Here is a 56849-nt window from a genome sequence, read left to right as displayed (position 1 = left end):
CCTGCACCGTCGTCACGCACGGGATGTTCATGGACACCGCGGCCGAGCGGATCTCGTATCCGTCGATGCGCGGCCCGGAATTGCCGTACGGGGTGTTGATCACCATGTCCACCTCGCCGGCGCGGATGGCGTCCACCGCCGACAGCCGCTTGTCGTCGGCTCCACTGGGACTCTCGTAGTGCTTGCGCACCTCGTCACACGGAATACCGTTGCGGCGCAGCATCTCCGCGGTCCCCTCGGTGGCCAGCACCCGAAAACCGAGGTCGGCGAGCCGCTTGACCGGGAACACCAGCGAGCGCTTGTCGCGGTTGGCCACCGAGACGAAGATGGTGCCCTCCTTGGGCAGCGACCCGTACGCCGCGGTCTGGCTCTTGGCGAAGGCGCTGCCGAAGTCGTGGTCGATCCCCATCACCTCGCCGGTCGACTTCATCTCCGGGCCCAGCAGCGAATCCACCTGTGCGCCGTCGGCGCGACGGAACCGGTGGAAGGGCAGCACCGCCTCCTTGACGGCCACCGGGGCATTGCGCGGAGTGGTCGCGCCGTCGCCGGTCGCGGCCAGCAGCCCCTCCTCACGCAGCTGGGCGATGCTGGCGCCGAGCATGATCCGCGCGCAGGCCTTGGCCAGCGGCACGGAGGTCGCCTTGGACACGAACGGCACGGTGCGGCTGGCGCGCGGGTTGGCCTCGAGCACGTAGAGCACGTCGTCCTTGAGCGCGTACTGCACGTTGAGCAGCCCGACCACGCCGATGCCGTGCGCGATCGCCTCGGTGGCGCGGCGCACCGCCTCGATGTCACTGCGGCCCAGCGTCACCGGCGGCAGCGCGCACGCCGAGTCACCGGAGTGGATGCCGGCCTCCTCGATGTGCTCCATGATCCCGCCGAGGTACACCTCGGTGCCGTCGCAGAGCGCGTCGACGTCGATCTCGATGGCGTCCTCGAGGAACCGGTCCACCAGCACCGGGTGTTCGGGTGAGAGTTCGGTGGCCCGGGTGATGTAGCCGTGCAGGGTCTCGTCGTCGTAGACGATCTCCATGCCGCGCCCGCCGAGCACGTAGGACGGCCGCACCAGCACCGGGTAGCCGATGTCGGCGGCGATGCGGCGGGCCTGGTCGAAGCTGGTCGCCATGCCGAACCGCGGCGCGGGCAGCCCCGCGGAGTTCAGCAGTTCGCCGAAGGCGCCGCGGTCCTCGGCGAGGTCGATGGCCTTGGGGCTGGTGCCGACGATCGGCACCCCGGCCTTCTCCAGCCGTTCGGCCAGCCCGAGCGGGGTCTGGCCGCCGAGCTGGACGATCACCCCGGTGACCCCGGGACCGTCTGCCCCCGATGCCGATTCGGCGTAGTAGACCTCGAGCACGTCCTCGAAGGTGAGGGGCTCGAAGTAGAGCCGGTCGGCGGTGTCGTAGTCGGTGGACACCGTCTCGGGATTGCAGTTGACCATCACGGTCTCGAACCCGGCGGCGCTCAGCGTGGTGGCGGCGTGCACGCAGGAGTAGTCGAACTCGATGCCCTGACCGATGCGGTTGGGCCCGGAACCGAGGATGAGCACCTTGGGCTTCTCGGCCTGGGGTGCGACCTCGGTCTCGGCCGACGGATCGAGTTCGTAACTGCTGTAGTGGTACGGCGTCTTGGCCTCGAACTCCGCCGCGCAGGTGTCGACCGTCTTGAACACGGGGTGGATACCGAGCCGCTGGCGCAGCGCGCGCACGCCCATCTCGCCGGCCAGTTCCGGTCGCAGCGCCGCGATCTGGCCGTCGGACAGCCCGCTGTGCTTGGCCCTGCGCAGCAGCGACCCGTCGAGCACCGGCGCCTCGAGGATCTCCGCGCGCAGCGCCACCAGTCCATTGATCTGGTCGACGAACCACGGGTCGACACCGGAGGCCTCCGCCACCTGTTCGACCGACGCGCCGAGGCGCAGCGCCAGCTCGATGTCGTAGACCCGGCCATCAGTAGGGGTGCGCAGGCCGGTGAGCACCTCGTCGACCGTCAGGTCGGGGTCCGGCGTGGTCCAGAAGCCGGCCCGTTTGGTCTCCAGCGACCGCATCACCTTGCCGAGCGCCTCGATGAAGTTGCGGCCCAGCGACATCGCCTCGCCGACCGACTTCATGGTGGTGGTCAGGGTGGCGTCGGCGCCGGGGAACTTCTCGAACGCGAACCGCGGCGCCTTGACCACCACGTAGTCGAGCGTCGGCTCGAAGCAGGCCGGCGTCTCCTTGGTGATGTCGTTGATGATCTCGTCGAGGGTGTAACCGATGGCCAGCTTCGCGGCGATCTTGGCGATCGGGAACCCGGTCGCCTTGGACGCCAGCGCACTCGAGCGCGACACCCGCGGGTTCATCTCGATGACGATCAGCCTGCCGTCGGCGGGGTTCACGGCGAACTGGATGTTGCAGCCGCCGGTGTCGACGCCGACCTCACGCAGGATCGCGATGCCCAGATCCCGCATGGTCTGGTACTCGCGGTCCGTCAGCGTCATGGCGGGCGCGACGGTGACCGAATCGCCGGTGTGCACGCCCATCGGGTCGAAGTTCTCGATCGAGCAGACGACCACCACGTTGTCGCGATGATCGCGCATCAGCTCGAGCTCGTATTCCTTCCACCCGTAGATGGATTCCTCGATCAGCACGTTGGCCGACGGTGATGAGGCCAGGCCGTGGCCCGCCATCCGTTCCACGTCCTCGGCGGAGTACGCCATGCCCGACCCCAGCCCACCCATGGTGAACGACGGGCGGACGACCACCGGCAGCCCGAGGTCCTCGACGGTCTCACGGACCTCGTCCATGGTGAAACACACCCGGCTGCGCGCGGATTCGCCGCCCACCTTGGCGACGATGTCCTTGAACTTCTGCCGGTCCTCACCGCGCTGGATCGCCTCGAAGTCGGCGCCGATCATCTCGATCCCGTAGCGCTCGAGTGCGCCGTTCTCGTAGAGCGACACCGCGGTGTTGAGCGCGGTCTGCCCGCCGAGGGTGGCCAGCAGCGCGTCGATCTTGTTGCCGCGCTCGGCCTGCGCGGCGATCACCCGTTCCACGAACGCCGGTGTGATCGGCTCGATGTAGGTGTGGTCGGCGTACTCGGGGTCGGTCATGATCGTCGCCGGGTTGGAGTTGATCAGGCTGACCTGCAGGCCTTCGTCGCGCAGCACACGGCAGGCCTGGGTGCCGGAGTAGTCGAACTCCGCGGCCTGGCCGATCAGGATCGGCCCGGAGCCGATCACCAGGATGTGGTTGAGGTCCTCGCGGCGCGGCATCTACTTCTCCTCCGCCATCAGGTCGACGAATTGGTCGAACAGGTAGTTGGCGTCGTGCGGACCGGCCGCCGCCTCGGGGTGGTACTGCACCGAGAACGCGCGGCCGTCAACGAGTTTCACACCCTCGACGACGCCGTCGTTGGCGCAGGTGTGGCTGACGACGGCGCGGCCGAACGGGGTGTCGAACTCCTCCCCCGCCTCGCCTTCGAGCGCGAAACCGTGATTCTGCGCGGTGATCGCGACACTGCCGGTCTGGTGGTCGATCACCGGCACGTTGATGCCGCGGTGGCCGAACACCATCTTGTACGTCGACCGGCCCAGCGCGCGGCCGAGAATCTGGTTGCCGAAGCAGATGCCGAACAACGGGATCCCGGCGCCGAGCACCTCGCGGGTGACGCCGACGATGTGATCGGCGGTGGCAGGGTCGCCGGGACCATTGGACAGGAACACCCCGTCCGGACGCAGGTCGGCGATCTGGTCGAACGTGGCGTCCGACGGCAGCACGTGGCTGCGGATGCCGCGACGGGCGAAGTTGCGCGGCGTGTTGGTCTTGATGCCCAGGTCGATGGCGGCGACGGTGAGCCGGTGGCCGCCCTCGGCCTCCACCACATAGGTCGCATCGGTGCTGACCTGACCGGCGAGATCGGCGCCGAGCATCGCAGGCTGGTTGCGCACCCGTTCCACCAGCTCGTCGGTGCCGGACAGCGCGTCACCGGAGAAGATTCCCGCCTTCATCGACCCGCGACTGCGCAGATGCCGCACCAGCGCCCTGGTGTCGATGCCGGCGATCCCGACGATGCCCTGCGCCACCAGTTCTGCGTCCAGTGTGCCGGTGGCCCGCCAGTTCGACGGGCGCGGCGACGGATCGCGCACCGCGTAGCCGGCCACCCAGATCTTGTCGCCGCGACTCTCGGCGTCCTCGTGGTTCCAGCCGGTGTTGCCGATCTGCGGCGCGGTGGCCACCACGATCTGACCGTGGTAGCTCGGGTCGGTGAGCGTCTCCTGGTAGCCCGACATGCCGGTGGAGAACACCGCTTCCCCCAGCGTCTGGCCGACGGCGCCGAACTCCGTCCCGGTGAACGTCCGCCCGTCCTCGAGCACCAGTAGAGCTACAGATGTCACGCTGTCTTGCCTTCCACGTTGTCGCCGACGCTGTCGGTCGGGGGCGTCTGAACCCATTCGGCGTAGCGGCGCCGGTCGTCGGCCCGGAAGCCGGTGTCGATCTCTACTCCGGACGGCAGCCGCCACCGGATCGCCAGCACGCCGTCACCACGGTCCGCCCCGCGGTGTGGGATCACCTTGCCGGCGATACCCATCTCCGTGCGGACCGCCACGATCGTGTCCTCGGGGATCCAGATCGGCCCGGCGCCGGTGCGCTGCACCATGATTCCCTCCGGGTAGCGGGTGAGCACGGCCTTGGCCCGGAATCCGAGGTCGGCGGCGGCGACGCGGTCCTGCCAGCTCGGCGCCAGTGTGGTGCCGACGTAGAGGCCGGGGGTGGCGGTGATCGTCGCGGAGCCCACCGTGTCGGGCAGTGCCGGCAGTCTGCCGATCAACTCGGCCTGCCGCTGCGCGCGATGCATCCAGCCGCGCAGCATCTGCCGGATGAAGAACGCGATCAGCAGCACCAGCAGTGCCGCCATGATCAGCGAGGCGATCAGCGTCGGGGTGTTCATGAGATAGGGCTCTTCCCGTCCCGCGCCGTGACTTTGCCGCGCAGCATCGTCAGCGTGACGACCGCGGGCAGCGTCATCTGCTCGTAAGGCGTGTTGTCCGAGCGGCTGGCGAGATCCGAGCCCGCCACGGTCCAGGTGGTGTCGGGGTCGACCACGGTCAGGTTGGCCGGCTCACCGACCTCCAGCGGGCGGCCCTGATCCGGCAGCCCGACGATGCGCGCGGGATTCTCACTCATCACCCGGGCCACGTCGCGCCACGTCAGCAGGCCCGACCGCACCATCGTCTCGACCACCACCGACAGCGCGGTCTGCAGGCCCAGCATGCCCGGGCGGGCGTGGGCGAACTCGCACATCTTCTCGTGCTCGGCGTGCGGGGCGTGATCGGTGGCGACACAGTCGATGACGCCGTCCGCCAGGGCCTGCCGCAGCGCCTCGGCGTCGCCGGCCTCCCGCAGCGGCGGGTTCACCCGGTTGCGTCCGTCGTAGTCGGCCAGCCGGCTGTCGTCGAGCAGCAGGTGGTGTGGGGTCACCTCGGCGGTGATCGCGATGCCCTGCTCCTTGGCCCACCGGACCAGTTCGACGGTGCCCGCGGTCGACGCATGACAGATGTGCACGCGGGCGCCGGCGTCGCGGGCCAGCAGCGCGTCGCGCGCGACGATCGACTCCTCGGCGGCGCGCGGCCAGCCGGCGAGTCCGAGCCGCGCGGCAGTGGGACCCTCGTGCGCGACGGCGCCGACGGTGAGCCGGGGCTCCTCGGCGTGCTGGGCGATCAGCGCACCAAGGCCGGTGGCGTACTCCAGCGCACGCCGCATCATCAACGGGTCGTGCACGCAGATGCCGTCGTCGGAGAACATCCGGACCTGCCCGGCCCCGGCCGCCATCATGCCCATCTCGGTGAGCTGGGTACCGGCCAGGCCGACGGTGACCGCGCCGACCGGGTGCACGTCGACCAGCCCGACCTGCTGCCCGCGGTGCCAGACGTGGTCGGTGACCACCACGCTGTCGGCGACGGGATCGGTGTTGGCCATCGCGAAGACCGCGGTGAACCCACCCAGTGCCGCTGCGGCCGAACCGGTTTCGATGTCCTCGGCGTACTCGCGGCCGGGTTCGCGAAGATGGGTGTGCAGGTCCACGAATCCCGGCAGCAGGATCTGCCCGTTGGCGTCGATCACGTCGGCGTCGTCCGGAACGGCGAGGCCGGCGCCGATCTCGCCGATCTGGCCGTCGTCGACCAGCACGTCGACTGGATCGCCCTCTCCGTACAGGCGCACACCCCGGATCAGGACACTGGCACTCATGCGCTGATCGCCTCCTGTTCGGCGCCGACGAGCAGATGGAACAGCACAGCCATCCGGACGTGCACACCATTGGAGACCTGTTGCAGGACGGCGGATTGCGACGAGTCGGCCACCGAGGAGGCGATCTCCATCCCGCGCAGCATCGGACCGGGATGCAGGACGACGGCGTTGCCCGGCAGCAGCGCCTGACGCTGCTGCGACAGGCCGTAGCGCACCGAGTACTCCCGACTGGACGGGAAGAAGCCGCCGTTCATCCGTTCGGCCTGGACCCGCAGCATCAGCACCGCGTCGGCGCCGGGCAGTTCGGCGTCGAGGTGGTGCGACACCGTGACCGGCCACTCGCTCGCGCCGACGGGCAGCAGCGTGGGCGGCGCCACCAGCACCACCTCGGCGCCGAGGGTGTGCAGCAGCGACACGTTGGAGCGGGCGACCCGGCTGTGCAGGACGTCGCCGACGATCACCACCCGCCTGCCCTCGATGCCGCCGAGCCGCTGCCGGATGGTCAGCGCGTCGAGCAGCGCCTGGGTCGGGTGCTCGTGGGTGCCGTCACCGGCGTTGATCACGCTCGGGCCGCCGTTGGGCTCCGCCGTCCACTCCGAGAGCTGTTGCGCTGCACCGGATGCGGGATGACGGATGATCAGCGCGTCGGCGCCCGCGGCCCGCAGTGTCAGCGCGGTGTCGCGCAGCGACTCTCCCTTGGCGACAGAGGACCCCGATGCGCTGACGTTGATCACGTCGGCGCTCATCCACTTGCCCGCCACCTCGAACGACACCCGGGTGCGGGTCGAGTTCTCGTAGAACATCGTGATCACCGTGCGGCCCCGCAGCGTCGGCAGCTTCTTGACCTCACGGCCGAGCAGCGCCTGGCTGAACCGGTCGGCGTCGTCGAGGATCGCCGTGGCCTCGTCCCGGCTCAGGTCGGCGGCAGAGAGCAGATGCTTCATCTTTTCGGCCCTCCCTGGGGTGCGATGGACACGCCGTCGCGTCCGCCGTCGTTCTCCACCAACCGCACCTTGACGTTCTCGCTGCGCGAGGTGGGCACGTTCTTGCCGACGTAGTCGGCGCGCAGCGGCAGTTCGCGGTGCCCGCGGTCCACCAGCACCGCGAGTTGCACGATCCGGGGCCGGCCGATGTCACGCAGCGCGTCCAGCGCCGAGCGCACCGAACGCCCGGTGTAGAGGACGTCGTCGACCACGATCACCAGCGCACCGTCGATGCCGCCCGCGGGGATCGAGGTCTCCTCGAGCGGGCGCGGCGGCTTGCCCGCCAGGTCGTCGCGGTACAGCGTGATGTCCAGCGCGCCGTGCCCGACGGCCACGCCGGAGAACTCGCTGATGTTGGCTGCCAGCCGGGTCGCGAGCGTGACGCCGCGGGTGGGGATTCCGAGGAGCACCACGCGGGGCGCGTCGGCGCCGCCGTCGAGGGCGGTCTTCTCGATGATCTGATGCGCGATACGGGAAATGGTGCGGCCCACGTCCGCCGCCGTCATCAATTCCCGGTCGGGGTTGTCAGGACTGCCCACGCGCGATCCAGACCTCCTTCTCCGCCTCGCCGGACGGATCGTTAAAGGATGTCAAACTGCGGCGCAGCCTACCACCGCGGCAGCGCCCCGGCCGCGCTGGCTAGCCTGGCTAGGTGAATCTCAGTGGCAATCAGGCCTCCATCCGGGATGCGGTCGACGCCGGGGTGCTGGCAGGCGCGGTCACCCTGGTGTGGCGCGGCGGACGGATCGAACAGGTCAACGAGATCGGTCACCGCGACATCGAGGCCGGTCTGCCGATGCGGCGCGACACGGTGTTCCGCATCGCCTCGATGACCAAACCGGTGACGGTGGCGGCGGCCATGGCCCTCGTCGAGGAGGGCAAGCTCGCCCTGACCGACCCGGTGACCAAGTGGCTGCCCGAACTGGCCGACCTGCGGGTGCTCGACACCCCGGGCGGGCCGCTGGACCGCACGCACCCGGCCCGCCGGCCGATCACGGTCGACGACCTGATGACCCATCGCAGCGGGCTCGCGTACTTCTTCTCGGTCACCGGGCCGCTGGCCCGCGCGTACGGCCGCATCTCGGCCAAGCAGTCGCCGGACGCCTGGCTCGCCGAGATCGCCGCCCTGCCGCTGCAGCACCAGCCCGGCGACCGGATGACCTACAGCAACGCCACCGACGTGCTCGGCGTGCTGCTCGAACGCATCGAGGGCGCGACGCTGCACGACGTGCTGACCGAGCGGATCCTCGGGCCGCTCGGCATGGTCGACACCGGGTTCTTCGTGGATCCGCGCAACCGGGGCCGGGTCGCGACGATGTACAAGCTCACCGACGACGACACGCTCAGCCACGACGCGATGGGGCCGCCGACCACCACGCCGCCGCCGTTCTGCATGGGCGGGGCGAATCTGTTCTCCACCGCCGACGACTACCTGCGCTTCGCCCGCATGCTGCTGGAGGGCGGCACGGTCGACGGGGTCCGGGTGCTCTCCGAGGAGTCGGTGCGGTCGATGCGCACCGACCGGCTCACCGCCGAGCAGAAGCGTCACCCGTTCCTTGGCATGCCGTTCTGGATCGGGCGCGGCTTCGGCCTGAACCTGTCGGTGGTCACCGACCCGGCCAAGTCACGGCAGCTGTTCGGGCCCGGCGGGACGGGCACCTTCGGCTGGCCCGGCGCCTACGGGACATGGTGGCAGGCAGACCCCGCCGCCGACATGATCCTGATCTACCTGATCCAGAACCTGCCCAACTTCGGCGCCGACGCCGCGGCCGCCGTGGCAGGCAACACGTCGCTGCTCACCCTGCAATCCGTGCAACCGAAGTTCGTCCGGCGGACGTATCAGGCGCTCGGCCTGTGAGTCCTCAGCCGGCCAGCGCCCGGCGGGCGTAGGCACGGACGTCGGCGTCCCCGTCGTCCAGCGCCAGTCCGAGGGCATCCCGGGCGGCCTGCTCCGACGACGCCCACCGGGTGAGGCTGAGCACCGCGGCCTTGCGGACATCGAGGTGCGGGTCGGCCAACGCCCGGGACAGCGGCGGCACGGCCGTCGACGGGGACGGCGCCCCGGCCAGCGCCCTGGCCGCGCCCTGGCGGATCTGCCAGGCCGAGGCGGCGAGTGCGCCCTCGACGGTCGGTCCGTCGTCGGCGCCCCACCCGATCGCCCCCATGGCGGCCAGCGCGGCGGCGCGCACCAGCGGGTCGGCGTCGTCGATCAGGGCTCGCACGGTGTCGGCGCCCGCCCCGAGGGTGCCCAGCCCGTTGGCGACGGCGATGCGGACCTCGCGGTTGTCGTCGTTGGCGCCCGCCGCCACCCCGTCGACGTCGTCGACCGACACCAGCGCCCGCACCGCCTCGATGCGCACCCGGTGGTCGACGTCGGACAGCGCCTCGCGGTAGGCGTCCGCCGCATCCACCCGCCGCGAACTGAGCAGATAGAGGGCGACGGCGCGCACCACGGCGTCCGGTGAGACCCGGTGTACGGCAATCGTTTCCGGGCTGGGTAGCACCTCGACCAGTTCGCGCACGCTCTCGGCCGCGACGGCACGCACCTCGGGTGCCTCGTCGCCCAGTGCGCGGAACAGCCCGTCGGCGTAGCCGTCCGGCAGTACCTCGACCAGCGTGGCCACCGCCGTGCGCCGCACTCCCGGATCGGGGTCGTCGAGATACCCGGCGAGGTCGGCCACCGAGGGCTCCTCCAGCGCGAGCACCGCGGCGATGCGCGGCGACGGCGGTTCGGCGGCAACGGCGCGCGGCCGGATCTTCTCGTCCAGCGGGGCGCGACCCCCGACCAGCTCCGGCTGCGCCACCGTGGTCACCGGGGCGTCCGACGGCAGATGATCCAGACCCGGCACCGGCACGAAATACGCTGCCACGGGTCGCTTCAGGAACTCCATCGACCCGTCAGCGGTCTTGCGCAGATTCAGGTGGTAGCGCCAGTTCTCGTCGTCGCGGCCGGGCAGGTCGGCGCGGTCGTGATAGAGCCCCCAGCGCGATTCGGTGCGGGTCAGCGACGACCTGGCGGCCATCTCCGCGCAGTCGCGGATGAACGACACCTCCACCGCGCGCATCAACTCGTGCGGGGTGGTGGCGCCCATCCCGGCGATCTCGGTGCGCATCCGCTCGAAGGTCTGCACGGCGATCGACAGTTTGGTGGCCGATTTCGGCGGCGCCACATAGTCGTTGACGAACCGGCGCAGCTTGTATTCGACCTGGGGCTGGGGCGGACCGGCCGGATGCAGCAGCGGCCGGTAGATCAGGTCGTGCGCCTCCTGCAACTGGTCGCGCGGAAGGTCGGCCGGGACCGGCACATCCGCGAGCGTGCCCGCGGCGTGCGATCCGGCCAGATCGCCGTAGACAAAGGCGCCGATCATGTAGTTGTGCGGCACGCACGCCAGGTCGCCCGCCGCGTACAGTCCGGGCACCGTCGTGCGGGCATGCTCGTCCACCCAGACGCCGGACGCGGAATGGCCGCTGCACAGCCCGATCTCGGAGATGTGCATCTCGATGTCGTGGGTGCGGTAGTCGTGGCCGCGGTTGGCGTGGAAGGTGCCCCGGGTCGGCCGCTCCGTGGTGTGCAGGATGTTCTCCAGCGCCGACAGTGTCTCGTCCGGCAGGTGCGACACCTTGAGATAGATCGGTCCGCGGGCGGACTCGATCTCCTCCTTGACCTCCGCCATCATCTGCCCCGACCAGTAGTCGGAGTCGACGAAGCGTTCACCGAGGGCGTTCACCTGGTAGCCGCCGAACGGATTCGCGACATAGGCACACGCCGGGCCGTTGTAATCCTTGATCAGCGGGTTGACCTGGAAGCACTCGATTCCGGACAGTTCGGCGCCGGCGTGGAAGGCCATCGAGTAGCCGTCGCCTGCGTTCGTCGGGTTCTCGTAGGTGCCGTAGAGGTATCCCGACGCCGGCAGCCCCAGCCGTCCGCACGCCCCGGTCGCGAGCACCACGGCCTTGGCCGCGACCGTGACGAACTCACCGGTGCGGGTGTTGAACGCGGCCGCGCCGACGGCCCGCCCACCATCGGTGAGCACGCGCACCGGCATCAGGCGGTTCTCGATCTGGATCTTCTCGCGCATCGACCGTTGCCGCAGCACCCGGTAGAGCGCCTTCTTGACGTCCTTGCCCTCCGGCATCGGCAGCACGTAGGAGCCGGACCGGTGCACGCGGCGCACGGCGTACTCGCCGTGTTCGTCCTTCTCGAACTTCACGCCGTAGCGCTCCAGCCGCTGCACCATGGCGAAGCCGCGGGTCGCGGTCTGGTAGATGGTGCGCTGGTTGACGATTCCGTCGTTGGCGCGGGTGATCTCGGCGACGTAGTCTTCCGGCGTCGCCTTGCCGGGGATGACGGCGTTGTTGACGCCGTCCATGCCCATGGCCAGCGCACCGGAGTGCCGGACGTGCGCCTTCTCCAGCAACAGCACCCGGGCGCCGTGTTCGGCGGCCGACAGCGCGGCCATCGTTCCCGCGGTGCCGCCACCGATGACCAGCACGTCGCAGTCCAGCCGGGTGGGCTCGGGGGCGAGGGTGGGGATGTCCATCAACTGACGAGCTCCGACTGGTCGGGGGCGGTGCCCAGGTTCGAGATCGCCTCGGCGCGCAGCGCGGAGCGATCGACGGTGTGGTCACGGGGGGTGGGCACGTCGAACAGCGCGCGCAGCGGTTGCCCTGCCCGTCCGAGCACGGCAATGCGGTCGCCGATCAGCAGGGCCTCGTCGACGTCGTGGGTGACGAACACCACGGTGGTGGGATGCGCGCGCCAGGTGTCGATGAGCAACTCCTGCATGGTGGTTCGGGTCTGGGCGTCCAGGGCGCCGAACGGTTCGTCCATCATCACCGCGCGGGGTTCGCCGGCGAGACCGCGGGCCAGTTGCACCCGCTGGCGCATCCCGCCGGACAGACTCTTGGGCAGGTAGCGCTCGAAGCCGGTGAGGCCGACGTCGGCGATCCACTTCAGCGCCTCCTCGCGGCGGCCCTGCCTCGGGCGGCCGGCGAGCTTGAGCGCGAGTTCGACATTCGACTGCACGGTGCGCCACGGCAGCAGCGCGTTGTCCTGGAACACCATCGCCCGGTCCCGCGACGTCGTGGTGACGGGCCGACCGTCGGCGAGCACCTCCCCGGAGTCGGGTGTCAGCAGCCCGGCCAGCGCCCGCAGCACCGTCGACTTCCCGCATCCCGACGGGCCGGTGAGCACCAGGATCTCGCCCGGCCGCACGTCGAGGGACAGGCCGTCGATCACCGGCGCGCCGCCGTAGCTGAGCACCAGATCCCGCAGTGTGAGGTTCATTCCGCTCATCGGGCACCCCCCTCGCCGCGGGGCAGCCAGCGGGTGACGCGGCGGCCGATCAGTTCGACGGCGGCCGAGGTGGCGAAACCGAGCACACCGATGGTGATGATGCCGACGAACACCTGGGGGTAGGCCAGCACGGTGTACGCCTGCCAGGTGCGGTATCCCACGCCGAGCCGGCCGGAGATCATCTCGGCGGAGATGACGCAGATCCAGGCGACGCCGATGCCGACCGAAAGGCCACCGAACACTCCGGGCAGGATGCCGGGCAGCACGACCCGGGTGATGACGTCCCAGCGGTTGCCACCGAGGGTGCGCACCGAGTCCTCCCACAGCGTGGGCAGCGCGCGCACCGCATGCCGGGTGCTGACCATGATCGGGAAGTACGCGGCCAGGAAGGTGATGAACACGATCCCGGCTTCGTCGGTGGGGAACAGCAGGATCGCCACGGGCACGATCGCGATGGCGGGGATGGGCCGGGCGAGTTCGGTCAGCGGGCCGAACACGTTGGCGAATCTCGGCGAACGACCGAGCATGATGCCGGTGACGACGCCGGCGACCGCTGCGAGTGCGAAGCCGGTGAGGATCCGGATCAGGGACTGGCCCAGGTCGAGCCAGTAGTCCGGCGTGCCGAGGCGGGCGCCGAACGCGGCGATCACCTCGGTGACGGTCGGCAGGGTGTCGAAGCGCAGCCACAGCCGAACGTCGTTGGCGGTCAAAAGCTGCCAGAGTGCGATGGCGGCGGCCACCGAGGCGATCCGCACCGCCCACGCGGCCAACGGCCGGCGTCGCGCCGCGGGGCGGGACGGTGCCGCCGGTACGGCGACGGCGGGTTCGTCGGCGGTGAGCACCGCGGGCGGGGCGGTCACACCGCCCCCGCCAGCGCCTGCTGGTAGTCCACGACCGTGGACCCGGGGTGGCTGCCGGTGTAGCGCTGGGCGCCGGCGAGGGTGCCGAACGGCAGGTACTGCGGGCTCCGTTGGTCGCCGGAGCGCACCCAGACGGACTTGTCGGCGAACCAGCGGGTCCCGTACTCGGTGTCGGACACGTAGGCCGCACGGACGTTCTCGCCGCGGGCGGTGGCCTCACGCACGGCACGCAGCAGGCATCCCGGGTTCGCCGCAGGCTGGGTGGCATCCCGGCCGTCGAGCCAGAGTTCACCCGCCAGGCGGGGATCGGTGACCGCGGCGTTGCACACCGGGTCCTGGCCGCGGATCACCGACGGGTTGGCGGTGCTGCCGCGTGCGGCGTCGTAGTCCACGCCGCGTTCGGCGAAGGCCTTGCGGAGGGCCTCGTCGGAGACGAATCCGTCGATGTCGAGGTCGGCGAAGTCGCCGATGGACTTCAGGTAGGGCACGTCACCCTTGAAGGCCTCGATCAGCGAGGGCTTGAGGGTGGTGTCGAAGCTGGTGCCGCCCGGGCCGTTGTAGAGGTAGACGACCTCCTCGGGCAGTCCGCTGCCCTCGGCGACGAGTTTCGCCGATTCCAGCGGCTTCTCGTTGAGGAAGTCGGTGGCGTCGAGCTGAGCCTGCAGGAACGCGTCGAGCACCTCGGGGTGACTGTCGGCGTAGTCACGGCGCACGACGACACCGTGGAAGGTCGGATAGTCGCCCTCGGCGCCGTCGTAGAGCAGCTTCGCCTTGTCCTGGAAGACCAGCAGTCCCGGCCAGGCGACGAACTGTGAGAGTGCCTGCGCCTGGCCCGATTCCAGTGCCGACGCGCCGACCTGTGGCTGCTGGTTGAGCACCTCGACGCCGCTCTTGGGGTCGATACCGGCGTTGTCGAGCGCCCGGACCAGGGTGCCGTGGCCGGCCGAACCCACACTGGCCGAGACCTTCTTACCGCGCAGGTCGGTGACCGACCTGATCGGCGAATCCGGCGGCACCACGATCATGTTCAGCGAACCGGTGGGGCTGTAGCCGGTGACGGAGACGAACTCCGTGCGCGCCCGCTCGTTGGCCTGGGTCTTGGAGCCGTTGATGAGCAGCGGATAGTCGCCCATGGAGCCGATGTCGATCTTCTCGGCGACCATCTGCGCGGTGATCGGCGCGCCGGTGTCGTAGTCCTGCCATTGGACGTTGTAGTCGACGCCAGTGGACTCGCCGGCGTCGGCGAGCCGCTGTTCCAGGAAACCCTTGGCCTTCAACAGGGTTCCGGCGGTGACGGTGTTGATGGTCTTGGACTGGTAGCCGATGACCACGTTGACGGTGTCGTCGGACTGTGACTGCGAATCGATCGAGCAGGCGGCCAGCGAGCCGACGGTGGCGGCGGCGAGCGCCACGGCGATGGTGCGTTTCATGTGCGGTGTCCTGGGAGGTCGGGGCTGACGAGCCGGACTAGCGGATCAGGTAGGGCATGTTGACGGTGACGGCGCCGGTGGGACAGCGGGCCGCGCACGGGCCGCAGTACCAGCATTCGTCGACGTGCATGAACGCCTTGCCGTTCTCCGGGTTGATGGCCAGCGAGTCGAGCGGGCACACGTCGACGCACAGGGTGCAGCCCTCGATGCACAGCGATTCGTCGATCGTCACCGGGACGTCGGCGCGTTGGTTGTTCACCAGCGTCATGAGTCACTCCTGATCAGGTTGCCGCGCATGGTGATCCGGTCGCCACGCATGCGGATGTACTCCAGGTCGACGGGCCTGCCGTCGTCGAGACTGGCGAGGCGTTCGAGCATCAGCAGCGCTGCGCCGTCGGGCACCTGCAGCGTCGCCGCCGAATGAGGGTCGGCCGACACCGCTTCCAGCGCCAGCGTTGCCGCGCCGAGGCGCTGCCCACTGACCTGTTCGATGAGGGCGAACACGTCGTTGTTCTCCAACCGGTGTTCGAGCACCTGCTCACCGATGTCGGGCGCGAGGTAGGTCAGGTCGAGGGACAGCGGGAGGTCGCCCAGATAGCGCAGCCGCTCCACGAAGACCACCTGCGCACCGGGCGGCAGTTGCAGCCGGCGCGCCACCGCGGGCGGGGCGGCCAGCCGCATCGCCGCTCGTACCTCGTTGCGCACCTCGCCGTAGCCCTTGAACGTCTCCTTGAGTCCGGCCAGCGCGTCGAGTCCGTGGTCGTACTTGCGGACCGCGACGTGGGTGCCGACCCGTGGGCCGCGGTCGATGAGGCCCTCGTTCTTCAGCACAGCGAGCGCCTCGCGAACGGTGTTGCGGGAGACGAAGAATTCGGCGGCGAGGTCCTGCTCGGCGGGAAGTCCTTCGGCGTATGCGCCGGCGTGGATCTGGTGGCGCAGCACGTCGGCCACCTGCCGGGCCCGGTCCGCGCGCGCACGCCGGTCCGGCAGCGGGATGGCTTCCGCTTCGTGGCCGGCTTCGTGACCGGCTGGGGCGTGCGACACCCGAATCACGTTAGGGCGCGATCCGCACGACCTTCCCGCTGCGCGCGGCCACCCCGTGGCGCGGCCGTGCATTGCGCCGTCGCACACCACCGCCGACCTGCCGAATCAGCCGTTACTCCGGCGATTGCGCCACCCCGGGGCGGAGCCTGAGTATTGCAATCGCGGTGAGCGAAAAGCCGCGGCGCGCAGGGTCCTTCTAGCCTTCCGGGGTGCCCCGCACCGCTTCCCGCACCGCCTGGGAGGCGGCTCGGATCTGTGGTGTCACCAGCATCACCTGGCCCAGCACACCGTTGACGAAGCTCGGCGAATCGTCGGTGGACAGCTGCTTGGCGAGTTCGACGGCCTCGTCGACGGCCACCGGTGCGGGCACGTCGTCGGCGTGCAGAAGCTCCCACACCGCGACCCGCAGAATGGCCCGGTCCACCGCAGGCAGCCGCTCCAGCGTCCAGCCCTGCAGGTGCGCCGAGATCAGGTCGTCGATGTGGGCGCCGTGCTCGGTGACGCCGTGCGCCACCGTGACCGTGTAGGGGTTGAGTGCGAACACGTCGGCCTGGGTGTGCGACAGCGCCGTTCTGGCCTCGGCGACCCCGGCCGGGCTGATGCCCCTGGCCTCGGCCTCGAACAGCAGGTCGACCGCCCGCTTGCGGGCCTGATGCCGGCCCTTGTCCGGCCGGTCAGGCATCGATCCGGGCTCCGGTGCGGTCAGGCATTGACCCGGCCGAGATAGTTGCCGTCGCGGGAGTCCACTTTGAGCTTGTCGCCGGTGTTGATGAACAGCGGGACCTGGATCTCGGCGCCGGTCTCCAGCGTCGCCGGCTTGGTGCCCGCACTGGAGCGGTCGCCCTGCAGCCCCGGCTCGGTGGAGGCGACCAGGAGTTCGACGGTCACCGGCAGCTCCAGGTACAGCGGCGCCCCGTCGTGGAACGCGATCTGCACCGCCATGCCCTCGAGCAGGAAGCCCGCGGCGCGGCCCACCAGCGCCTCGGGCAGCGGGTGCTGCTCGTAGTCCTCGGAGTCCATGAACACGAAGTCCGACCCGTCGCGGTACAGGTAAGTGGCGTCGCGGCGGTCCACGGTCGCCGTCTCCACCTTCACCCCGGCGTTGTAGGTCTTGTCCACGACCTTGCCCGACAGCACGTTCTTGAGCTTGGTGCGCACGAAGGCGGGCCCCTTGCCGGGCTTGACGTGCTGGAATTCGGTGATCTGCCACAGCTGGCCGTCGATGTTGAGGACGAGCCCGTTCTTGAAGTCGGCGGTCGATGCCACGGTCGGTACTGCTCCTAGCTCTCTGTGTCAGAGGATGGCCAGTTCCTTGGGGAACCGGGTGAGTAAGTCGGGGGTGTCTGATTCCTCACTGACGACCAGCGTGTCCTCGATGCGGACGCCGCCGCGGCCGGGTAGGTAGACACCGGGTTCCACGGTGACCGCGGAGCCAGCAAGCAGTGTACCGGCGGCTGCGGAGTTGATTCCCGGCGCTTCGTGGATCTGCAGACCCACGCCGTGACCGAGGCCGTGGCCGAAGTTGTCGCCGTGGCCGGCGTCGACGATCACCTGCCGGGAGGCGGCGTCCACACCCTTGAGGGTCACCCCGGCTGCGAGCGCCTCGCGGCCGGCGCGCTGCGCGTCGGACACCAGGGTGTAGATGTCGCGCTGCCACTGCTCGGCACGGCCGAGCACGAAGGTGCGGGTCATGTCGGAGTGGTAGCCGGCCACCAGCGCACCGAAGTCGATCTTGACGAAGTCGCCGGTGGCGAGCACCGCATCGGTCGGCCGGTGATGCGGTATCGCCGAGTTGGCGCCCGTCGCCACGATGGTCTCGAACGACACGCCGTCGGCGCCGTGGTCCAGCATCAACGACTCGAGCTCCCGGCCGACCTCCTTCTCGGTACGGCCCGGCCGCAATCCGCCCCGGTCCACCAGGTCGGTCAGCGCGGCGTCGGCGGCCTCGCAGGCGAGCCGCAGCAGCGCGATCTCGCCGGCGTCCTTGACCTCACGCAGCGCTTCGACCGTCCGCGGCGCACGGACCAGTTCGATGTCCGTCGGGGCCTCGAGCAGCCCGCGGTGACCGTCGACGGTGACCACATGACTCTCGAAGCCCAGTCGGCCGACCCGCGCGGCCCCGGCCCGCGCCACCAGGCACGGCCCCACCGCCCGGTCGATCACCACCTCCACGTCGGGCGCCTGCTGCGCGGCCTGCGTGCGGTACCGCCCGTCGGTGGCCAGCACGGCGGCCGGCGTGTCGGTGAGAATCAGCAGCGCGGCGTTCGAGCCGGTGAAACCGGACAGATAACGCACGTTGACCAGGTCGGTGACCAGCATGGCAGCCAAATCGGCGGCCTCGAGCCGGGCGCGCAACCGATCTCTACGCTGGGAATGAGTCACAGCCGCTGACGGTACTCGCTACGCTGTGCCCTCATGAGCAAGTGGTTAGTGCGCGGACTGGTCTTCGCTGCCCTGATGGTGATCGTCCGATTGGTGCAGGGAGCGGCGATCAATGTGTGGGAGACCAAGGCCACCCTCATCAGCGTCGTCCTCGTCGTTCTCTTCATCATCGCCGTGTTCGTTTGGGGGCTGATCGACGGCCGGGCCGACGCACGCAGCAACCCCGATCCCGAGCGGCGTTCCGACCTCGCGATCGTGTGGCTGTTGGCCGGGCTGTTCGCCGGGGTGGTCAGCGGCTTCGTCGCGTGGTTCATCGGGATCTTCTACAAGAGCCTGTACGTCGAGGGGCTGCTGAACGAGCTCACCACGTTCGCGGCCTTCACCGCGCTGATGACGTTCCTGTTCGCCATCCTCGGCGCCACCATCGGCCGCTGGCTGGTGGACCGCAAGGCGCCCGAGCAGACCCGCCGCCGTGAGGGCACGGACGACGACCGGGCCGACACCGACGTGTTCGCCGCGGTCCGCAGCGGAGACCGGCAGGACGACGGGACCAGCGGGCAGTACGCCGATGGGCAGCAGACGGCGCCGCACCAGACGACGACGGCGGTCGACGAGCCGACCACCCCGCGCCAGCAGCAGCAGCCCTAGTCGAGCGTCGCCAGGTAGCGCAGCGCCGCGACGTAGCCCTGCACGCCGAGACCGACGATCACGCCGGTCGCCACCTCGCTCAGGTACGAGTGGTGCCGGAACTGCTCGCGCCGGTGCACGTTGGAGATGTGCACCTCGATCAGCGGGGCGCTCAGTTCGGCGCACGCGTCGCGCAGCGCGATCGAGGTGTGGGTGAACGCGCCGGCATTGAGCACCACGGCCTCCCCCGCATCGGCGGCGTCGTGCACCCAGCCCAGCAGGTCGGCCTCGCTGTCGCTCTGCCGGACCGACACCTCGAGCCCCAAGTCGGCGGCCTCCCGTTCGATCAGCGCGACCAAATCGTCATGGGTGGTGCTGCCGTAGACCGCGGGCTCGCGGCGACCCAGCCGGCCGAGGTTGGGGCCGTTGAGCACCCGTACGGTCGTCACGATCCGGCTCCGATCTCGGCGTAGGCGGCGGCCAGCAGCGCGGGGTCCGGACCTTCCAGCCGGCCCGGCTTGGCCAGCCCGTCGAGCACCACGAAGCGCAGCACCCCCGAGCGGGTCTTCTTGTCGCCGGCCATGAACTCCACCAGTTGCGGCAGCGCGTCGGCGTCGTAGTGCACCGGCAGGCCCAGCGCGGTGAGCACCCTGCGGTGCCGTGCGGCGGTGTCGTCGTCGAGGCGCCCTGCCAGCCGGCCCAGTTCGGCGGCGAACACCAGTCCCACCGAGACCGCCGCGCCGTGGCGCCACTGGTAGCGCTCGCGCCGCTCGATGGCGTGCGCCAGCGTGTGGCCGTAGTTGAGGATCTCCCGCAGCGCCGACTCCTTCTCGTCGGCGGCGACCACCTCGGCCTTGACGGTGACCGAGCGCCGGATCAGCTCGGGCAGCACGTCTTTGGTGGGATCCAGAGCCGCCTCTGGATCGGCCTCGATGAGGTCGAGGATCACCGGGTCGGCGATGAAGCCGGCCTTCACGATCTCGGCCATCCCCGCGACGATCTCGTTGCGGGGCAGGGTCGCCAGGGTGGCCAGGTCGACCAGCACCGCGGCCGGCTGGTGGAAAGCGCCGACGAGGTTCTTGCCCGCGTCGGTGTTGATGCCGGTCTTCCCGCCCACGGCGGCGTCGACCATCGCCAGCAGCGTGGTGGGCACGTGGACGATGTCGACCCCGCGCAGCCAGGTGGCCGCGGCGAAGCCGGCCACGTCGGTGGCCGCTCCCCCGCCCAGGCTGACGACGGCGTCCTTGCGGCCGATGCCAATTCTGCCCAGCACCTCCCAGATGAAGCCGACCACCGGCAGCTCCTTGCCGGCCTCGGCGTCGGGGATCTCGATGCGGTGGGCGTCGATGCCCTGCTCGGCCAGGTGGTGCCGGATGCTCTCGGCGGTCTGGGCGAGCGTGGGCTGATGCAGCACCGCGACCTTGTGCCTGCCCGCCAGTGTGCGGCCCAGCTCACCGAGCAGGCCGGTGCCGATGATCACGGGGTAGGGCCTGTCGACGAGCACGTCGACGACGACCGGGTCAGTCATTCCTTCGCTCCGGGTGCCGTGCGGCCATGACCGCGGGGGTGGGCGGGGTGTCGCTCTGCTGCTGCCCGGCGGGGCCGCGCCGCCACGGCGGTCGGCGGCGCCTGCGGGGACGTGCCACCGGCTTGCCGGCCGGGGCGGGTGCGGGCGCGGCGTCGAGCCGGGCCACGATGTGCCGCACGACCGCCCCGGGGTTGCGCCGGTTGGTGTTGATCCGCATGGTGGCCACCCGGCGGTACAGCGGCGCCCGGGCGGCCATCAACTCGCGGAACTTCTCCGCCCGGTCGGGCCCGGCCAGGAGCGGCCGCACGGTGCTCCCGCCGGTGCGGCGCACCCCCTCGGCGGCGCTGATCTCGAGATAGATGACGGTGTGGCCGGCCAGCGCCTCGCGGACCCCGGGTGTGGTGACCGCGCCGCCGCCGAGGGACAGCACGCCGTCGTGGGTCTGCAGCGCCGAGCGCACGACCTGCTCCTCGATGCGGCGGAACTCCTGCTCGCCGTCGGTGCTGAAGATGTCGGCGATGGTGCGGCCGGTGGTCTGCTCGATCGCGGTGTCGGTGTCGAGGAGGGACAGGCCGATCGCCTTGGCCAGCCGGCGTCCGATGGTCGACTTACCCGAGCCGGGCAGGCCGACGAGGACCGCCTTGGGCGCCATCAGCCCGACGCCTGCGCCGCGTGATCGGAGGGCGCACGCTCGGCGACCGCCCGCAGGTAGGAGTCGATGTTGGACCGGGTCTCGGTCAGCGAGTCGCCGCCGAACTTCTGCAGTGCGGCACGCGCGACGACGAGCGCGACCATCGTCTCGACGACCACGCCCGCGGCCGGGACGGCGCACACGTCGGAGCGCTGGTGGATGGCGACGGCCTCGTCGCCGGTGGCCATGTCGACCGTGGCGAGCGCCCGGGGCACCGTGGAGATCGGCTTCATCGCGGCCCGCACGCGCAGCGCCTGGCCGTTGGTCATGCCGCCCTCGAGCCCGCCTGCGCGGTTGGTCGAGCGCAACACACCGTCGGGGCCGGGATACATCTCGTCGTGCGCGACGCTGCCGCGGCGGCGGGCGGTCTCGAATCCGTCGCCGATCTCGACGCCCTTGATCGCCTGGATGCCCATCACCGCCGCGGCGAGTTGGCTGTCGAGGCGGTTGTCGCCGCTGGTGAACGAGCCAAGACCCACCGGCAGCCCGGACACCACCACCTCGACGACGCCACCGAGGGTGTCGCCGTCGCGCTTGGCCGCCTCGATCTCGGCGATCATCGAATCCTCGGCGTCCTTGTCGAACGCCCGGACCGGGCTGTCGTCGATCGCGGTCAGGTTGCCGGGTTGCGGCGGCGGGCCGTCGTAGGGCTTGCTCGCGCCGATGGAGATGACGTGGGACAGCACCTCGACGCCGAGGGCCTCGCGCAGGAAGCCGCGCGCGACGGTGCCCGCGGCGACCCGGGCGGCCGTCTCGCGGGCGCTGGCGCGTTCCAGCACCGGGCGGGCGTCGTCGAAGCCGTACTTGAGCATGCCGGCGTAGTCGGCGTGGCCGGGCCGCGGCCGGGTCAGCGGCGCGTTGCGGGCGATGTCGGCCAGTTCGGCGGGGTCGACGGGGTCGGCGGCCATCACCGTCTCCCACTTCGGCCACTCGGTGTTGCCGATCTCGATGGCGATCGGCCCGCCGAGGGTGAGCCCGTGCCGGACTCCGGCCAGCACCGTCACCTGGTCCTGCTCGAACTTCATCCGGGCGCCGCGGCCGTAGCCGAGGCGGCGGCGCTTCAACTGGTCGCCGATGTCCTCGGAGGTGACATGCACACCGGCGACCATGCCCTCGAGCATGGCCACCAGGGCGCGGCCGTGCGATTCACCGGCAGTGGTCCAACGCAACACGCGTCCCATCTTCCCACGTCGGGTTTCCCGGACGTAATTCGCCGATCCACGGCGCGTAGCCGAACGCGGCGGGCACCGGGATCCAGGTGCTCGCGGCTGGTCGACCCCAATCGCAAAATCACCGTCACGGCCCGGAAACACATCGGCGGCACAGTCCATGCATGGACTCGCGATCAGCGCTCACCCTGAGTATCGGCGTGCTCGGCGGTGTGGCGGTGGCGCTGACCGCCGAGGTGATCACCGTCCCGATCTGGGTGGTGTTCCTGACGTGGGCGTCGTTCTTCTTCGTCGGCGGCGGTGTCGCCGGCTGGGTGCGTTCGCTGTCGAGCAACCTCGTCGGCGTCGTGATCGCTTCGGCCAGCCTGTACGCCGGGCATCTGCTGGGCGGCAGCGTGTTCGCCGTCGCGCTGGCCGTGGGGGTCGGAAGCGCCGTGATGGTGCAGGCCTCCTGGGTGCCGCTGCTGTCGACCACTCCGGCCGTGGTGATCGGCTTCGCGGCCACCGTGTCGACGGTCGCGGGCACCGGTAACGCCGTCACCGTGACGACCATCAGCCATCCCGGTCTGGTGGCCGCGACGGCATGCGTGCTCGGCGCGTCCTTCGGGTTGCTCTCGGAATATGTGGCGACGCTGCTCACCCGCGACAGCGCGGTGGAGCCGACAACGGAAGGTAGTCCGGCACAATGAAACTGCAGCACAATCTCGGCGGTCTCGAAGGACTGCCGGAGCCGCTGAACTTCGAGAAGCGGGTGTTCGTCGAGGAGTGGGAGAAACGGATCTTCGGCATCCACGTCGCGATGATGGGATTGTCCAACCACCTGGGGTCGGCGTTGCCGCAGTATCCGATCGACGACGTGCCGACCGTGTTCAAGGACGAGTGGACGTGGGCCGACCTGCGCACCGGGGCAGAGGCGATGAACCCGTTCGACTACTTCAAGTTCCGCTACTACGAGAAATGGCTGGGCGGCATCACGCAGTTCTTCCTCGACAAGGGCTACCTCGACGAAGACGAACTGGCAGCACGCCAGGCTGATTCCGACAATGTTGCAGCGCAGGATGATTCATCGGCCGAGCCGGCCATCGACGAGCAGGTGGTGGCATACCTGCGCCAGGGCGACAGCCCGCGGCGCGACGTCGCCCACCCGAAGTTCGCCGTCGGCGAACAGGTGCGGATCACCAACGTCCCGGCCGGCGCGCACACCCGCCTACCCGGCCACCTACGCGGACGGCTCGGCACCGTCGAGCGCGTCTTCGAGGGCGACTACGGCTACTTCACCCACACCGGCGACGGCATCGGCGACCCGATGCCGATCTACGTCGTCGCCTTCACACCCGAGGAGATGTTCGGTCCGCGCGCCGAGCCGGGACTACAGACGTTCTACGCCGAATTGTTCGAGGCCTACCTGGAAGGAGCCGGATGAGCGGGCAGTTCTCATACCCCGACGACCGTGAGGAGACCAGTGCGGCGAAGGTCGCCGCACTGGAGTCGCTACTGGTCGAGAAGGGCATCATCACCCCGCAGACGGTGGACAAGGTGCTGGCCTACTTCGAGTCGGAGATGACACCGCTCAACGGCCGCAAGATCGTCGTGAAGGCCTGGACGGACCCGGATTTCGCGGCCCGCATCGTCGACGACACCCCGTCGGCCATCGAGGAACTCGACCTGCCCGACGGGATGGCAGGCGCCGAGGGCGAGCATCTGCAGGCGGTGGCCAACTCCCCCGGTGTGCACAATCTGGTGATCTGCACGCTCTGCTCGTGCTTCCCGTGGCCGGTGCTCGGCCTGCCGCCCTACTGGTACAAGGATCCGGTGTTCCGCTCCCGGGCCGCACGCGAGCCGCGCAAGGTGCTCAGCGAGGTCGGCGTCGACCTGCCCGCGGACACCGAGATCAAGGTGTGGGACAGCAGCGGCCATTCGCGCTGGTTCGTGATACCTGAACGACCATCGGGGACCGACGATTTCACTGATGAGATGCTGATGGACCTTGTCACGACGGAGTCGATGATGGGTGTGGGCCTCGCGGGACCGGTGTCATGAGACTCCACGACACCTGCACCACGGACGCCGCCGCCCCGCAGTTCGACCACGAGTGGCAGCGCCGTGCCTTCGGCCTGGCACTCGCGCTGTCGGAGTTCGGCCACTACGACTGGAGCGACTTCCAGCAGAACCTGATCGAGACCATCGGCCGCTGGGAGAATGCCCCCGACGGCCAACGCGGCGAGTGGCAGTACTACGACCACTGGGTGAGCGCGCTGCAGAAGGTGGTCGACGAGCACAGCGTCCTCGACGCACCCCCGCGCGGCGAGGACCACTAGCATTCCGGCGTGGTATCGCGCGCTCACCGCTCGAGATCACGCCGAGATCACAGGACGGCGAGCGCTACGGCCGCGGCCGACGCCGCGCACATCGCCGGACCGTGCGGCACCGTCGACCCTCGCCGCCGCAGCAGCGCGACCACCGCCCACCCGGCGCTCAGCAGCGGGGCCGCCACGGCGGCCAGCATCCAGACGTCGGGGCCGAAGGCGCCGGTGAGTCCGCCGACGCCGAGCGCCAGCTTCACATCACCGGCGCCCATCGCGGCCGGTGAGATCAGGTGCACCGCGGCGTAGCCGGCGAACAGCGCGGCGGCGCCCAGCACGGCGGGCCCCCCGCGACCGGCGAAGGCGGCGGCAGAGAGCACCAGCACGGCGCCGGGCAGCGTCAGCGCGTTGGGCAGCCGGCGCTCCCGGATGTCGCAGACCGACAAGGCCACCAGCCAGCAAGCCGCCACCGCCAGCACTCCCGCCCCCATCCGTCGAGGCTAAGGTCAGCGCAGCGCGGCCCTCATCACCTCTTTGGGCGCAGGCATCCCGGTGAACAACTCGACCTGCGCGAACGCCTGGTTCAGCAGCATCTCCAGCCCGCTGACCACCCGACCGCCTGCGGCCGCGACCGCCGATGCCAGCGGCGTCGGCCACGGGTCGTAGATGGCGTCCAGCAGCACCGGCGTGCCCGCGAGATCCACTGCGTACGGGCGGGCGGCCTCGGCCGGGATCGTGCTCACCAGCACGTCGGCGGGCGCGGCGGCCACCCGCTCGCCGATCAGCTCGCACCACTGCGCTGCCACGCCGCACCGGATGGCCAGTCGCACCAGCGGCGCGGCCCTGTCCTCGTTGCGCGCGGCCACGGTAATGCGCCGGACCCCGAGGCCGGCCAGTGCCACCACCGCGGCCGGGGCGGTGCCGCCGGATCCCAGCACCATCGCGTGGCCCGAGGCGCTGCCGAGCGCGCCGACGATCCCGTCCACATCGGTGTTGTCGGCCCGCCAGCCGCGGCCGCTGCGCACCAGGGTGTTGGCGGAGCCGACCAGGTCGGCGCGCTCGGTGCGCTCGCCGGCGAACCGCAGCGCCGCGAACTTGTTCGGCATGGTCACCGAGAGGCCCACCCACTCGGGGCCGAGGCCACCCACCAGAGCGGGCAGCTGATCGGCGGTGCACTCGACCCTGTCGTAGGTCCAGCTGTCCAGCCCGAGCGCCCGGTAGGCGGCCAGGTGCACCTGCGGCGACCGAGAGTGCGCGATCGGCGAGCCCAGTACCGCGGCCCGGCGCACCTCGTCGGAGCTACCGTGCCGAGTCGAGCACACCGTTGCGCTGCGCCAGTTCGATGTTGGCCAGGTGCTGGTTGTAGTCGCGGGTGAACAGGGTGGTGCCCTGCATGTCGATCGTCACGAAGTACAGCCAGTCACCGGGGGCGGGCTGCTCGGCGGCCACCAGCGCCGGCCTGCTCGGCGAACAGATCGGCGTGGCGGGCAGCCCCGGCCGCACGTAGGTGTTCCACGGGTTGCCCTGGGCCCGGTCGCCGTCGGTGGTGGCCACCTCGATCCGGTCCAGCGGGTAGTTGACCGTCGAGTCGAACTCCAGCGTCCGGTTCTCGGCCAGCCGGTTGTAGATGACGCGGGCCACCTTCGCGAAGTCCTCCGGCTTGGACTCGCGCTGCACCAGCGAGGCCACCGTCAGCACCTGGTAGGGCGACAGATTCATCGCCGTCGCCGTCTCCTGGATGCCGGCCTGCGCGTACTGCGTGGCGCTCGCACCGATCAGGGTCGACAGGATCTCGGTCGGTGTGGCCGACGGGTCGATGTTCCACGCCCCGGCCATGATCAGGCCCTCGATCCGGCGGTGGTCGGCACCCATCGCCGTCACCGGCTGCGCGGCCCACTCGGGCACGGCCAGCGCGGACAGCGGCGCCGAACCGGCGATCTGGCGCAGTTCGTCGGCGGCCACGCAGCGCTCGGCGCCGTCGAGGTCGACACAGGTGGCGCGGGAGATGAGGGTGAGGATGCCCTCGGTGACGGCGTTGGTCTTGACGTCGCGCACGTCGTCGAGCTGGCGGCCCTCCGGGATGACCAGCTTGCCGACCCGGCTGCCAGGATCGGCGAGGCGTTCGACGGCGCTGGCGCCCGAGATCTCGGTGCGCATCTTGTAGAAGCCGGGCTGGATCGCCGAGATGGCCGAATTGCCTGCCGCGGCGTTGACGAACGACTGCGCGGTCGCGACCACCTTGTTCTCGGCAAGCGTCTCGCCGATGGCCGTCGTCGAATCGCCGTCCTGGACCTGGATCACGATGTCGGCGACGCCGCCACCCGCGAAGTCCTCCCCGCCGCCGCCGAAGATGCCGTGCCACAACTTGGAGCCGAGGAACACCGCGCCGACGATCACGACGACCAGCAGCGCCAGGGTCAGACCCCTCGTGAAGCGCCGCTTGCGCCGGATGCGGTCCGCGCGCATCCGGTCGGACCGGCTCATCCGGCGCCGCGGCGGTCCCACCGCCACCGGCTCCGCCCTGCCCCGGCCGTTCCAGTTCTCAGTCATCCACGCCCTCTCCGGGCGCCGCCAGGGCCGCGCGCCGCTGATCCAGCCAGCTCTGCAGAATTCCCACGGCGGCGGCCTGGTCGATGATGGCCCGCTGCCCCTTCGCCCGTACCCCGGCCTCACGCAGCGAGCGCTGCGCCGACACGGTGGTGAGCCGTTCGTCGGCCAGCCGCACCGGCACCGGCGCCACCCGCCGCGCCAATTCTTCGGCGAGTGCGATGGCGTCCTGCGCGGCAGGACCCGTCCGGTCGGCGAGCGTACGCGGTAGGCCCACCACCACCTCGACCGCCGCCACCTCGCCGACCAGTTCGGTGAGCCGTCGCAGGTGGCGGTCCTTGCGCCGCCGGTCACGGGTCACCGTCTCGACGGGGGTGGCCAGGATCGCGTCGGGGTCACTGACGGCCACGCCGATCCGGACACTCCCGACGTCGATGCCGATGCGGCGCCCGCGGCCCGGATCGGGGTCCTGGCCTGCTGCTCCGGGCCGGTCCGGGAGCCGGTGGTCGGTCTCGGCCACCAGGTCAGCTCCGGCCTATCTCGGCGCGCAACGCGGCCATCGCCGCGTCGATCCCCGCCGCCCCCTTACCGGAACCCTGCGCCAGATCGGCCTTGCCGCCCCCGCGGCCGTTGACCGCCGCACCGAATGTCTTGACCAGGTCGTCGGCACGCAGGCCGAGATCCTGTGCGGCCGGGTTGACGGCCACCACGAACGGCACGGTGTCGTTGTCGCCCTCGGCGACCAGTGCGACGACGGCCGGTTCGGCGCCCAGCTTGCCGCGGATGTCGCCGACGAGGCTGCGCAGATCCGCCGCCGACATCCCGCCGGCCATCCGCTGCGCCACGACACGCACCTTACCGACAAGATCAGCGCCGGCGGCAGCGTTGGCCGCCGCGGCGCGCGCGTTGGCCAGCCGCATGCGGTCGAGTTCCTTCTCCGCCGCCCGCAGCCGCTCCACCAGCGTGGCGACCCTGGCGGGCACCTCCTCGGAGGGCACCTTCAGCGACGAGGCGAGGCCGGCCATCAGCGCCCGCTCCTTGGCGAGGTGACGGAACGAGTCGAGGCCGACGTACGCCTCGACGCGGCGCACCCCGGACCCGACGGACGATTCGCCGAGGATGGTGACCGGACCGATCTGCGCCGAATTCCGCACGTGGGTGCCGCCGCACAGCTCGATGGAGAACGGTCCGCCGATCTCGACGACGCGTACCTCCTCGGGGTAGTTCTCCCCGAACAGCGCCATCGCACCCATCGCCTTGGCTCGCTCGAGTTCGGTGGTGAAGCTGTGCACCTCGAAGTCAGCTTCGACCGCCTCGTTGGTGACCTCTTCGATCTCGCTGCGTTGGTCGTCGGTGAGCGCGCCCTGCCAGTTGAAGTCGAATCGCAGGTAGCCCGGCCGGTTGAGGGAGCCGGCCTGCACCGCGTTGGGGCCGAGCACCTGGCGCAGCGCGGCGTGCACCATGTGCGTGCCCGAATGGCCCTGGGTGGCGCCGTGCCGCCAGCGCGGGTCGACGGCGGCGACGACGGTGTCCCCCTCGACGAACTCGCCGGATTCGACGTTCACCCGGTGCGTCCACAACGTCTTGGCGATCTTCTGCACATCGGTGACCGCCGCCTTCGACGTCGCAGACGCGCCCGTCCCCGTCACGGATCCCTCGTCGGCGATCTGCCCACCCGACTCGGCATAGAACGGGCTGCGGTCGAGCACCAGCTCGACGCGCCCCGGCGCGGCGTCGCCCCCGCCGTCGTGGGTGACCACCGGGACCCGGCGGCCGTCGACAAAGATCCCGAGAATCCTTGCCTCGGTGGACAGCTCGTCGAAGCCGGTGAACTCGGTCGGCCCGGCGTCGACCAGCTCCCGGTACGCCGACAGGTCGCTGTGCGCCTGCTTGCGCGCCGCGGCGTCGGCCTTGGCGCGCCGGCGCTGCTCGGCCATCAGTCCGCGGAAGCCCTCCTCGTCGACGCTCAGGCCGGCCTCGGCGGCCATCTCGAGGGTCAGCTCGAGGGGGAACCCATAGGTGTCGTGCAGGGCGAACGCGTCGGTGCCCGACAGCACGGTGGCACCGGACGCCCTGGTGCTGCGGGCGGCCTCGTCGAACAGCCGCGAACCCGAGGCCAGCGTCCGGTTGAACGCGGTCTCCTCGGCGACGGCGATGCGCTGGATGCGGTCGAAGTCGGCCGCCAGTTCCGGGTAGGACGGGCCCATCGCGTCGCGCACCGTGGCCATCAGGTCGGCCATCACCGGCTGTTCGACGCCCAGCAGCTTCGCCGAGCGGATGATGCGGCGCAACAACCGCCGCAGAACGTAGCCGCGGCCCTCGTTGCCGGGGCTGATGCCGTCGCCGATGATGATGGCCGCGGTGCGGCTGTGGTCGGCGATGATGCGGTACCGCACGTCGTCCTCGTGGCTGCCCGCCCCGTAGCCCCGCGGCGCGATGCCCGCGACGAGTTCGATCACCGGGCGCAGCAGGTCGGTCTCGTAGACGTTGTCGACGTCCTGCAGCAGGCACGCCACCCGCTCCACGCCCATGCCGGTGTCGATGTTCTTGCGCGGCAGCGGGCCGAGGATCTCGAAGTCGTCTTTCGACGTGCCCTCGCCGCGCTCGTTCTGCATGAACACGAGGTTCCAGATCTCGATGTAGCGGTCCTCGTTGGCCTCGGGGCCGCCCTCGACGCCGTACTGCGGTCCACGGTCGTAGTAGATCTCCGAAGACGGCCCGCAGGGCCCGGGGATGCCCATCGACCAGTAGTTGTCCGCCATGCCGCGGCGCTGGATGCGCTCGATCGGCAGGCCTGCGACCTCCTGCCACAGCGCGATGGCCTCGTCGTCGTCCAGATAGACCGTGGCCCAGAGTCTTTCAGGGTCGAGGCCGTAACCACCTCGATCCTGCGGGTTGGTCAGCAGCGTCCAGGCGAATTCAATGGCGCCCTTCTTGAAGTAGTCGCCGAACGAGAAGTTGCCGGCCATCTGGAAGAAGGTGTTGTGCCGGGTGGTGATGCCGACCTCGTCGATGTCGGGTGTGCGGATGCACTTCTGGATGCTCACCGCGCGGTCCCACGGCGCGGACCGCGCGCCGAGGAAGAACGGCACGAACTGCACCATGCCGGCGTTGACGAACAACAGGTTGGGGTCATCGAGGATCACCGAGGCACTGGGCACCTCGGTGTGACCTGCCTTCACGAAATGATCGAGGAAGCGCTTCCTGATCTCGTGTGTCTGCACGTTCCTGCTGTCCTTGCTGGTAGTCGTGGGCGCGAACAAATCGACCGCACCACAGTACCGGTCGACGGTGCCGGCCCACTTGCCCGCCGAACCGCGCGACGACGCAGGTTGCCGGCCGGACCCGGGTCAGGCGCCGAGGAAGCTCAGCCGCACCGAGCGCTTCGGGTTGTCCCTGTTCAGGTCGACGAGCACCACGCTCTGCCAGGTGCCGAGCAGCGGCAGGCCGCCCTGCACCGGCACCGTCACCGACGGGGCCACCAGCGCCGGCAGCACGTGGTCGGCACCGTGCCCGGGTGAGCCGTGGGCGTGGCGGTACCGGTCGTCGCGCGGCAGCAGCGCTTCCAGCGTGTCGATCAGGTCGTCGTCGGAGCCGGCGCCGGTCTCGATGATCGCCACGCCTGCGGTCGCGTGCGGCACGAAGACGTTGCACAGGCCGTCACCGTGGTCGCGGCAGAACGCACGCACCTCGTCGGTCAGGTCGACGATGCGCCGGCGCGTGGTGTCGACGTCGAGTACATCGGTGTCCATGCCGTCGAGCCTACGAGGCGGCCGCCGCGGCCTCCACCAGCGCCGCGCGGGGCCGTTTGACGCTCGCGTTTATTTTCGGCGGGCCACGGGTAATTCAGCTCCAGCCACACGTCCCCTTGGAGGAGAAATGACACCCACCGGCATCATCACCGCAATCCTGATCGGCGTCGTGGTCGGCGTTCTCGGCCGCCTGGCGCTACCTGGCCGCCAACCGATCGGATTCCTGATCACCGTGCTCGTCGGCATCGTGTCGGCGTTCATCGGCACCGCCATCGCCCGCGCGCTCGGCATCCCCACCGCAACGAATGGCATCGACTGGCTGGAACTCCTGGTCCAGGTCATCGTCGCCGCGCTCGGCGTGGCCCTGGTCGCCGCGCTGATGGGCCGCAGGCGCACCGGCGTCATGGGTGGCAGCCGTGGCGGCGCGCTTGGTGGCCGTCGCCGGAGCATGTTCCGCTGACCTCTTCGCACTCGGTCCCGGCTGGCTACGGTCAGCCGGGACTTTTTTTGTCGAGTGTGGGCCATCACGTCGCTGTATCGGCTTTCGCTCGACGACACCCCGCACGGTCGCCCTCATGCAGTCCGAGCCGGTCGTGCAACCGCACCAGCGGTGCGGGTGACCACCAGTTCCAGCGGCCGAGTACACGCATGAAGGCGGGCACCAGGATCATCCGCACCAGCGTCGCGTCGGCCAGCACGGCCAGCGTGAGTCCGAGGCCGAACATCCGCATGAACGCCACGTTCGCCGCGATCAGCGCGGCGAACGAGATCGACATCACCGCAGCGGCCGCGGTGATGACGCGGCCGGTGTGCGCCAGACCGAGCGCGACACTCTCGGTGACGTCGGCCGCCGTACGCCCGGAGGCCAGCCAGAACTCGCGGATCCGCGACATCAGGAAGACCTCGTAGTCCATCGACAACCCGAACGCGATGCAGAACAGCAGCACCGGGATGTTGGCGACCAAGGTTCCCGTCGGGGTGGTGCCGAAGGCGCCGAGGTGGCCGTCCTGGAAGATCCACACCATCGCGCCGAACGCCGCGGTCAACGAGAGAATGTTCAGCGCAACGGCTTTCAACGGCAGCACCACGCTGCCGGTCAACAGGAACAGCAGGCAGTAGGTGGACAGCGCGATCAGGCCGAGCACGATCGGCAACCGGGAGGTGATGGCGTCGACACTGTCGCGGTTCGACGCCGCGACCCCGGCGAGCTGGACCTGCCCGCCGGGTGCGGCGACCTCTTCGAGGCGGTCGAGCTGGTGTTCCGAGCGGTCGGAGAACAGCGGCGCATCGGTGGTCACGGTGAGGAACGCGCTGCCGTCGCGCTCACCGGCGGCCGCTCTGGGCGGGCCCGCCGGCCGGCCGTTCACGAAGGTGCCCACCGTCGCCGACACCGACGTGACGTCGTCGACGCGGGACAGTTCGGCGGCGTAGCGCCCCAATTCGTCGGGGGTGACGCGGCGGGTGTCCGGCAGCACGGCGGTGACGTCGGTCGCCGAGTCGTTGGCGAAATCGTTGCGCAGCTGATCACCGACCTGGTGCGCGGATGCGGTCGCGGGCAGCACGCGGTCGTCGGGCAGGCCCCACCGCACACCAAGGAACGGTGCGCCGAGCACCAGCAGCAGCGTGATGCCCGCCAGTCCGATCGGGACGGCGTGTCGCATCACGACGTGCGTCGACCGATACCAGAACTGCCGCTGCACCGGACGCGGCGCCGGGTCGTCGCGGCGCAGGATGCGGCGCACGAGGCGGCGTACGTCCCACGCGTCGATGCGGTCGCCGAGCAGGACGATCGCCGCGGGTGTCACGACCAGCGCTGCCACCGCCGCGAACACCACCGTGGCGACACCGGCGTATCCGAACGACTTCAGGAAGTACATCGGGAACAACACCATCGTCGCCATCGGCAGTGCCACCGTCGTCGCCGAGAAGACGACGGTGCGGCCCGCGGTCGTCATCATGCGCAGCACGGCCTGGTCGCGGTCGGCGCCGTTCGCCAGTTCGTCGCGGTATCTGCTGATCATCAGCAGCGTGTAGTCGATCGCCAGGGCCAGACCCATCGCCATGCAGAGGTTCAGCGCGAAGATCGACACATCGGTGACGAACGTGATCGCGTGCAGCACCGCGAGTGCGCCGACGATCGCGATCACCCCGACGGCCACCGGGAGCGCGGCGACCAGCAGGCCGCCGAAGACCCACACCAGCACCAGGAAGCTGAACGGGATCGCGATCGACTCCATCAGCAACAGATCGCGCTGGGACTGCGCGGTCACCTGTTCGTTGACCACCGCGACACCACCGGCGCGCACGCTCACCCCGTCGCGCTCGAAACTCTCGCCGCCGATCGCGTCGACGAGTGCCGAGGTGTTGCGGTCGGCCTGCTTCTCGCCACCGGTCACGCCCGCGATGACGAGCCCGGACCGGCCGTCCTCGCTGAACATCTGGGCCGCGGCGGGTCCCGCCGCCGTCCAGGCGGAGGTCACCGACGCGACGTCGCGTGAGCTGCGAAGTCGAGCTACGACGTCCTTGGCGACAGACGTCGCGGCGGCGCTGCGGGCACCGTCGGGCGAGGACACCGTGATGAGCAACTGCGCATCGCCCTGGTCGAACCGTTGGGTCAGCAGCGCCGCGGCCCTTGCGGATTCGGAACCGGGGTCCTGGAACCCCCCGGCCGCGAGCTTGCCCACGACGGGGACGCCGAAGATCCCCGCGGCGACGAGGGTGAGCGCCGCGATCGCGAGGATTCGCCGCGGCGCAGCGATGGCCGCACGGGCCAGGCCCGCCACGACGCCCGGATGACGCTCGTCCGAGGTCACACCGGCCCGGCGCCGGTCAGCGAAGCGATGCGCACCGGCACATCCTGCCCGACGGCGGCGCCGATCGGTGGGCTTTCCTCGGCCGCCTGACAATTCGTCCGTTCGGTGGGGGTCATGCGTATCCGAGGGCGACGTTCTCGGCTCGAATCCGCACTGTCAGCACCAGCGCGTTGACGACCGTGAAGACGATCGCGGTCAGCCATGCCGAGTGCACCAGCGGCAGCGCCGCCACCTCAGCGGCGACCGCGGTGTAGTTCGGATGGTGCAGCCAGCGGTACGGGCCACGACGGACCAGCGGGGCGCCCGGGATCACGATGAGCCGTGGATTCCAGTGCCTGCCGAGCGTGGCCACACACCACCATCGGACGATGGTGCTCGCCACCACGACGGCCACCATCGGCCAGCCCAGCCAGGGGATGAACGGGCGGTGCCCGCCGTACACCTCGACGAGGCAGGACACCAGCAGAAGTGCGTGGCACGCGACGATCACCGGGTAGTGCCCGCGGCCGAACTCTCTGCCGCCGTTGTCGATCGACCATCGGGCGTGCCGGCGGGCGACGACGAGCTCGACCAGCCGCTCGGCCGCGATCACCAGGATGAACACCAGATACGCCATGGCTCACCAGCTCAGCAGCAGCAGTTCGAAGCCGAAGCCGGGGCCCATGGCGAGCATCAGACCGAGGGATCCGTCGGGCGGTCGCGCCGCGATCGTGCGGCCCAGGACGTCGAGCACCGAGGCCGACGAGATGTTGCCGTTGTCCCGCATGGACTCCCAGCTGTGCCGCAGCGCCTCGGCGGGCACCCCGACGGCGTCCTGGATCGCCTCCAGCACCTTGGGGCCGCCCGGATGACAGACCCAGGTGGAGATGTCGGAGACGGCCAGGCCGTGGTCGGCGAGGAACCGGGTCACCTCGTCGCCCAGATGGTCGGCGGCCATTCTCGGCACGTCGCGTGACATCACGAGCTGGAATCCGCTGGCGCTGACATTCCAGCCCATCACGTCGGTCGTGTCGGGGAACAGCCTGCTGCGGGTGTCGAGCACGCGGGGCCCGCGGTGGCCGGGGGCGCCCGTGCGGCCGGCGCCGGTGGCCACCACCGCGGCCGCTCCGTCGCCGAACAGGCACACCCCGATCAGCGCCGGGATCGACACGTCGTCGCGTTGCAGCGTCAGCGAGCACAGCTCCACCGACAGCAGGACGGCGACGTGCGTCGGGTACCCGCGCAGGTAGTCGTGCACGCGCGCCATGCCCGCCGCACCGGCGACGCAACCGAGTCCGAACAGCGGGACGCGTTTGACGTCAGGCCGGAATCCGATGCGGGAACTGATCATTGCGTCGATGGTCGGCACGGCCACGCCGGTGCTCGACACGCACACGATCAGATCGACCTCGTCGGGCCGGATTCCGGCGGTGTGCAGCGCCGACCGGACGGCCCGTGCACCGAGTTCGGTCGCCACCTCGACGTAGGCGGTGTTGGCCTCGGTGAACCCGGTCAGTTCCGGGTACCGCTCGATGGGCAGTGCGAGGTTGCGATGTTCGACGCCGCTGGTGCGGGCGAACCGGGCGAAGCCGGTGTCGGTGAAGTCGGTGAGCTCGCGGGCCACCTCGTCCTGTGTGTAGCGGTACGGCGTGAAGGCCATCGCCGTGCCGGCGACATACGGTGCACCGAGGAGAGCGGTGGCGTTCACTGTTTCGGAAATTATGGTATCGGTCATGCATCGTGTAACGCCGGAATATCGCTGTTAGTCCAATTTCCGCAGCCGTCGTGAATTATCCGACAAATGATCCGCAAGGCCCTCACTGAGGGTATAAGCCCAGATGAGGGCGCTAGAGCTGGCAAAACAGCATTCTATTCACAGGCGATATCCGACAATTCACAGAAATGGCGCGCATTCTGCGCACGCCATTACCGTCCGGTGGTGAATTGCTGTGAGCACTTCGGGTCGGCGTGCACCTCAGAGCGTGGGCAGCAGCGAGTCCAGCCGTTCGTAGCCCTCCGTCATGCCGCCTTCCATGCCCGAGGACAGCAGTGCGTCGCGCGCGTCGACGGACGGGCAGATCGACCGGCCACGCAGCCGGCTGCGGTTTCCGCCGAGATCCTCGAACCACAGGAATTCGATGTTGACGCTGTCAGGGAAGCCTTCGAACTCGAAGGTCTGGATGATCAGCTCGCCGTCACGCACTTTGTGGAAGACGCCGTTGAACCGGTACTGGCCGTCACCGTCGCTGTGCAGATACCGGTAGCCACCACCGGTGCGAAAGTCCCAGTGGTCGATGGTCATCTCCACGCCGTGCGGGCCAAGCCATTGCCGGACCAGATCGGGCTCTGCGTGTGCGCGGAACAGCGCCTGGACCGGGGCGTCGAAGTCCCGGGTGAACTCCATGGCCAGCGTGTCGACCGGGGCGTTGAGTTCGAGTGCCTTCGTCATGATGTCTTCCCCTTCTCGGTGTGAGTGTTCTTTTCGGACAATGCCGCCAGCACGTTGTCCAACCGGCGGTAGCTGCGTTCGGCGTTGAGCCGGTAGGTGTCGATCCAGGCCGTCAGCTGCTCCAGTGCGCCGGCGTCCAGATGGACGGGGCGACGCTGAGCGTCGCGGGTCCGGGTGACCAGGCCCGCCAGCTCGAGCACCTGAATGTGCTTCGAGACAGCCTGTTTGGTGATGTCGAACGGTTCGGCCAGTTCGTTGACCGTGGCAGGTCCCCGGGAAAGACGGGCCACGATCGCCCGCCGCACCGGATCCGCCAGCGCCATGAACGCCCGGTCCAGCCGGTCGTCGTCGCCGCTCACCATAATCAACCTTGCACTTGATCAACGGATTGGTTGATTACTACGGTAAGCGGGCCGCAGACCGGTGTCAAGGGTGGGTTGCGCTCCCGGTGGGCGTGCGCTCAGCGCTTCTTGCGGATGATGGCGCGCAGCCGCTCCAGCCGTCCGGCGATCTCACGTTCGGCGCCGCGCGCGGTCGGCCGATAGTAGTCGGTGCCGACCAGTTCGTCCGGCGGATACTGCTGTGGCACAACGCCGTCCGGGTGATCGTGGGCATAGCGATAGCCCACGGCATTGCCGAGTTTCTGCGCGCCCGAGTAGTGGCCGTCGCGCAGATGCGGAGGCACCATCCCCGCCTTGCCTGCACGGATGTCGCCCATCGCCGCACCCAGAGCGGTCGTCACCGCGTTCGACTTGGGTGCGGTCGCCAGGTGGACCGTGGCGTGGGCGAGTGTCAGCTGCGCCTCGGGCATGCCGATCAACTGCACGGTCTGCGCGGCGGCGACGGCCGTCAGCAGGGCCGTCGGATCGGCCATCCCGATGTCCTCACTGGCCAGGATCATCAACCTGCGCGCCACGAACCGCGGGTCCTCCCCCGCCACCAGCATCCGCGACAGGTAGTGCAGTGCAGCGTCGACGTCGGACCCGCGCACCGACTTGATGAAGGCGCTGACGACGTCGTAGTGCTGATCGCCGTCGCGGTCGTAACGCACCGCCGCCTTGTCCAGCGACTGCTCGATGGTCTCGACGGTGACCCGCTCACCCGCCTCGGCCGCCACCTCGAGCGCGGTGAGCGCCCGGCGGGCGTCGCCTGCCGACAACTGCACCAGCAGGTCGACGGCGTCGTCGGTGACCTCGACCGCGCCGCCGAGACCCCGCGGATCCTCGACGGCGCGGCGCACCACCATGCGGATGTCGTCGGGCGTCAGCGGTTGCAGCTGCAGGATCAGCGACCGGGACAGCAGCGGTGCCACCACCGAGAACGACGGGTTCTCCGTGGTCGCCGCGACGAGCAGCACCACCCGGTTCTCGACCGCAGACAGCAGCGCGTCCTGCTGGGTCTTGGAGAACCGGTGCACCTCGTCGATGAAGAGCACGGTCTGGTCGCCGTGCGCGGCGGCGCGGCGCGCGACGTCGATGACGGCCCGCACCTCCTTGACGCCCGCCGACAGCGCCGACAACGCCTCGAAGCGCCGGCCGGTGGACTGCGAGATCAGCGACGCGAGTGTGGTCTTACCGGTGCCCGGCGGGCCGTAGAGGATGACCGACGCGGCGCCGGAGCCCTCGACGAGCCGGCGCATCGGCGAGCCCTGCTGCAGGAGATGCTGCTGGCCGACGACTTCGTCGAGGCTCGCCGGCCGCATCCGCACGGCCAGCGGCGACGCCGGCGCGGGCCTGCCGGATGGCCGGTCGACGGGCGCACCGCCGTCGGACACGTCGAACAGGCCGTCGGACACGCTTCAGGCATACCACGCCCGCCGGACACAGGAACCCGCGCCGCTAGCCCGCGGGCTGCGTGACGAAGTCGATCAATTCCTCGACACGACCGATCAGCGCCGGTTCGAGGTCGGTCCAGTCCCGTACCCGCCCGCGGATGCGGCGCCACGCCCCGGCGATGTCGGCCTGCGAGGCGTGCGGCCAGCCCAGTGCCTCGCACACGCCGTGTTTCCAGTCCACTCCGCGGGGCACGTCGGGCCACGTCGCCACGCCAAGGCGGGCCGGCTTCACCGCCTGCCAGATGTCGATGTAGGGATGGCCGACGACGAGGGTGTGCGCCCCGCCCGGGCCGCGCCGCACCGCGTCGGCGATGCGGGACTCCTTGGAGCCCGCGACCAGGTGGTCGACCAGCACGCCGAGGCGACGGCCGGGGCCGGGTGCGAAGTCGGCCACGATCGCGGCCAGATCGTCGACGCCGCCGAGGTGCTCGACGACCACGCCCTCGACGCGCAGGTCATGTCCCCACACCTGCTCGACGAGCTCGGCGTCGTGGCGGCCCTCGACGTAGATGCGGCTGGCCAGCGCGGTGCGCGCGCGGGCCTTCGGGACAGCCACCGAACCCGATGCGGTGCGGGCGGACACAGCCGCCGGGCCGCGTGGGGCGGTGAGGATGACCGGCTTGCCCTCCAGCAGGAAGCCGGGCCCGAGCGGAAAGGACCGGACGCGGCCGTTGCGGTCCTCGAGATCCACCCGCCCCCTCTCGATCCGCACGACGGCGCCCACGAAGCCGCTCTGCGCGTCCTCGACCACCATGTCCCGCTCGACGGGATGTTCGGTGGATCGGATGCGTTTGGGGGTGTGCGGGTCACGGGCGAGGATGTCGGGGCCGTAGCGATCGTTCACCCGGCTGATCCTAGGAACGGCGGGCCCCGATCTCCGGTTGCGACATACGATCACCGGCGTGCTGATCAACCAGGCCACCGCGCAGGGCATCGCCGACGGCACGATCACGTTGGTGCTCCGGCGCTGGGATGTGCCGCGGGCGAAGGTGGGCGGCACCCAGCGCACACCGGCGGGCACCATCCGCATCGACGACGTCGTCGAACGCCCGGCCCGGTACCGGGTCACCGCGGCGCAGGCGCGGGCCGCCGGCTTCCCCGATGCCAGGAGCGCCCAGGCCGAGCTGGACCGCAGACCGGCCGAGCACACCTACCTGATCTCGGTGTCCTACCTCGCGCCCGACGAACGGCCCGACCTTGCCGCCGACGACCGGCTGACCCCCGACGACGCGGCGGCGATCAGCGCGCGGCTGGCACGCTGGGACGCGTCGGGCACACCCTGGACGCGGCAGTATCTCGAGATGATCGGCGCCAACGAGGCTGTGCGCGCACCGGATCTCGCCGAGCGGGTCGGTCTGGACGTGCCGCGCTTCAAGCGGCGGGTGCGCCAGCTCAAGGGCCTCGGGCTGACGATCAGCCTCGACGTCGGGTACCGCCTGTCGCCGCGCGGGCGCGCCTTTCTCCGGCTCACCACCTGAAGGGGCCGCTGACCGACCTCAGCCCTGGGTCTGCTGCTGAGTGGCGCTGACCGACTCGAGTTTGACGGGGTCACTGGTGATCTCGTCGATGACGGTGTGGACGAACCGCATCTTCTCCAGCACCGGCGGCGGCAGCACGAACGGGTACAGGTCCTCGCGGCCCATCGAGCGGTTGACCATGTTCAGCGACCAGGCCAACGGCAGCCACAGGTCGATGATCGTGTCGAACCCGCTCGGCCCCAACACCTTGCGCTCGAATGTCGCGCCCGCGGGCGCGAACCCGAATGCCGCCGCGGTGTCCAGGGTGTCGCGGATGTGCAGATAGTGCGCGAACGTCTCGGCCCAGTCCTCGGCGGGATGCATGGTGGCGTAGGAGGAGACGTAGTCCGCCTCCCAGCCCTTCGGCGCACCCTCGTTGTAGTGGCGGTCCAGCGCGGCCTGGTAGTCCAGGTCGGGGTCGCCGAACAGGTCGTTGAACCGCGCCAGGTAGTCGGGCGACGGGCTGACCAGGCGGTAGAAGTAGTAGTGCCCGATCTCGTGGCGGAAGTGGCCGAGCAGTGTCCGGTACGGCTCGTCCATCGCGACCCGCAGCTGTTCGCGGTGCACGTCGTCGCCCTCGGCGAGGTCGAGAGTGATCACGCCGTTGGCGTGGCCGGTGAAGACCTTCTCGTACTCACTCGACAGCAGATCGAAGGCCAGGCCGTAATCGGGGTCGGCGTCGCGGCCGACGATCGGCAGCTTCAGCTCGTGCAGTTCGACGATCATCCGGCGCTTGGCCTTCTCGGCGGCAGCGAAGGCGGCGAGGGCCTTGGTGTCGGCGTCGTTGGGCCGGGTGCGGGTCAACGCGCACGACGTGCAGAGCCGCCGCACCGGTGCCTTCTCCACCAGCCAGTTGCACTTGGCCAGATAGAGATTCGCGCACAACTGGAACCGGCTCTCGTCCACCGCACCCGCGTGCTCGCTCTCCTCCTCCGGCGCGATCACCAGCAGTGCCATGTCCTCCAGCGAGAAGCCCAGCGCACTGCCACAGTTCAGGCACAGCGAGTTCTCGAACGCCAGGCGCTGGCCGCAGTTGGGGCAGTTGAAGTCACGCATTCCCGGCACCTCCGGCCACCGGCGCGACGTCGACCGCCACCTCGATGACGCTGCTCTCGCTGTCGGTGTAGATGATGCCGCGCAGGGGCGGGACGTCGGCGTAGTCGCGCCCGAAACCCACCACCACATAGCGTTCGTCGACCATCTGGTCGTTGGTCGGGTCCAGGCTCAGCCACTGATCCTGCGGGGTCCACACCGACGCCCAGGCATGGGTCGCGTCAACGCCTATCATGCGTTCCTTTCCCGGAGGGGGGTCGGTCGCCAGGTATCCCGAGACGTAGCTGGCTGCCAGACCTTGTGTGCGCAGACAGGCAATCGCCAGGCGCGCGAAATCCTGGCATACCCCTTCTCGCGCAACCAAAACCTCGTCGACCCTGGTCGAGACGGTCGTCGAACCCGAGCGGTAGGTGAAGTCGGCATGGATCCGCGACGACAGCTCGTGCAGCACCTCGATCAGTGGCCGGCCGGGCGCGAAGCTGGGTGCGGCGTACTCGCGTACCGCCGCGGTGATCTCCGGTGGCCGAAGGTCGAGGGCGAACTCGGTGGCGAGTGCCGCGTCAGGGCCCACCGGACGGGAGAGTTCCCACGGCGCCCGTGCCGAGCCGCCGGTGTACAGCTCCCCGGGCGGTGGGTCGACCTCCACCAGCGAGGTGCTGGTCACGCTCAGCGTGTCGTGGTGCTCGGTGACGTGGAAGTACGAACTCAGGTTCCCGTACCCGTCGCGGCTGGTCGACCTGTCGGCGGGGCTCGGGTCGACGACCAGGTCGTGGGTCAGGCACCGCTGGCCCGCCAGATCGCGCGGGGTGAGGAAGCCCCTGCCGTAGGAACTGGTCACCACGTCCGAATACCGGTATACCGTGCGGTGATCGATGCGGTAGGTGCGGGTCGACGGTCCGTCGCTCACGGCAGCACCCGGCGCTCGCTGGGCCCCCACAGCGGCTGCATGTCACCGGGCAGCGACAGATGCGTCGTGGTGATCACGCCGGACAACTCGCGCAACCCCGAGTGCAGATCGGTCAGCAGCGCGACCAGTGCGGGGCGCATGCCGTCGGCGTCGACGTCCTCCAGGTCGGCCGGATCGAGCCTGCGCAACCGGATCGTCAGCTCCTCGGCCAGCCGCTCCGGCCGCGACGATCCGGACGACCCGGGCAGCACCCGCAGCCCGGACCGGAGCCGGTCGAACTGGTAGACCAGCGAGCGCGGATTCTCCGAGTCGAAGAGCAACAGGTCCGCCACCGCCGACACGCTCACCGCGCCGAGTGTGCGGCGCCGATAGCTGATCGACGACTCGCACGCCACCAAGGCCGATTCGGTGATGGTCTGTTCGGCAGCCGCGTGACGCGCGGTGGTGAGCGTGGCACGCAGCAGCGCGGTCAGGCCCAGGCCGCGCTCGATGCGCTTGCCGACGTCCATCATCGTCCATCCGACGTCCTGGACCATCGACTCGGCGGCCACCCCTGCCAGCGCCAGCATTCCCGAGAGTGTCTGACGGTGTGCGGCAACCAGATACGCCTCGCCCTCGGTCTGCGACTCCGGTGGCGGTCCCGGCGGTCGCAGCACCGCGCGCTCGACGGTGGCCAGCACCATCCAGGTGTCGTTGGACAGCTGGTCGCGCACCGAACGCGCGGCCAGGCCGAGCCGTTCCACCGACTGGGCGAGCGAGCCAGGGCGGTGCCGGTCGGCCGTGACCGACCACAGCGTGGTCGGTGCGATCGCGATCATCTCGTGGTCGTCGCCGTCGGCGCCGGTGTCGGTCCCGGTGATGCGTCCGATCGCAGTGAGCAGCACCGGCACACACTCGCCGCCTGCGAGGTCGGGCCGGTACCGGAACTCGTGATAGCGCTCCCGGGTCACGGCCAGCAGCCGCGCCGTGTGCTCGGCACGTTCGGCGTAGCGGCCAAGCCAGAACAGGTCCGACAGCATGCGCGGCGAGCTCACCGCGCGGGACGGGCTCGGCGTCATCGCCGGCAGCCCGGCCGGCAGCCGCTCGGCTCGCACCCGGGTCGACGTCCGCACCCACACGTCCTTGGCCGCAACGGTGTTCATCTCGTAGGCGGCGGCGCCAGGCGCGAGCAGATACCCGAGCCCGCCGACCATCGGGGCGTACCCGCTGCGCTGGGCGACGGTGAACAGCCGCATCCCCACGGCGGCCGCCGACAGCCCGCCGCGGAGGTGGTTGGTGGGCGCCGAGGAGAACTGGGGCAGCTCCTGGCCCACCCACCGCCACGGCGCGGCCTCGATCCGCGCCGCCAGCTCATCGCGGGCGCGTATGGACAGTCGCGGCCCGACGACGACCTCGTCGCCGGTCACCGACTTGATCAGCAGCGACGACAGCTTGGTCAGCAGGTGGGAGCGCTCGAGGTCGATGCCGCCCCAGTACAGCGGTGCGGTCTCCAGCAGCGGCGTCTCGTCGAGGAGCAGCTGGGCCAGCTCGGGCAGGAACCGTGACAGCCCAGGGCTTTCCAGGATGCCGCTGCCCAGGGTGTTGACGACGGTGACGGCGCCGCGCCGCAGCACCTCGACCAGTCCGACCACGCCGAGGCGGGAGTCGGCGCGCAGGTCGAGCGGGTCGGCGTATTCGGCGTCGACGCGGCGCAGCACGACGTCGACCCGCTTGAGCGTGCCCAGCGAGCGCATCCACAGCTTGCCGTCACGGACCACCAGGTCGGCACTCTCCACCAGCGGGAATCCCAGCACGCTGGCGAGGTAGGCCTGGTCGAACGCCGTCTCGGAGTGGCTGCCGGGGCTGAGCACCACCACGACGGGTTCCTCGGCCGACTCGGGCGCGGCGTCGATCAGCGCCAGGCGCAGTGCCTGAGCCCAGGGCGACGCGGGCCGTGGCGCGATGCGCTCGTAGAGGTCGGGAATGGCGTGGGCGACGACTCGCCGGTCCGCCAGCGCATACCCGGCACCGGACGGCGCCTGGGTCCAGTCGGCGTTCACCACGAAGCGCCCGGCCGCGTTGCGGCTGACATCGCATCCGTGCAGGAACAACTGGTGCCTGCCGGGCACCACGATGCCGTGCGCCGCACGGACGTATCCCGGATGGGCGAACACCAGCGGACCGGGTAGCACGCCGCTGGTGATCGCGCGCCGGTCGCCGTAGAGGTCGGTCAGCACCGCGTCGAGCAGCCGGGAGCGTTGCACCAGACCGGCTTCGAGTTCGTCCCACTCGGCGGCCGCCACGATCAGCGGCAGCGCGTCGAGGTGCCACGGCCCGGGGGCCGACGCGCCGTCCGGCTGATCCTGCTGGTCGTGCTGGACGTAGCTGATGCCGTCGTAGTCGACGAGTCCGCGGACGGTCGTCCGCAGCCCGTCAAGGCCGTCGCGGCCCCGCTCTCCGATGCCCTCGGCCAGTTCCCGCCAGGCCGGCCGGATGTCGCCGGTGTCGTCGACGAATTCGTCGTAGCGCGCTCCGGCGCCACCCGCCACGTCGAACAGCGCCTGCTGCGCCCTGGCAGCGCGGTACCCCGCCAGCACGTCGTCGACGTCGTCGGCGGTGGGCACCGGATCCGACGAACCGTTCGCGTGCAGCACCATCAACGCAGAACGGTACGCACCCGGCGCAGGTCGAGGATGCCCGGTGCGCCCACATCGGTGGACTGCCGAGCCTGCTTCTCCCTGATGTCGGACATGTCGATGCGCCCGGCGGTGAAGCCGGTCGCCTCGAACCGGCGGCCCCGGCGGGATTCCGCCTCGACGGCATTGACCGGCGGGGTGTCGTAGGAACGTCCGCCGGGGTGGGACACGTGGTAGGTGCAGCCGCCGCGGGAGGTGCCGCTGGCGGTGTCGAGGAGCTCGAACCGCAGCGGACCGTCGACGGTGATCGTGGGGTGCAGCGCGCTGGGCGGCTGCCATGCCCGGTACCGCACTCCCCCGACCTGGATGTCGGGGTTGTCGGTGGCCAGCAGCGGGACGGGCTGCCCGTTGACGGTGACGATGTAGCGGTGCCGGTCGGCGCCGATCAGCCGCACCTGGATGCGCTCGACCGACGAGTCCACGTAGCGCGCGGTGCCGGTCGCGGTGGCCTCTTCGCCGAGGACGTTCCACGGTTCGATGGCCCCGCGCAGTTCCAGCTCGACACCGTCGAACACCGCGGTGCCGATCCGCGGGAAGCGGAATTCGGTGAACGGATCGAGCCAGCTGGTGTCGAAGTCGACGCCGTGCGCACGCAGATCGGCCGCGACGTCGGCGATGTCGTGGATCAGGAAGTGCGGCAGCAGGTATCGGCCGTGCAGATTCGCGCCGTGGCGGATCAGCGGGGCACGCAGCGGCTCGTCCCAGAACCAGCACACCAGAGAGCGCACCAGCAGGGACTGCACCATGGCCATCTGGTGATGGGGCGGCATCTCGAACCCACGCAGTTCGAGCAGGCCGAGCCGGCCGCGGGCGCCGTCAGGGCTGTAGAGCTTGTCGATGCAGAATTCGGCGCGGTGGGTGTTGCCGGTGATGTCGGTCAGCAGATGGCGCAGTGCGCGGTCGGTGATCCATGGTTTGGCCACCCCGGGCGTGCCGCCGGAAGACGGTGCCAGACGAGCGATCTCGGCGAACGCGATCTCGAGTTCGTAGAGCGCTTCGGCGCGGCCCTCGTCGACCCGCGGTGCCTGCGAGGTGGTGCCGACGAACCGGCCGGCGAACAGGTACGACAGCGCAGGATGGCGTTGCCAGTAGGTCAGCATCGACACCAGCAGGTCGGGGCGGCGCAGCAGCGGGGAGTCGGCCGGTGTGCGGCCGCCGAGCGTGATGTGGTTGCCGCCGCCGGTGCCGCCGTGGGTGCCGTCGACGGCGAACGACTCGGTGGACAGCCGGGCGAGCCGGGCCTGTTCGTAGAGGGTGTGCAGTTGCTCGCGCTGTTCGGCGAACGTCGCGGTGGGGGCCACGTTGACCTCGATCACCCCGGGGTCGGGGGTGACGGACATCGAGGTGATGCGAGGGTCCTGCGGCGGACCGTAGCCCTCGATCACCACCGGCGTCTCGGTCGCGGCGGCGGCCGCCTCGATCCGGGCGATCAGATCGACGAAGTGGTCGAGTTCGGTGGTGGGCGGCAGATAGATGTACAGCAGGCCGGACCGGACCTCGGCGACCAGCGCGGTGGTCGGGGCGGCATCGGCATCCTCGACGACGGCAGTCGCCTCGCTGTCGGAGCCGGTCCGCAGCTTGCCCCGGGGCTTCAGCGGATCGGCGTCGTGCGCTGCGGGCGGCGGCTGCCAGCTGATCGCGTCGAGCGGCAGCCGCAGCCCGGCGGGCGAGTTGCCGTCGAGCAGCACGATCCGGCCGCGGCGCAGCCGCCAGTCGGCGCTGGCCCAGCCGGACTCGTCGTCGAGCCGGTGCAGCGGCAGCACATGGGCCGCGGGGGCGGCCACCGATTCGTCGAGCCGGGCCAGCAGGGCCGTCCTGGCGCCGGGTGAGTCCGCGGCGAGGTCGTCGTCGACCGCCACGGGGTCGCCGTCGGGCTGCCGGACCGCACGGGCGAGGCGGCTCAGCGGGTCCTCGTAGGCCGCGCGGACCTGGGTGGCGGGCAGGCCGAGGCCGGCCGCGACGGCGCCGAGCAGCCGCTCCCCGGCATCGGAGGCGACCTCGACATGGTCGGGTTCGTCGGGCCACGGGTCGGCCAGCAGCGCATCGTCGTGCCACAGCGGTTCGCCGTCGGTGCGCCAGTGCAGCCCGATCTGCCAGCGCGGCAACGGTTCTGAGGGATACCACTTGCCCTGGCTGCGCTGCACCAGCCCCTGCGGCGCCCACACCTTCTTCAGCCGCGCCGCGAGCACCGAGGCGCGGCGGCGCTTGTCGGGGCCGTCCGCCGCGATGGTCCACTCCGGATCGACCTGGTTGTCGATCGAGACGAACGTGGGCTCGCCACCGACGGTGAGGCGGACATCCCGCTTGGCAAGCCGCTCGTCGACCCGGGCCCCAAGCGCACTGATCGCGGCCCACGCCCCGTCGTCGTAGGGCTTCGTGACCCGCGGATCCTCGTGCACGCGGGTGACGATGTTGGAGAAGTCGAGCGTGGTCTCACACGGTTCGGTGGCGCCGGTGATCGGCGCCGCGGACGCCGGGTGCGGGGTCGCCGACAGCGGGATGTGGCCTTCGCCGGCGAACAGACCGGAGGTGGGGTCCAGTCCGATCCAGCCCGCCCCGGGGATGTACACCTCGGTCCAGGCGTGCAGATCGGTGAAATCGGCCGCGGGCCCCGACGGTCCGTCGAGCGCCTTGACGTCGGACGTCAGCTGCACCAGGTATCCGGACACGAAGCGGGCAGCGAGGCCCAGCTGCCGCAGCACCGACACCAGCAACCACGCCGAGTCGCGGCACGAGCCGATCCCGTTGCGCAGCGTGTGATCCGGGGTGTGCACACCGGGTTCCAGGCGCACGCTGTAGCCGACGTCGGCGTTCACCGCCCGGTTGATGGCGACGAGGAAGTCGATGATCGCCGTGCCCGGCGCGACCGAGAAGTTCTGCGCCCAGTCGCGGGCCACCTCGCCGGGCCCCGTCCCCTCACCGTCCTCGTCGACCGGGCGCAGATACGGCTCGAGATCGTCGGCCAGTGTCCGGGCATAGCTGAATCCCTCTGCACCAGGCCATTTCTCGGCGTAGCTCTCGACGAAGAAGTCGAACGGGTTGATCACCTTGAGGTCGGCGATGAGTCCCACGGTGATGCTCAGCTCCCGGCTGCGGGTCGGGAAGACAAGGCGCGCAACGTAGTTGCCGAACGCATCCTGCTGCCAGTTCACGAAGTGGTCGTCGGGCTGCACCGTCAGCGAGTACGCCTCGATCGGCGTGCGGGAGTGCGGCGCCGGGCGCAACCGCACCACGTGGGGGAACACCTCCACCAGTCGGTCGAACGTGTAGCTGGTGCGATGCTCCAGCGCCACCTTGATGCCCATCGGATGATCCCATCACACGCGGTCGCCCGGCGCATGGTGCGCACCTGGTGGAAGACGTCAGATTGCGGTCGTGGCGCGGTCGTCGCCGGCCCGCCGGGCACGCCACGCGGCCAGCCGGCCCGCCACCGCCTCGGACGGCCACCAGTTCTTCTCACCGATGAGCACGGTGAGCGCGGGGACGGTGATGGTGCGCACCAGGAAGGTGTCCAGGAGCAGCCCGACACCGATGATGAAACCCGCCTGCACCATGGTGGCGATACCGCCGAAGAGCAGGCCGAACATCGACGCGGCGAAGATCACGCCTGCCGAGGTGATCACACCGCCGGTGGATCCCACGGTGCGGATGACGCCTGAGCGGATGCCGTGCGGCGACTCGTCGCGGATGCGCGAGATCAGCAGCAGGTTGTAGTCGGCGCCGACCGCCACCAGCACGATGAAGGCCATGCCCGGCACACTCCAGGACAGTTCCTGGCCCAGCAGCACCTGGAAGAACAGCACACCGATGCCCAGTGCCGAAAGAAACGAGACGATGACCGACCCCACCAGGTACAGCGGCGCGACGATCGCGCGCAGCAACACGGTCAGGATGAGGAGCACCACCAGGATGGTGAGGACGACGATCATGGCGATGTCGCGCTCGTAGTAGTCGCGGATGTCGCGCAGCGTCGCGGTGAAGCCGGCCGTCGAGATCGACGCGTCGGCCAGCGCAGTATTCGGTTGCGCGCTCGCGGCGGTGTCCTGGATCGCCTCGAGCTGATCCATCGCCTCGGTGGAGAACGGACTGAGCTCGGTCTGCACCAGGTAGCGGACCGCGTGGCCGTCAGGGGAGATGAACACCGCTGCGGCATCCTTGAATTCGCGTTGACCCAGTACCTGTGGCGGAATGTAGAAGCCGGACATCGACGGCTTGGCGGCATCCTGTTTCATCGCCAGCAGGAACGCCGACGCGTCGGTCAGGCCGGCGCCCATCTTCCGGGTCTGGTCCACCAGTAACTGCACCCCGTCGGCGAGGCGTCGGCTGGCGTCGGCCAGGGTGTCGGCGCCCTGTTGCAGCTCGGTCAGCTTCGCCTGGACGCCTGCCGAGTCGTCGAGGCCCAGCCGCTGCAGCGACCTCGACGCGGTGTCGAGCACGCGCCGGAGGTCGCGGGCCGTCGCGCCGAGGGTCTGATCGCCCTGGGTGGACTGCAGTTGGCGCGCCAACTCCGCGACATCGGTGAGCGTTCCGTCGTCACGGGCGGTCACCAGCCGCTGTAGCTGCGCGCGGGAATCGCGGCAGGACGGGTCGGCATCGCACAGCGGGCTCGCGTTGAGAGCCGTCAGCACGGGTCCGGCCCATCCGAAGGTGTCGGTCACCTGGCCGAGGTTCAGCCCGATGGAATTCCCGAGCGCCCGCATCCCGGCGACGAGCTTGTCGGCGGAGTCCAGCTGTCCGAGTGTCCGGTCTCCCCCGAATTCGTTCTCCATGTAGGACAGGGCGTCGACCAGTCCACGTACGGACGACAGCGCCTGGTTGACGCCGCCGCGGATGTCGCCGAGATTAGTGGCCATCTCGTTGGCGCCGTTGGTCAGCAGGTCGAGGTCGGCCCTGCGGTCGTCGATCAGCCCGGACGCATCAGAGAGCTTGCCGCCGACCTCGCCGGCCTGGTAGCTCACGCGGGCCTGTTCCAGCGATTGACCGGTCGGCCGGGTGATGCCGCGCACCGCTTCGATGTTCGGCAGCTGACTGACGCGCTGAGCCATCTGTTCGAGATCGGCCAGCGCCTGGGGGGACCGCAGATCGTGCGGCGACTCGATGTAGATGTATTGCGGGATGGTCGAGTTGAGTGCGAAATGCCGGTCCATCGCGGCGTAGCCGAGATTGCTCTCGGAGTCGGCGGGCAGGGTCTTGCGGTCGTCGTAGTTGAAGCGCAACAGGCCGGCGCAGCCCGCCAGGATGAGCAGCACCAGCAGGCTGGCGACGAGCCGGGGGGTCGGGCGGCGCACCGTGTTGATCCCCGACCGGCGCCAGAATCGCGTGGTGAGGTCGCGTCGCGGCTTGATCCAGCCACGCCGTCCGGTGAGCACGAGCAGCGCCGGGAGCAGGGTGACGGCCGCCAGGAACGCCACCGCGATCGACAGCGCCAGGGCCGGGCCGGTCGTGGCGAAGAGCCCCAGCCGGGTGAACGACATGCCGAGGAAGGTGACGGCCACCGTGGCTGCCGACGCCGCGATCACCTTGCCGATCGACTCGAGGGCCCGCACCACAGCCCGGTCCGAGTCGATGCCCGACCGCAGGTACTCGTGATAGCGGCTGATCAGGAACACCGCGTAGTCGACCCCTGCGCCCACCATCATCGCCGTCATGAAGGTGATGGTCTGGTTCGAGATGCCCAGGCCCAGCTTGGCCAGCCCCGCGACCATGTCCTGGGCGATGAGCAGGGACAGCCCGATGGTGGCCAACGGCAGCGTCATCGTCACCGGGTTGCGATAGACGAGCAGCAGGATCAACAGCACCATCACCGCGGTCGCGATCTCGATCTGATGGAGGTCGCGCTCACCGACGTCGGTGAGATCGGCGACGGTGGCGGCGGGACCGGTGAGGTTGGTGGTCAGTGCGGCGTCGGCGGTCGCCGCCTTCACCACGCCCGCGACGTGGGTGTAGGCGTCGTAGCCACGCGGTGTGCCCAGTTCACCGGCCAGCACCACCGGCACGTACCAGGCCTTGCCGTCCTTGCTGGCCAGCACGTCGCGAAGTGGAGGGGTGGCGAGGAAGTCCTGCACGCTGGTGACGTCGGCGGACTCACGGCGGAGCGTGTCCACCAGCGTGCCGTAGACCTGCTCGTCGTCGGGCGTCAGCCCGTCCTCGTCGGTGAGAACGACGAGCATGATGTTCTGCGAGCCGGTTTCGTCGAACGACGCCGTCATCTGTCTGGTGGTCTGCATGACAGGCGCGTCCGCGGGCAGCAGGTCGACCGGGCGCTCGCGCACCATCTGTTGCAGCGTCGGCAGCGTGGCCGTCAGCGCGGCGGCGACGGCGATCCACAGGGCGATGACGACCAACGGCCTGCGCACCACGAACTCGCCGAACCGCTGAAATACGCCCACGGGGCGGCCGGCCGTCGCGACGTCGGAACCCTCGGACATTCCGCTGGACGATACACCGGACCCGAGGTATGTCCTGACAAGCCAATTCCGCTGCCCCACGGGCCGCGTTAGCTCATTCCGCGGCCATCCGAGTGACAACATCTGCAGTCAGCGCCGTGCGCTGGGGTTTTCCTTGCGGTTTCAACATCCGGCTTTATTAGCCACCACCGTCAAAAGTCGAAACACGGCAAACTAATGGACAGCATTTACCTGCACTTATGAATGTTTTAGACAACTTGTGATCTACGTCACCTACCCGCCTCGTAGGTGAATCCGGCGATCAAACCGGTGTTACTTTGGCCACCGTTCGAGGCACGCCAACGGCGGCGGGCGATTTCTCACGATGAGGACGTATGGTCGCTTTTGGCACAATTCACGATTGGTCTCCCGCGCCGGGAGCGGTAGTCACGTGGCACGTCACTGCCGCGTCGCAGGAAATGGCTCGTACGGCGCCGGTCAATAGTGCGCCGGCGAGCTATCAGCAGGAGCAACACCTGCGCGAATTCCGGGCGCACAATGCACGCGGGCTCGATATGGCCCGGTTGCTGTTCGGCACCTGGGATCTTCCCGGCACGTGCGATGTCGCGGCCATGACCGACGCCGTGACTTTCCACATCCGGCGGCACAGCGCCTATCACAGCTGGTTCGAATTCACCGCCGCCGACGACGTGGTTCGCCGGTCGATCGCCGACCCCGAAGAGATCGAGCTCGCACCCGCCGAGTACGGCGAGAAGACGACGGACGAACTGCGTGCCCACCTGCTCGACACCACTCCGGATCCGGACCGGTGGGGGTGCTTCACCTTCGGCGTGATCCAGCGCGCCGACCACTTCACCGTGTACATGAGCGTCGATCACTCCGTGACCGACGGCATGTCGGCGGGCGTGGTGTTCATGGAGATCCAACTGCGTTACGCCGGCTTGCTGCAGGGCATGCCCGTGGAGTTCGGCGCCCCCGCCGACTACACCGACTACTGCATCCGCGAACGCAGGCACGCGATGTCGCTGGACATCGAGTCACCGCAGATTCGCGGCTGGCGCGCCTTCGCCGCCAACAACGGTGGAACGCTGCCTGATTTCCCGCTGCCGCTCGGGGATTCGACGGTACCGTGCCGGGGAGGGATGACCGTCGTGCCTTTGATGGACGCGGAGCAGGCCGAGCGATTCGACGCCGCGTGCGAGGCGGCCGGCGTCCGCTTCAGCGGTGGGGTGTTCGCCTGTGCGGCGTTGGCCGAACGCGATCTCACCGGTGTGGCGACCTACTGCGGTCTCACCCCCTACGACATGCGCAGCACCCCGGCGGAGTTCATCTCCGCGGGCTGGTACGCGACCATCATGCCGGTCACGGTGCCGGTCGACGGGGTGTCGTTCGCCGAGGCCGCGCGCAGCGCGCAGGAGTCGTTCGACCGGGGCAAGGAGCTGGCGAGCGTGCCGTTCGCGCGGGCGGTGGAGTTGGCGAACGCGGAATCTGCAGGCCTGCGCCTGCCCACCCGCGCGGTGCCGCTGCTGTCGATCATCGACGCCCGCAAGATCCCGATGACCGACCAATGGGACGCCCTCAATGTCGGCATATACGGCGACAGCCGATTGTCCGATCAGGTGTGTATGTGGGTCAATCGCTTCGCCACCGAGACCACGCTCACTCTTTCCTTTCCCGACAATGCGGTGGCGCGCAATTCGGTCGCGCGATACATCGACGCCATTCGAGCCGTATACACCCGCATCGCTGCCGGTGTGGAAGTCCCCGTCTAGCTCATTTACGACCGTCCATATCAGGTAGTCGACCCGAGGTCTCTCGGGCCGACTGCAACAATTCGCCTTGTGGAGACCCATGACCGTCATGGCCGATGTCCGTATCAATGGAAAATGCAATACGCAATTCGAACAAGTCCATGATGCGTTCGACCGGAATTTCACCGACAACGACGAGGTCGGCGCCGCGGTGGCGGTCTGGGTCGACGGTGATCTGGTGGTCAAACTGTGGGGCGGATGGGCCGATGAGGAGCGGACACGGCCATGGCGCGAGGACACTCTGGCGGCGGTCTATTCCGGTACCAAAGGTCTCACCAGTACCTGCATTCATTTGCTGGCAGACCGCGGGGAACTCCGGTTGGACAAGCCGGTCGCCGATTACTGGCCGGAATTCGGACAGGCGGGAAAAGAAGCGATCACGCTCGGCATGGTGCTCGGCCACCGTTCCGGAGTGATCGGCCCGCGTAGGCGACTCTCGCCGTCGGAGGCCGCGGACTGGGAAGCCGTCTGTGAGCAGCTGGCCGCCGCCGAGCCGTGGTGGGAGCCGGGCACCGCGCAGGGCTATCACATGGTCAGCTTCGGGTTCATCCTCGGCGAAGTGGTCCGCCGGGTCACCGGCCGCACCATCGGCCAGTATCTGCGCACCGAGATCGCCGAGCCGTTGGGCGCCGACGTGCACATCGGCCTGCCTGCCGTCGAGCACCACCGGTGCGCGGAGATGGTCAACAAGCCGTACGTGAGCCAGATCTTCGCGTCGCTACCCCGCGAGGCCAGCACCCTGGCCGACCATCCGATGACGGCCGCATCCGTCGCGGCCGACTTCGTGCCCGACGACGAGATCGCCCGCACCGACATCGACCTGTGGCGGACCCTGGAGTTCCCCGGGACCAACGGCCACGTCTCGGCGCTGGGGATGGCGACGTTCTACAACGCGCTCGCGCAGGAGAAGTTGTTGTCGCGCGAGCACATGAACCTGGCCCGGGTGTCCCAGGGCGGCTTTGATCCTGACCTGTGCCTGGGTCCGCGGGTGGCCGAGCACGGCTGGGGCCTGGGCTACATGCTCAATCAGCGGTGTGTGGCCGGACCGAACCCGAACATCTTCGGACACGGCGGGTCGGGCGGATCCTATGCATTCGTCGACCTGGAGCACCGCATCGGCTATTCCTACGTGATGAACCAATTCGACGCGACCAAGGCCAGTGCCGACCCGCGCAGCGTCTCGCTGATCAATGCGGTATACGAGACACTCGGAATTCCGCTGCCCTGAAATCTCTTTATTGGACGACGGCCGTCAATTCGAATTCGGCGAGCGTTTCGAGGACCGTGTCGCGCAATATCTCCTCGGAATTCTGCCGACCGCTGGAGTAGGCGACCACCGCGAGGAAGACCCTGCCGCCGGCGCGCCCGGAGGCAAGGAACAGCTGGCCGCCCATTGCGTCGAGCGTGCGCCGGGTGATGCCCGGCTCGACCAACCTAACGGACATGAAGTCGGCGTCGGTGCCGTCGGGCCGATTGACCGCAGGCTCCATCTCGCCCATGTTCGAGCAGCCGATCGGCAGGTCGGTGTTGCCCAGCGCCACCCCGGCCAGCCGCCGGGCCAGTCGTCGCGGAACGAGTGGCGTCAGCGGCAGCGGCCCGAGCAGTTCGTTGGGCGTCGCCGCGAGGTCGACGAGCGCCGCCTTGATCGCAGCACGGACCGTGCCGAGGTGCTGCGCGGCGCCGGTAGGGTCGACCGCCACCACTGCGGACGTGAGGGCGTTGGCGCGGGTGTCGCCCTCGGTTCGCTCACTGACGGGGAAGGACAGGGTGACCGCGCCGTCGGGCCGCACCCGCCCGAGGCGGACCCCGAGCCTGCATGCCACGCCGCTGAAGAGCGAGTTACTGGTGCCGCCCAATTGTGCTGCCCGCGAGTCCCATTCGTCCTGATCGACGAACACCGTCACGGTGGGGACGTCGACGACGTCGTCGCCCCTGCCGCCCGACCGCCGAGGTGCGGGCGGCGCCGCGGCGACCGACGACTTGAGGCCGGCACGGTTGGCGCGTCCGGCGCGCACCGCGGCGGCCACCGCCCGCGCCATCTCGGGCACTTCCCGCGCGGTGAGCCGGGCATCTTCGCTGACCGCCTTCCGACGCGCGCGCGCATGCGGTGCCGGGTAGCCGAGGTCGCGGACTCTTCCCTCGACCGCATCCGCGACCGCCAGGCAGATTCCGAGACCGTCGGCGAGGCTGTGGGACACCACCAGGCTGACCGCCGCTCCCCCCTCGACCAGGGGCAGCACGCCGAGATGCCAACCGCCCGGTCCGCACTCCGGGTCAAGAGGGTGTCGTGCGCGCTCGTTCGCCCAGGCGCTGACATCTGCGCGGGGCCGCGGTGCGGCGACATCGAGACCGGGACCGGGCCAGCGCACCCACCGGTGCCGCGCGAACCGCAGCGGCGAACGCTCGATTCGTCGGCCCAACAATCCGGTTCCCAGGTTGCGGTGGAATTCCTGGATCGCCGCCATGTCAATGGCACGCTCATAAATCCACGTACACTGTCCGAGCGGTGCGTGACCGAGGGCTCGCAAACCGAGAAATGACGCCTGATCGATGTACGCGAGGCGATTGTCCACCGGGGTATGGTAGTCCATTCGGTGCGGCGTCACATTCTCCGTGAAAATGCGCATTGCCCCGCAATTGTGAGGCAAAAGGAAAGGACGTCTTCGGCGGATGTGGGCGACGGTGCTCCTGATGGGCGTCCTGGCCGGTGCCGACCCGGTGCGGGTCGGCATGGTCGCCTACATGCTGAGCCGCCCCCGACCGGTGCCTCTGCTGGTGCCGTTCGCCGCGGTCGGCGTCACGGTCAATGTCGCGGTCGGCACGGTGGTCCTCTTCGTGCTCGGCAGGGTGGACAACCGTGCGGATCCGGCGCTTCCGGGCGAGTTCGAGATCGCGATCGGCGTGGTCGCATTGCTGATCGCGGTGATCTTGATGGCGCGCAGGGCAACTCCGGTGCGAACGACGGTGCCGCAGGGCCCCGATCGAGCGCAGGCGTCGGCGATCGAGCGCCTTCCGGGATTCGCCCGGTTGCCGCACCGGTTCCGGACCGGCCTGCGCAGCGATGCGGCGTGGCTGGGCTGGTTCCTCGGAATCTGCATGGGGTTCCCGACGCCCTACTACCTCGCAGCCTTGGCCGCGGTGCTGTCCTCGGGCGCGACGACGCCAGTCAAGGCCGCCGCCCTGATCGTGTTCAACGTGCTCGGGTTCGCGGCGGCACTGCTACCCGTCGTCAGCTTCTCGGTGGCGCCTGCCGCCACGCGACGACGCGTGAGCCAGGTGTACGACTGGATGGGCGCCCACCGGCGGGCGGTGTTGTCCACGCTCGCGGTCGTTGTCGGCCTCTACTTCGTCATAGCCGGCGTGCGCCACCTCTAGCGCGCGGAATCGGACTGGGTGTGCCGCGCGGCCGCGCGACGGCGGTGCAGATGCTGGTGCAGCCAGAGCACCAGGATGCCCGCGACCACGATCCCCACCAGGTTCAGCAGCAGCTGCAGAGCCGATTTCGCGGCGACGTCCCACTCCCCGACCGTCGCGGCGACCACCGCGAACCCCGCGGCGGGCACGGTGGTGACCGAGATGAACACCCCTACCAGGGCCGCAGACTTCGAGGACACCAGTGACAGCATCCCGGCCGCCCCGGCGAGCAGCGCCACCACCAGGGACAGCGGCCCCACCCGGAAGATGTAGTCGACCTCCTGGAGCTGACGGGTGGTCTCCAGTGGGATCCAGCCGATCGCCTCTCCCGCCAGCACGGCCCCGCCGGTGACGAGCATGGCCACCGGGAATCCGACCGCCAGCGCGATCGAGGCCCGGATCGCCATGTTGCGCCTGCGCCGCACAGTGGCCACGGCCAGCGCCGCCAGCGGCCCGAACTCGGGGCCGACCACCATGCCGCCGAGCAGGGTCACCGTGGAGTCGGTCACCACACCCACTGCCACGAGCAGGCACGCCAGGCACAGGAAGGCGAGGAAGGTGACGTTGAGCCGGGATTCGTCGCGGGTGCGCTCGGCGAGCTCGTCCCAGACGATGGCGTCGGCCGGGTCGCCCTCGGCGTCCTTCTCGGCCTGGTGGGCGGCGGTCGAGACCACGGTGTCGACGACGTCGAGCGTGATGGCGCCGTCGCGCTGCACGCCCATGTCCTTGAGCCGGTCCACCACGTCGTTGGCGCACTCGCGGGCGATGTCGGCGGTGATCTCGTCCCCCGCCGGCTCCACGGCCGCGTCGACGTGGATCACCACATGGGTAGCGCCTGGCTCGCTGCGAAGCACCTCCAACACAGCATCACGCCGCTCGGCCGGTGAGATCACCCGCAAATGCAGCACGGCGGTGAGACTAACCACTTTCGCTTCTGCGCAATCGCCATATGGGCGGTTGGGCGGCGTGGCCGGGTCCCGATGGCTAGTCGCGTCGACGCAGCTGTACCGCCAGTTCGTCGGCCGGCACGTCATGGCCGTCGGCACAGCGCACCGCCACGGTCGCCTCAGCGCCGCAGCCGTCGTGCACCAACCGCACCCGTGAGCGCTGCGGAAGGTGGCGCCTGCCCCACTCGAACATCGACCAGACCACCGGCA

The 56849-nt window shown here is 69.8% G+C and carries 51 protein-coding genes (2 of these 51 running past the window's edge); 11 read left to right on the top strand and 40 right to left on the bottom strand.

Translation table 11 applies throughout. The annotated features are described in order from the left end of the window. The 6 genes in view from carB to pyrR are tightly spaced (each overlapping or abutting the next) and all read right to left on the bottom strand, a layout consistent with a single transcriptional unit that may run on beyond the window. Nucleotides 1–3247, bottom strand: partial view of a carbamoyl-phosphate synthase large subunit gene (gene carB / locus AB0K11_RS18480; RefSeq protein ID WP_364979678.1) — the 5' portion only. 98 nt of this gene lie to the left of the window's left edge; the window shows 3247 of its 3345 coding nt (coding positions 1–3247); it begins with the start codon at nucleotides 3245–3247; its stop codon lies off the left edge, out of view. Next, nucleotides 3248–4369, bottom strand: coding sequence for a glutamine-hydrolyzing carbamoyl-phosphate synthase small subunit (gene carA / locus AB0K11_RS18475; protein ID WP_364979675.1), 1122 nt, complete (start codon nucleotides 4367–4369; stop codon nucleotides 3248–3250). Further along, nucleotides 4366–4923 carry a transporter gene (locus AB0K11_RS18470; RefSeq protein WP_364979672.1) on the bottom strand — a complete coding sequence of 186 codons (558 nt, stop codon included), beginning with the start codon at nucleotides 4921–4923 and terminating at the stop codon, nucleotides 4366–4368. The genes carA and AB0K11_RS18470 overlap by 4 nt, the downstream gene beginning before the upstream one ends. Further along, nucleotides 4920–6221, bottom strand: a complete 1302-nt coding sequence (locus tag AB0K11_RS18465; protein ID WP_364979669.1) for a dihydroorotase — start codon at nucleotides 6219–6221, stop codon at nucleotides 4920–4922. Before AB0K11_RS18465 ends, AB0K11_RS18470 begins: the two co-directional genes overlap by 4 nt. Further along, the gene (locus tag AB0K11_RS18460; protein WP_364979666.1) at nucleotides 6218–7165 is read right to left on the bottom strand and encodes an aspartate carbamoyltransferase catalytic subunit; all 948 of its coding nucleotides are present in this window, start codon (nucleotides 7163–7165) and stop codon (nucleotides 6218–6220) included. The genes AB0K11_RS18465 and AB0K11_RS18460 overlap by 4 nt, the downstream gene beginning before the upstream one ends. Further along, nucleotides 7162–7743 (bottom strand): bifunctional pyr operon transcriptional regulator/uracil phosphoribosyltransferase PyrR, encoded by a 582-nt coding sequence (gene pyrR, locus AB0K11_RS18455; protein WP_364979663.1) that lies wholly within the window; start codon nucleotides 7741–7743, stop codon nucleotides 7162–7164. The genes AB0K11_RS18460 and pyrR overlap by 4 nt, the downstream gene beginning before the upstream one ends. 113 nt (nucleotides 7744–7856) lie before the next feature. On the opposite strand from pyrR, the gene AB0K11_RS18450 reads away from it, so the two are divergent. Continuing rightward, complete coding sequence (locus AB0K11_RS18450) at nucleotides 7857–9062, top strand: serine hydrolase domain-containing protein (RefSeq protein ID WP_364979660.1); 1206 nt, start codon at nucleotides 7857–7859, stop codon at nucleotides 9060–9062. A 4-nt stretch (nucleotides 9063–9066) separates the two neighbouring features. Here the strand turns inward: AB0K11_RS18450 and AB0K11_RS18445 are convergent, their stop codons facing one another. The 9 genes from AB0K11_RS18445 to AB0K11_RS18405 form a co-directional block, all read right to left on the bottom strand. Further along, entirely contained in the window at nucleotides 9067–11745 is a 2679-nt protein-coding gene (locus AB0K11_RS18445) for a fumarate reductase/succinate dehydrogenase flavoprotein subunit (RefSeq protein WP_364979657.1), read from the bottom strand. After that, entirely contained in the window at nucleotides 11745–12500 is a 756-nt protein-coding gene (locus tag AB0K11_RS18440) for an ABC transporter ATP-binding protein (RefSeq protein ID WP_364979654.1), read from the bottom strand. Before AB0K11_RS18440 ends, AB0K11_RS18445 begins: the two co-directional genes overlap by 1 nt. Then, on the bottom strand, nucleotides 12497–13270 hold the full coding sequence (locus AB0K11_RS18435) for an ABC transporter permease (RefSeq protein ID WP_364980468.1): 774 nt from the start codon (nucleotides 13268–13270) through the stop codon (nucleotides 12497–12499). Before AB0K11_RS18435 ends, AB0K11_RS18440 begins: the two co-directional genes overlap by 4 nt. Nucleotides 13271–13356: 86 nt before the next feature. Then, nucleotides 13357–14790: an ABC transporter substrate-binding protein gene (locus AB0K11_RS18430; protein WP_364979651.1), complete on the bottom strand. Its 1434-nt coding sequence runs from the start codon at nucleotides 14788–14790 to the stop codon at nucleotides 13357–13359. Between the two features lie 37 nt (nucleotides 14791–14827). Beyond that, a complete protein-coding gene (locus AB0K11_RS18425; protein WP_264015696.1) occupies nucleotides 14828–15058 on the bottom strand; it encodes a ferredoxin family protein in 231 nt (76 codons plus the stop codon). After that, on the bottom strand, nucleotides 15055–15780 hold the full coding sequence (locus AB0K11_RS18420; protein WP_364980465.1) for a GntR family transcriptional regulator: 726 nt from the start codon (nucleotides 15778–15780) through the stop codon (nucleotides 15055–15057). The genes AB0K11_RS18425 and AB0K11_RS18420 overlap by 4 nt, the downstream gene beginning before the upstream one ends. Before the next feature lie 250 nt (nucleotides 15781–16030). After that, nucleotides 16031–16516: a transcription antitermination factor NusB gene (nusB, locus tag AB0K11_RS18415; protein WP_364979648.1), complete on the bottom strand. Its 486-nt coding sequence runs from the start codon at nucleotides 16514–16516 to the stop codon at nucleotides 16031–16033. A 20-nt stretch (nucleotides 16517–16536) separates the two neighbouring features. Next, nucleotides 16537–17100, bottom strand: coding sequence for an elongation factor P (efp, locus tag AB0K11_RS18410; RefSeq protein WP_364979646.1), 564 nt, complete (start codon nucleotides 17098–17100; stop codon nucleotides 16537–16539). A gap of 27 nt (nucleotides 17101–17127) precedes the next feature. Beyond that, the gene (locus tag AB0K11_RS18405) at nucleotides 17128–18216 is read right to left on the bottom strand and encodes a Xaa-Pro peptidase family protein (protein WP_364979643.1); all 1089 of its coding nucleotides are present in this window, start codon (nucleotides 18214–18216) and stop codon (nucleotides 17128–17130) included. A 33-nt stretch (nucleotides 18217–18249) separates the two neighbouring features. Between AB0K11_RS18405 and AB0K11_RS18400 the strand changes: the two genes are divergently transcribed. After that, nucleotides 18250–18864, top strand: coding sequence for a B-4DMT family transporter (locus AB0K11_RS18400; RefSeq protein ID WP_364979640.1), 615 nt, complete (start codon nucleotides 18250–18252; stop codon nucleotides 18862–18864). Here the strand turns inward: AB0K11_RS18400 and aroQ are convergent. From aroQ to aroC, 4 genes are read right to left on the bottom strand one after another with little or no spacing between them, the layout of a single operon-like run. Beyond that, nucleotides 18861–19295 (bottom strand): type II 3-dehydroquinate dehydratase, encoded by a 435-nt coding sequence (gene aroQ / locus AB0K11_RS18395; RefSeq protein ID WP_364980462.1) that lies wholly within the window; start codon nucleotides 19293–19295, stop codon nucleotides 18861–18863. The genes AB0K11_RS18400 and aroQ overlap by 4 nt on opposite strands. Continuing rightward, nucleotides 19289–20371 carry a 3-dehydroquinate synthase gene (aroB, locus tag AB0K11_RS18390; RefSeq protein WP_364979637.1) on the bottom strand — a complete coding sequence of 361 codons (1083 nt, stop codon included), beginning with the start codon at nucleotides 20369–20371 and terminating at the stop codon, nucleotides 19289–19291. Before aroB ends, aroQ begins: the two co-directional genes overlap by 7 nt. Then, nucleotides 20364–21023, bottom strand: coding sequence for a shikimate kinase (locus AB0K11_RS18385; RefSeq protein WP_364979634.1), 660 nt, complete (start codon nucleotides 21021–21023; stop codon nucleotides 20364–20366). The genes aroB and AB0K11_RS18385 overlap by 8 nt, the downstream gene beginning before the upstream one ends. Then, a complete protein-coding gene (gene aroC / locus AB0K11_RS18380) occupies nucleotides 21023–22234 on the bottom strand; it encodes a chorismate synthase (protein ID WP_364979631.1) in 1212 nt (403 codons plus the stop codon). The genes AB0K11_RS18385 and aroC overlap by 1 nt, the downstream gene beginning before the upstream one ends. Nucleotides 22235–22395: 161 nt before the next feature. Here aroC and AB0K11_RS18375 point away from each other — a divergent pair, with 161 nt between their 5' ends. Genes AB0K11_RS18375 through AB0K11_RS18360 form a run of 4 tightly spaced genes read left to right on the top strand, consistent with a single transcriptional unit; the run spans nucleotide 22396 to nucleotide 24549 of the window. Further along, nucleotides 22396–22920: a DUF1097 domain-containing protein gene (locus AB0K11_RS18375; RefSeq protein WP_364979628.1), complete on the top strand. Its 525-nt coding sequence runs from the start codon at nucleotides 22396–22398 to the stop codon at nucleotides 22918–22920. After that, nucleotides 22917–23654: a nitrile hydratase subunit beta gene (gene nthB / locus AB0K11_RS18370; RefSeq protein ID WP_364979625.1), complete on the top strand. Its 738-nt coding sequence runs from the start codon at nucleotides 22917–22919 to the stop codon at nucleotides 23652–23654. The genes AB0K11_RS18375 and nthB overlap by 4 nt, the downstream gene beginning before the upstream one ends. Continuing rightward, nucleotides 23651–24271 (top strand): nitrile hydratase subunit alpha, encoded by a 621-nt coding sequence (gene nthA / locus AB0K11_RS18365; RefSeq protein ID WP_364979622.1) that lies wholly within the window; start codon nucleotides 23651–23653, stop codon nucleotides 24269–24271. Before nthB ends, nthA begins: the two co-directional genes overlap by 4 nt. Further along, nucleotides 24268–24549 (top strand): nitrile hydratase accessory protein, encoded by a 282-nt coding sequence (locus tag AB0K11_RS18360; protein WP_364979619.1) that lies wholly within the window; start codon nucleotides 24268–24270, stop codon nucleotides 24547–24549. Before nthA ends, AB0K11_RS18360 begins: the two co-directional genes overlap by 4 nt. A 47-nt stretch (nucleotides 24550–24596) precedes the next feature. On the opposite strand, the gene AB0K11_RS18355 is transcribed toward AB0K11_RS18360, so the two are convergent. From AB0K11_RS18355 to AB0K11_RS18330, 6 genes are all read right to left on the bottom strand, one after another. Continuing rightward, nucleotides 24597–25025, bottom strand: a complete 429-nt coding sequence (locus tag AB0K11_RS18355) for an A24 family peptidase (RefSeq protein ID WP_364979616.1) — start codon at nucleotides 25023–25025, stop codon at nucleotides 24597–24599. 15 nt (nucleotides 25026–25040) lie between these two features. After that, on the bottom strand, nucleotides 25041–25856 hold the full coding sequence (locus tag AB0K11_RS18350; RefSeq protein ID WP_364979612.1) for a shikimate dehydrogenase: 816 nt from the start codon (nucleotides 25854–25856) through the stop codon (nucleotides 25041–25043). After that, nucleotides 25834–27084, bottom strand: coding sequence for an endolytic transglycosylase MltG (locus AB0K11_RS18345; RefSeq protein ID WP_364979609.1), 1251 nt, complete (start codon nucleotides 27082–27084; stop codon nucleotides 25834–25836). The genes AB0K11_RS18350 and AB0K11_RS18345 overlap by 23 nt, the downstream gene beginning before the upstream one ends. After that, nucleotides 27077–27601 carry a Holliday junction resolvase RuvX gene (gene ruvX / locus AB0K11_RS18340; RefSeq protein WP_364979606.1) on the bottom strand — a complete coding sequence of 175 codons (525 nt, stop codon included), beginning with the start codon at nucleotides 27599–27601 and terminating at the stop codon, nucleotides 27077–27079. Before ruvX ends, AB0K11_RS18345 begins: the two co-directional genes overlap by 8 nt. Before the next feature lie 4 nt (nucleotides 27602–27605). After that, complete coding sequence (alaS, locus tag AB0K11_RS18335) at nucleotides 27606–30305, bottom strand: alanine--tRNA ligase (protein ID WP_364979603.1); 2700 nt, start codon at nucleotides 30303–30305, stop codon at nucleotides 27606–27608. Nucleotides 30306–30431: 126 nt separating this feature from the next. Then, nucleotides 30432–30833: a secondary thiamine-phosphate synthase enzyme YjbQ gene (locus AB0K11_RS18330; protein WP_364979600.1), complete on the bottom strand. Its 402-nt coding sequence runs from the start codon at nucleotides 30831–30833 to the stop codon at nucleotides 30432–30434. A gap of 127 nt (nucleotides 30834–30960) precedes the next feature. Here AB0K11_RS18330 and AB0K11_RS18325 point away from each other — a divergent pair, with 127 nt between their 5' ends. Next, nucleotides 30961–31293, top strand: coding sequence for a GlsB/YeaQ/YmgE family stress response membrane protein (locus tag AB0K11_RS18325; protein WP_364979597.1), 333 nt, complete (start codon nucleotides 30961–30963; stop codon nucleotides 31291–31293). A gap of 64 nt (nucleotides 31294–31357) precedes the next feature. On the opposite strand, the gene AB0K11_RS18320 is transcribed toward AB0K11_RS18325, so the two are convergent. From AB0K11_RS18320 to AB0K11_RS18290, 7 genes are all read right to left on the bottom strand, one after another. Then, a complete protein-coding gene (locus tag AB0K11_RS18320; protein WP_364979594.1) occupies nucleotides 31358–33646 on the bottom strand; it encodes an MMPL family transporter in 2289 nt (762 codons plus the stop codon). Nucleotides 33647–33758: 112 nt separating this feature from the next. Then, nucleotides 33759–34262, bottom strand: a complete 504-nt coding sequence (locus tag AB0K11_RS18315) for an isoprenylcysteine carboxyl methyltransferase family protein (protein WP_364979591.1) — start codon at nucleotides 34260–34262, stop codon at nucleotides 33759–33761. Nucleotides 34263–34265: 3 nt separating this feature from the next. Then, nucleotides 34266–35360, bottom strand: a complete 1095-nt coding sequence (locus AB0K11_RS18310; RefSeq protein WP_364979588.1) for a 3-oxoacyl-[acyl-carrier-protein] synthase III C-terminal domain-containing protein — start codon at nucleotides 35358–35360, stop codon at nucleotides 34266–34268. Between the two features lie 240 nt (nucleotides 35361–35600). Then, entirely contained in the window at nucleotides 35601–36074 is a 474-nt protein-coding gene (locus AB0K11_RS18305) for an SRPBCC family protein (protein ID WP_364979585.1), read from the bottom strand. Then, the gene (locus AB0K11_RS18300) at nucleotides 36071–36436 is read right to left on the bottom strand and encodes a metalloregulator ArsR/SmtB family transcription factor (protein ID WP_364979582.1); all 366 of its coding nucleotides are present in this window, start codon (nucleotides 36434–36436) and stop codon (nucleotides 36071–36073) included. Before AB0K11_RS18300 ends, AB0K11_RS18305 begins: the two co-directional genes overlap by 4 nt. A gap of 98 nt (nucleotides 36437–36534) precedes the next feature. Next, entirely contained in the window at nucleotides 36535–37869 is a 1335-nt protein-coding gene (locus AB0K11_RS18295; protein WP_364979579.1) for a replication-associated recombination protein A, read from the bottom strand. Between the two features lie 43 nt (nucleotides 37870–37912). Next, complete coding sequence (locus tag AB0K11_RS18290; protein ID WP_364979576.1) at nucleotides 37913–38752, bottom strand: DUF3097 domain-containing protein; 840 nt, start codon at nucleotides 38750–38752, stop codon at nucleotides 37913–37915. 58 nt (nucleotides 38753–38810) lie between these two features. Here AB0K11_RS18290 and AB0K11_RS18285 point away from each other — a divergent pair, with 58 nt between their 5' ends. Continuing rightward, nucleotides 38811–39386, top strand: coding sequence for a hypothetical protein (locus tag AB0K11_RS18285; protein ID WP_364979573.1), 576 nt, complete (start codon nucleotides 38811–38813; stop codon nucleotides 39384–39386). 18 nt (nucleotides 39387–39404) lie between these two features. On the opposite strand, the gene AB0K11_RS18280 is transcribed toward AB0K11_RS18285, so the two are convergent. From AB0K11_RS18280 to AB0K11_RS18260, 5 genes are read right to left on the bottom strand one after another with little or no spacing between them, the layout of a single operon-like run. Beyond that, on the bottom strand, nucleotides 39405–40481 hold the full coding sequence (locus tag AB0K11_RS18280; protein ID WP_364979570.1) for a putative zinc-binding metallopeptidase: 1077 nt from the start codon (nucleotides 40479–40481) through the stop codon (nucleotides 39405–39407). Further along, nucleotides 40474–41385 (bottom strand): transglutaminase family protein, encoded by a 912-nt coding sequence (locus tag AB0K11_RS18275; protein WP_364979568.1) that lies wholly within the window; start codon nucleotides 41383–41385, stop codon nucleotides 40474–40476. The genes AB0K11_RS18280 and AB0K11_RS18275 overlap by 8 nt, the downstream gene beginning before the upstream one ends. Then, complete coding sequence (locus AB0K11_RS18270; RefSeq protein WP_364979564.1) at nucleotides 41382–44021, bottom strand: circularly permuted type 2 ATP-grasp protein; 2640 nt, start codon at nucleotides 44019–44021, stop codon at nucleotides 41382–41384. Before AB0K11_RS18270 ends, AB0K11_RS18275 begins: the two co-directional genes overlap by 4 nt. Further along, nucleotides 44021–47365, bottom strand: a complete 3345-nt coding sequence (locus AB0K11_RS18265; protein WP_364979561.1) for a transglutaminase family protein — start codon at nucleotides 47363–47365, stop codon at nucleotides 44021–44023. The genes AB0K11_RS18270 and AB0K11_RS18265 overlap by 1 nt, the downstream gene beginning before the upstream one ends. Nucleotides 47366–47422: 57 nt before the next feature. Continuing rightward, entirely contained in the window at nucleotides 47423–50488 is a 3066-nt protein-coding gene (locus AB0K11_RS18260; protein ID WP_364979558.1) for an RND family transporter, read from the bottom strand. Nucleotides 50489–50841: 353 nt separating this feature from the next. Here AB0K11_RS18260 and AB0K11_RS18255 point away from each other — a divergent pair, with 353 nt between their 5' ends. Both AB0K11_RS18255 and AB0K11_RS18250 read left to right on the top strand, forming a co-directional pair. Next, the gene (locus AB0K11_RS18255) at nucleotides 50842–52239 is read left to right on the top strand and encodes a condensation domain-containing protein (protein WP_364979555.1); all 1398 of its coding nucleotides are present in this window, start codon (nucleotides 50842–50844) and stop codon (nucleotides 52237–52239) included. Between the two features lie 88 nt (nucleotides 52240–52327). Beyond that, entirely contained in the window at nucleotides 52328–53506 is a 1179-nt protein-coding gene (locus AB0K11_RS18250) for a serine hydrolase domain-containing protein (protein ID WP_364980459.1), read from the top strand. A gap of 7 nt (nucleotides 53507–53513) precedes the next feature. Here the strand turns inward: AB0K11_RS18250 and AB0K11_RS18245 are convergent, their stop codons facing one another. Then, nucleotides 53514–54743 carry a hypothetical protein gene (locus AB0K11_RS18245; protein ID WP_364979552.1) on the bottom strand — a complete coding sequence of 410 codons (1230 nt, stop codon included), beginning with the start codon at nucleotides 54741–54743 and terminating at the stop codon, nucleotides 53514–53516. 226 nt (nucleotides 54744–54969) lie between these two features. Between AB0K11_RS18245 and AB0K11_RS18240 the strand changes: the two genes are divergently transcribed. Continuing rightward, nucleotides 54970–55653 carry a GAP family protein gene (locus AB0K11_RS18240; RefSeq protein WP_364979549.1) on the top strand — a complete coding sequence of 228 codons (684 nt, stop codon included), beginning with the start codon at nucleotides 54970–54972 and terminating at the stop codon, nucleotides 55651–55653. On the opposite strand, the gene AB0K11_RS18235 is transcribed toward AB0K11_RS18240, so the two are convergent. Together AB0K11_RS18235 and AB0K11_RS18230 are read right to left on the bottom strand one after the other, a co-directional pair. Continuing rightward, a complete protein-coding gene (locus AB0K11_RS18235; protein WP_364979546.1) occupies nucleotides 55650–56600 on the bottom strand; it encodes a DUF389 domain-containing protein in 951 nt (316 codons plus the stop codon). The two genes, AB0K11_RS18240 and AB0K11_RS18235, sit on opposite strands and share 4 nt — an antisense overlap. A 76-nt stretch (nucleotides 56601–56676) precedes the next feature. Then, nucleotides 56677–56849, bottom strand: the 3' end of a protein-coding gene (locus tag AB0K11_RS18230) for a helix-turn-helix domain-containing protein (RefSeq protein WP_364979543.1). The gene runs 301 nt beyond the window's last position; the window shows 173 of its 474 coding nt (coding positions 302–474); its start codon lies beyond the right edge, outside the window; it ends in the stop codon at nucleotides 56677–56679.

The sequence above is a fragment of the Mycobacterium sp. NPDC050551 genome (genome assembly GCF_040674075.1).
In the GTDB taxonomy this organism is placed as follows: Bacteria; Actinomycetota; Actinomycetes; order Mycobacteriales; family Mycobacteriaceae; genus Mycobacterium.
This window is presented reverse-complemented; position numbering and strand designations above follow the sequence as displayed.

What these genes read in the sequence shown, in the direction of transcription:
- AB0K11_RS18460 (WP_364979666.1), bottom strand. Translation starts at nt 7,165, where the DNA reads ATGAAGCATCTGCTCTCTGCCGCCGACCTGAGCCGGGACGAGGCCACG.
- AB0K11_RS18270 (WP_364979564.1), bottom strand. Translation starts at nt 44,021, where the DNA reads ATGGTGCTGCACGCGAACGGTTCGTCGGATCCGGTGCCCACCGCCGAC.
- AB0K11_RS18385 (WP_364979634.1), bottom strand. Translation starts at nt 21,023, where the DNA reads ATGGCGCCCAAGGCGGTCCTCGTCGGCCTGCCCGGCTCGGGTAAGTCG.
- AB0K11_RS18360 (WP_364979619.1), top strand. Translation starts at nt 24,268, where the DNA reads ATGAGACTCCACGACACCTGCACCACGGACGCCGCCGCCCCGCAGTTC.
- AB0K11_RS18255 (WP_364979555.1), top strand. Translation starts at nt 50,842, where the DNA reads ATGGTCGCTTTTGGCACAATTCACGATTGGTCTCCCGCGCCGGGAGCG.
- nusB (WP_364979648.1), bottom strand. Translation starts at nt 16,516, where the DNA reads ATGCCTGACCGGCCGGACAAGGGCCGGCATCAGGCCCGCAAGCGGGCG.
- aroB (WP_364979637.1), bottom strand. Translation starts at nt 20,371, where the DNA reads ATGACTGACCCGGTCGTCGTCGACGTGCTCGTCGACAGGCCCTACCCC.
- AB0K11_RS18330 (WP_364979600.1), bottom strand. Translation starts at nt 30,833, where the DNA reads ATGGACACCGATGTACTCGACGTCGACACCACGCGCCGGCGCATCGTC.
- AB0K11_RS18300 (WP_364979582.1), bottom strand. Translation starts at nt 36,436, where the DNA reads ATGGTGAGCGGCGACGACGACCGGCTGGACCGGGCGTTCATGGCGCTG.
- AB0K11_RS18250 (WP_364980459.1), top strand. Translation starts at nt 52,328, where the DNA reads ATGGCCGATGTCCGTATCAATGGAAAATGCAATACGCAATTCGAACAA.
- nthB (WP_364979625.1), top strand. Translation starts at nt 22,917, where the DNA reads ATGAAACTGCAGCACAATCTCGGCGGTCTCGAAGGACTGCCGGAGCCG.
- AB0K11_RS18325 (WP_364979597.1), top strand. Translation starts at nt 30,961, where the DNA reads ATGACACCCACCGGCATCATCACCGCAATCCTGATCGGCGTCGTGGTC.
- AB0K11_RS18425 (WP_264015696.1), bottom strand. Translation starts at nt 15,058, where the DNA reads ATGACGCTGGTGAACAACCAACGCGCCGACGTCCCGGTGACGATCGAC.
- AB0K11_RS18430 (WP_364979651.1), bottom strand. Translation starts at nt 14,790, where the DNA reads ATGAAACGCACCATCGCCGTGGCGCTCGCCGCCGCCACCGTCGGCTCG.
- AB0K11_RS18465 (WP_364979669.1), bottom strand. Translation starts at nt 6,221, where the DNA reads ATGAGTGCCAGTGTCCTGATCCGGGGTGTGCGCCTGTACGGAGAGGGC.
- AB0K11_RS18440 (WP_364979654.1), bottom strand. Translation starts at nt 12,500, where the DNA reads ATGAGCGGAATGAACCTCACACTGCGGGATCTGGTGCTCAGCTACGGC.
- AB0K11_RS18305 (WP_364979585.1), bottom strand. Translation starts at nt 36,074, where the DNA reads ATGACGAAGGCACTCGAACTCAACGCCCCGGTCGACACGCTGGCCATG.
- AB0K11_RS18315 (WP_364979591.1), bottom strand. Translation starts at nt 34,262, where the DNA reads ATGGCGTATCTGGTGTTCATCCTGGTGATCGCGGCCGAGCGGCTGGTC.
- AB0K11_RS18310 (WP_364979588.1), bottom strand. Translation starts at nt 35,360, where the DNA reads ATGACCGATACCATAATTTCCGAAACAGTGAACGCCACCGCTCTCCTC.
- AB0K11_RS18445 (WP_364979657.1), bottom strand. Translation starts at nt 11,745, where the DNA reads ATGGACATCCCCACCCTCGCCCCCGAGCCCACCCGGCTGGACTGCGAC.
- AB0K11_RS18265 (WP_364979561.1), bottom strand. Translation starts at nt 47,365, where the DNA reads ATGGGCATCAAGGTGGCGCTGGAGCATCGCACCAGCTACACGTTCGAC.
- AB0K11_RS18345 (WP_364979609.1), bottom strand. Translation starts at nt 27,084, where the DNA reads ATGACTGAGAACTGGAACGGCCGGGGCAGGGCGGAGCCGGTGGCGGTG.
- nthA (WP_364979622.1), top strand. Translation starts at nt 23,651, where the DNA reads ATGAGCGGGCAGTTCTCATACCCCGACGACCGTGAGGAGACCAGTGCG.
- AB0K11_RS18260 (WP_364979558.1), bottom strand. Translation starts at nt 50,488, where the DNA reads ATGTCCGAGGGTTCCGACGTCGCGACGGCCGGCCGCCCCGTGGGCGTA.
- AB0K11_RS18375 (WP_364979628.1), top strand. Translation starts at nt 22,396, where the DNA reads ATGGACTCGCGATCAGCGCTCACCCTGAGTATCGGCGTGCTCGGCGGT.
- AB0K11_RS18245 (WP_364979552.1), bottom strand. Translation starts at nt 54,743, where the DNA reads ATGGCGGCGATCCAGGAATTCCACCGCAACCTGGGAACCGGATTGTTG.
- AB0K11_RS18400 (WP_364979640.1), top strand. Translation starts at nt 18,250, where the DNA reads ATGAGCAAGTGGTTAGTGCGCGGACTGGTCTTCGCTGCCCTGATGGTG.
- AB0K11_RS18280 (WP_364979570.1), bottom strand. Translation starts at nt 40,481, where the DNA reads ATGCGTGACTTCAACTGCCCCAACTGCGGCCAGCGCCTGGCGTTCGAG.
- AB0K11_RS18355 (WP_364979616.1), bottom strand. Translation starts at nt 25,025, where the DNA reads ATGGGGGCGGGAGTGCTGGCGGTGGCGGCTTGCTGGCTGGTGGCCTTG.
- AB0K11_RS18240 (WP_364979549.1), top strand. Translation starts at nt 54,970, where the DNA reads ATGGGCGTCCTGGCCGGTGCCGACCCGGTGCGGGTCGGCATGGTCGCC.
- AB0K11_RS18470 (WP_364979672.1), bottom strand. Translation starts at nt 4,923, where the DNA reads ATGAACACCCCGACGCTGATCGCCTCGCTGATCATGGCGGCACTGCTG.